The organism is Paenibacillus sp. cl130 (assembly GCF_900116035.1).
In the GTDB taxonomy this organism is placed as follows: domain Bacteria; phylum Bacillota; class Bacilli; order Paenibacillales; family Paenibacillaceae; genus Paenibacillus; species Paenibacillus polymyxa_B.
On sequence record NZ_FOYG01000003.1, the window covers coordinates 57672 to 115342 of the forward strand.

The following is a 57671-nucleotide window of genomic DNA, read 5'->3' on the forward strand; positions in this document are numbered from 1 at the left end:
TGGTGGCGCGTATGTGCCGGTAGACTCTCAATATCCGGAGGACCGTATCCGTTATATGCTGGAGGACTCTGGAGCCAAGCTGCTGCTGGCCCAGCAGGATTTACTGGATCGTTGCTATTTTGACGGACAGATTGTCAATCTGAATGAGGATACGTCCTACAGTGCAGATGCTTCCAATCTGGGTATAGATGGAGCGGGTAATCATGCTGCTTATGTCATTTATACCTCAGGTTCAACAGGTAAGCCTAAGGGTGTCGTTGTTGAGCATCAAAGTGTCGTGCGCCTTGTCCGCAATACGGATTATGTGCCATTTGATGAATCGACCCGAATGCTGCAGACTTGCGCGTTTGTATTTGATGTATCTACGTTTGAAATTTGGGGCGCGCTGCTGAACGGCGGTCAGCTTGTTCTTGTGCATAAGGATGATCTATTGGACGCGGCCAAGCTTAAAGAGACGATACGGGATCATCGCGTCACCATGATGTGGCTGACCACTCCGTTATTTAATCAGCTTTCACAGCAGGATAGTAAACTTTTCGGCGATGTGAAGTATTTGCTGGTTGGTGGTGATGTTTTGTCTGCACCCCATATTAACCGGGTCCTGCGCGATAATCCGGACATCAACATCATTAACGGCTATGGGCCAACGGAAAATACAACCTTTTCGACGACGTATCACATTACGGAAGAACAGCTGGATTCTGTGCCGATCGGACGCCCCATCCGCAATTCGACGGCGTATGTTGTGGATTCGTCATTTAACCTGCAGCCGGTCGGAGCTTGGGGTGAGCTGGTTGTCGGCGGAGACGGAGTTGCACGTGGTTATCTGAACCGTCCTGAGCTGACAGCTGAGAGATTTCTAGCTAACCCGTGGGTGGACGGAGATCGCCTGTACTGTACGGGAGACCTTGTTCGCTGGCGTGAAGACGGCATACTGGAATACGCTGGACGGATTGATCAACAGGTTAAAATTCGCGGTTACCGGATTGAGCTGGGCGAGGTGGAGGCGCGGCTGGCAAGTGTACCGTCCGTGCGGGATAGCGTTGTTATTGCTTTGCGGGATGGAGCGGGTCAGCAGCAATTATGTGCTTACTTCACCGCCGATGAACAGCTGACCATCCGTGAGATTCGAGTTGCGATGTCGGCCAGTCTGCCGAGCTATATGATTCCATCCGCATTTGTACAGCTGGATCGGTTTCCGCTGACGACAAACGGCAAAATCGACCGCAAAGCTTTACCTGTGCCGGACAAAGGGCTGCACACGGGTATAGAATATGTCGCACCGCGAACTGATGTGGAACAGTTGCTGGCAGCCATTTGGCAGGAAGTACTTGAAATTCCACAAGTGGGTATCCACGATGACTTTTTCACGTTAGGTGGACATTCCTTAAAAGTACTGGAGCTTATACGCAAAGTTCACCTTGCTACAGATATTGAGCTTCCCATCCGTAGTGTTCTGGACTTCCCGACTATAGAAGCGCAGGCGCTCACATTATTGAAAGCCGATCTGGAATACAAGGCCGATAGTCCAATCATTCGGTTGAATGAACACGGTCCGATCTCCATCTTCTGCTTTCCTCCTATGCTTGGATACGGGCTGTCGTTCGCGGAGCTTGCGAAACAACTGGATCAGGACGCAGTCGTGTATGGGTTGGAGTTCGTAGATGATGCTGCGGATGAGCAGGCCATGCTGGCACGTTACGTTGATTTGATCGTCAGCACGCAAGCGCAAGGTCCGTATGTGCTGCTTGGTTATTCCATAGGTGGTAATCTGGCGCATAAGGTTGCTGACACACTGGAACGTCAAGGTCATACTGTATCCGATATTTTTATGCTCGATTCGGTCAAAAGGGCGGAAGCCCTGCCCTTCACAGTTGAAGAAACAGAGCATGAAATTCATGACATGCTGGAACAAGTTCCCTACTCCTACCGTGAGCTGTTGAATGAAACGTACCAACGTAAAATGATCGCTTACGCGGTATATGGCAACCAGCTTGTGAATACAGAGAGCGTTCAGGCGAATATTCACGGCTTTGTCGCCGTTGGATCGGAAACGGTCAAGGGTACAGGAGATAATCGACTTTTATGGAAAGACGCTACACAAGGTAGCTATGAAGAGCATAGCTTGATTGGCAATCATTATGAACTGCTGGAACCCGGATTTATCGAGGAAAATGTAAAAAGTATCCGTGCCACCATACAAAAGATAACTCGGAACACGGACAAAGACATGACACAAGACTTGGCACATCATAAATCTTGAAAATCTACGGTCGATGATGTAACGAACTGAATCACTAATTTTTAATCTGTAACACATGAATCCTGATCGACAGGTAAGAAGCCTTCTGCTTACGCGACTCGATCAGGATTCGCTTTATTATGTGCACTCCCGCGATGGGAAGTGCGATGATTCCATAGCGCCATGCTGATGGCTTCCATATGGAGTATAAATATCTGCTCGCTATGCAATCACCGCACGGTTCAAATCATTAAATCAACTTCATACGTAAGGATGGTACTTCAATATGAAGAATAAAGGCATTTGCTACCTATCCGCTTTTTTAGCAGCGTTGTTTCTCTCGAACCTGCTCATTGCTTCGGCATGGGCAACAGACAGCATAACACCTGATTCATTGGAAAAAACAGTGGACAATATTATGAGTACAGAATTGGAAAAATTGCATATTCCGGGGGCTGCAGTCGTCGTGACCCAGGAAAACCAAATCCTTTTTAGTAAAGGCTATGGATATGCAGATATGGAGCGGAAAGTGGTATTCGATCCAGCAAAGACCATTGTTCGTGTCGGATCTCTAACCAAATCATTTAGTGCAAGCGCCACGATGCAGCTGGTTGAGCAAAATAAGCTTGATTTGAATGAAGACGTGAACAGCTATCTCCACAGCTATAAAGCTACGCAATACCAAAATCAGCCTTTCAATTTGCATCAGCTTTTGACACATACCTCGGGATTAGATGAAGCGCTGTACGACATTAACAGCTCGACTCGGGCAGGCGTTTTGCCCACAGAGCAGTATCTCAGCACGTATTTTCAAAATCAGCCTCCCATCCGCAAACCTGGAATTCAGTATGATTACAGCAATGTCGCCTACGGTCTGATCGGTAATATCGTGGAGCAAGTAAGCGGTCAGGGACTGAATGATTACCTCCGTACACATCTGTTCCAGCCGATGAATATGCCCAGCGCGACACTGGAATTGCCGTTAAATCATCCTGCACTGGCCCAGTCGTATCAGTGGAAGGACGGAGCGTATTTGAAACAGCCTTTGTCGTATATCAATCTGCCGGGAGCAGGAGCGTTGAACGTCACACCCAACGAGTTTTCCCATTATCTGATCACTCATTTAAACCAAGGCAAGTATGAGGGCAAAGTGGTGCTTCAGCCACATACGGTAAAAGTGATGCATGCGCAGCAATTTGCAGTCGATGCACGCCTGGATGGCGTGGGCTACGGATTTTTTCGTGGTCATTTGGAGACGGGAGTACCTATGCTGTGGGCTACCGGGGAAATTGATGATTTTATTTCTGAGATGGTATTGATTCCGTCCCAAAAAATTGGTATTTTTGTGATCATTAATTCAGCTGACACGGACACCCTGCTACATGGAAAAGTCATCCATGCGATAGCCCAAATGCTGCCCTCAGAGCCGCAGGCCGTTTCGCAGTCACTAGCTCGCTCTTCCACACAAGTGAAACTTTCGCCAGAGATCGAGGGCGTATATCAGGTGGATTCTAATCCTGTTCATGGTTGGGGAAAATGGATTCGGATACTGGGAAGCATTACATACACCGTGCGAATTCAAGATGATCATACGTTAATTGTTAAAGGAAAACACCCAAATGAGAATGAAGCAACAGACAAAGTGTTTCAAGCAGCAGGTGATGGATTGTTTGTGGAAAAGGGGGGCCAGCTTAAAATTTTGCTGTATCAGGAAAACGGTACTTGGATGATGGTTGCCCCAGACAGTAAGACCATGAAGCAGACGACACTTTGGCACCGTACCTGGACTCTGCTTGTCAGCTACGCTGCCGCCTCCTTATTTTTCATCACAACCTTGCTGATTTGGATTGTAAGATATGTGATCAGAGATATCCGTAAAACGAATAATCACATTTCGTCCAACCTTGCATTCATTGCGTCACTAAATTCGATTTTTCTCGGGGTGCAGGTCATCTATGGTAACAATCAGATAGTGTATGGCTATTCCGCCTGGTATATCTGGGGAATTTGCACGTTACCGCTCATTTCAGCTCTCATTGCCGTATGGGTATTGATCGTGAATGGCGCAAAGCTGATTACAGGGGAAAGGAGACCCCGGGCTGCTGGGAAAATCCTATTTGCGGTACTCACATTGCTGCATACGGTGTATCTCTTTTATTGGAATTTACTTCCTATTCATTATTCCTAAAGATTTACAAAACAATGCATATTCGAACATAAATGAATGCTAAAATTTGTATCTGATGCCCCCCAGAGGGGCTTTAAACCAACAAACAGGAGGAGAATAATGGGAATCTTTCGTCGCTTTACATCCCGTAGCTTCAAATACGCAACTGCTATGGTTTTCACTTTATCGTTGTACGCTGGTGTTGCGGGCAGCATACAACCGGTACGGGCAGAAGGTCCGGCGGACCCAGCCCCCTTCATTGCTGCGAAAGTGGTCAATGAGAACGCTGGTAGAAAAGTGCTGTTTGATAATACACATGGACAGACAGCTGGCGCAGCAGATTGGGTGATTGATGGTGGATTTTCAGACTTCGGCCAAGCCCTCGCGAGCAATGGCTATGATGTACACGAGCTTCGCCAATCTACGCCTATTACTTACAATGATCTAAAGAATTATGATGTATTTGTTACGGCAGAGCCAAATATTCCTTTTAAACAGAGCGAACAGGCTGCAATGGAGCAGTATGTAAAAGCAGGCAATAGTATTTTTTTCATTGGAGATCATTATAACGCGGACCGCAACAAGAATCGCTGGGACGGATCGGAGAGCATTAATGGCTACCGTCGTGGTGCATGGGAAGACCCTGCGAAGGGAATGAGTGCAGAAGAAAAAAGCTCAGCAGCGATGCAGGGCGTAGTCAGCTCAGATTGGCTGGGCAGCCAGTTTGGTGTGCGCTTTCGCTACAATGCATTAGGCGATATCACGGCCAATCAGATTGTCGAGCCAGCGCAGGCGTTTGGCATTACAGCTGGAGTGAGTAATGTGGCAATGCATGCAGGATCAACACTCGCGATTATCGACCCAGCGAAAGCCAAGGGAATCGTATATCTTCCTAAAACCAATCAGGCTTGGGGCAACGCGGTAGATCAGGGCGTTTATAACGGAGGCGGAATTCCAGAAGGACCTTATGCAGCTGTATCGAAAGTAGGACTAGGCAAAGCTGCTTTCATTGGGGACTCGTCTCCTGTCGAAGATGCAACGCCAAAATATTTGCGCGAAGAGACAGGAACCAAGAAGACAACGTATGACGGCTTTAAGGAGCAGGATGACGCCGTGTTACTGGTCAATATCGTAGACTGGTTGTCCAACAAGGAGGAGTATACCAGTCTGACGGAAGTGAAAAGCTTACAGCTGGACCAGCCGACGGCATTACTGCCTTTTGAAGAGCCACAGACTTCCACGGAACCACAAGCCGAGCCTTGGTCCGCTCCCGCAGCCGGCTACAAATGGTGGGATCAGCGAACATTCAAGGCAGGGTCCTATGGCGGATCTACAGCCAGTGCGCAACCAGTGTACAGCATCGTTCGTCAAGAGCAGCTGCCCAATGCACAGCCTTTTCAAATTCGAGTTACTGCCGACCAACTGGCTCCTAACAGCACGATTAGCGGATTTAGCACAGGTATTTATGTAGCGGGCGGCAATCAAGTAGCCCAGATTCAAAATCCGGATGGAAGCTGGCCAACCTCTTACGGCTATAGCGGAACATTTAGTTTGGAGTCCAACGGCAAAGGGCATGCCTATAAGGACTTGACGGTGCGGATCAAGCCGGGAACCAGTGGTTCAGCTAATCTTAGACTGAGGCAAAACGGCAGCAATCTGCTGACCCAATCCGTCGTGCTGGCTGATGTCCCGGCCCAGCCGTTGCCTGAGGAAGGCAATACGGTTCCAGCTCGTATCAGTGTCGCAGAAGCACGGAGTCTCCCGGCTGGCAAAGTCGTGACCTTAGAGGGTATTGTGACGACAGAACCAGGTGCATTCGGTGGTCAAGCCTTTTACATGCAGGATGAAAGTGGCGGTATTTATGTATATCAGAACCAAAGCGGCTTTCATCAAGGGGATCGAGTAAAGCTTACAGCAAGCTTGGCACTGTATAATAGTGAGCTAGAGTTAACCGATCCAGTGGCAATTGAAAAAACGGGAGAAGGACAACTTCCGGAAGCTGTACAAATCATCGAACTCAGTGATGCGAACCAAGGACAGTTGGTTGAGCTTCCTACGGCAATGATTCGTAATGTGATAGACGCGACTCCCGCAGGTTCGTTTGAATTTGATGCAGTATCTGGTGAAGTAAGTCACCATGTGCGCGTCGATGCACGTACAGGCTTAACACGGACATCTTTTCCATATCAAGAAGGACAGCAAGTGAAGCTGAAGGGAATTTCGGCGATTTTCAAAGGGAATTATCAGTTGAAACCGCGTGGACTGGATGATTTTTCAGCTCAGGCAGGCGCAGCTTTGCAGGAAGTAGAGCTTTCAATGGATCAAACGACCCTCAACATTGGGGATACGGCAGCGACACATCTCAAGGGTACGCTGACAGATGGCAGCGAAGCTGATTTAAGCCGCGCTTCTGTTCAGTATATCAGCAGTCATGAATCCGTTTCACTGGATACTTATGGAGAACTTAAGGCCCTAAAAGAGGGGAGCGCGGAGATTACAGCCAGCGTCACCTTGGACGGTCAAACAGTGGTATCCAATCCTGTAGCCGTTAGAGTCAAAAAGACTGCTGTAGGTGAAGTGCCGGGAAAACCTGTGCTGTCGCATGATAACGGGCAGGACACTGGACTGAAGGATGGCAACTACAACATCACCATGAATCTGTGGTGGGGTACGAATGGTGATGAACTCAAGTTGTATGAAAACGACAAGCTGATTGGCACCGAATCATTGCAAGCTGCTTCCCCTGGAGCACAGCATGCAGTCATTCCTGTTACAGGCAAGACCAATGGTACCTACACGTATACTGTAGAACTGATCAACGCTTCTGGTAAAACGACCAGCGACCCGTTAACTGTTGAAGTGACCGATGCTTCGCCTGGTATTCCAGTGCTGTCTCATGACAATTGGGACGGTGACGGCACCTACACCCTTACAATGAACATGTGGTGGGGCACGAATGCGACAAAATACAACTTATATGAAAATGGAGAACTGATCGACGCCCAGGATCTTCCAAGCCAAAGCCCGCAGGCCCAAAGTGCAGTCACCAACATCCAAAATCAAAAGCCGGGTACATACGAGTATCGGGCCGAGTTAGTCAATGCTTCAGGAGAAGTTTCTAGTCAAACGATAAGTGTAGAAGTAAAGGGCCATTAAGTAGAAAGGATGGTCCGTTAAAAAGTAAGAGCATCTATTGACCTCGTGAGAGTCTATAGATGCTCTATTTTATTTTTACGATATGTCTGCCACTATGGTGTTCTGTCGAGCTGTATTTATATAAGAGAGAAGCATGAAAAAAGTACCCGCAGCGGGTACTATCATTTTAGGATTGTGTTGGTTGAGCAGACAGTCCCTCTATATCTGAGGAGCCATAGAAGAACAAGGCAACTAGTATCACAATAATGACAACCTCTGCAAAATATTCTCCATCAAACTCACTCACCACAAGTATCTCCTTTCGCCACTTGTTAATTGTTTACTTTCTGTGAAAAGGCCTGTATTACTTGATCAAGTGTCATATTTCCATTATCATTTAAAAATTTTACCATATTATCGACATTGGAAGGAGTAGATGCTAATGTTTTGTATTTTCCAGTGAGGCCTAAAAATAATGTTGCTTGTCTGTATAAAGTCACGGAATCGACGTTTAGTTTTCCCGTTAGTAGGAGGGCTGCCACTAAGACCTCCACATTTTTCCCTTGAAGAGCAGAAAAGATAGCCGAATTACTGTTTAATCCATTTTTCTTTTGACCGTTGGGGGGGGATTTGGATTTACGATTCCCATTCCCATTACCATTCTTTCCTAAGGAAGCCATTGAATCTTCCTCCCGCCATATACTGCTCCTGCCTGGTTTTCACAAAATTCGGGACAAGGACAGCGGCACTGCATGTGCTCATCAATATACGTTATGATCATACGATATGCGAATAAGAGAGCATTGGTTACTATAAGAATCACCCTGGCTGAAGGTAGTTGGCTACTATTATCAGTAATTTATTTCGCATGTTGGTCCGATTTAGAGTAAACTACAATAAAGCAAGCCAAATGAGCAATTTGCATACATCCCAAGAGCGTTTCCAATCAGCAATGTTTAGACCGAAACGGTTTAGTTCGTTTATTGTATTTTTGAGCGTTGAATTGGAATTAAGCAAATGCTGAAATAGGAGTTGTAGATAAAATATGTCGAATGAAGAAGTATTGTTAACTAAAGAGGGATTGGCCAAGCTAGAGGATGAGCTTAAGGAACTGAAGACCGTAAAACGTAAGGAGCTAGCCGAACGGCTTAAGTTGGCTATCAGCTACGGTGATTTGAAGGAAAATAGTGAGTATCACTCAGCCAAGGACGACCAAGCATTTATGGAAACCCGCATTCTCATATTGGAGAAGATGCTGACCAAAGCCCGGGTCGTGGACGAGAGTAATTTAGACCTTAGAACCGTTAGTATCGGATCGACTGTCATTCTGAATGACATCGAATTTTCGGAGAAGATGGAATACAAAATTGTAAGTCCTGCTGAGGCGGATGTTCTGGATAACAAAATTTCCTATGAGAGTCCTTTAGGCAAGGCACTTTTGGGGAAAGAAGTGGGCAGTATCATTCATGTGGATGCACCCATGGCTGTAATCAAATATGAGTTGCTTGAAATTAAGCTCACATAGTTCATTCCCGATTCCCTTATATGAGGGGGCCGGGATTTTTTTATTTCTCGCTACTTACATACCGTCCATGTGGAGCACAGTTGCACTCCACATACTGGACAGGATTTTCTTTACTCCGCTATAGCGCACTAAGTTAGTCCGTCATCAGGAAGCCTGCTTGCTCCAGTGCAGCGCAGGCATCGTTAATTTTATCTTCATCCGAGGCATTCAAGGTATGCAGGTGGATGCCTCCCGTCAGCTGGGACAAATAAGTGGCCTGGGTGGAACTGATTTTACGGATAAAATCGTCCACTTCCTTGCGAGTTCCAACCCGTATCGGAGCAGTTAGATCCCCGTATACCGGATGCTCAACAATAACATCCTGCACACTTACACCGTAGTCCACAATCAGCTTTAGTTCCTCTTCTGTCTGTTCAGGTCGATGTTTACACACAATAATACGTGAGGCTAAGGGGGCTGTCTGACCCGCAGGCTCCATATAAATGTATCCTTGACTCGTTGCAAGGATAGGCTCTTGGCTTGCTTTTAACAGGGAAATATCCTGTACAATTACTTGTCTGGAAACGGAGGATCTGCGTGCCAGTTCGCTCCCGGTCAGCGGTGATTCGCTCTTCAGCCACAACAGCAGCTGCTCGCGGCGATCCGTACCTGACCGCTTTAAAGATTCAGTCAACGGGATAAGCTCCTTTCTTGTCGATGCGTCAGGTCTGTCAAAATATCTACCAGTACATTCAATTCCTCGATGGTGGTTGCCCTTCCGAAAGAAATACGGATAAATTGTAATGCTTCACGGTCGGATGCTCCAAGCGCTTGTAAGGCAGGCGAAGGATCGTGGTGTCCGGCGGCACATGCGCTTCCGGTTGATATACAGACACCTCTGCGATTACATTCCAGCATAACATATTGTCCCTCGTAACCGTGAAAAAAACATCCAACTATATGATGAAGCACTGCTTTATTCTCGCTTTCCTGTACGACCCAACGTAACGGAATGGATCTTTCCTGAATTTTCCTAATAAAGTGTCTTCTCAGGGTAGCATATCGCTCCTGATGCGACTCCATCTGTTCGGTCATCATTTCTGCCGCCGCGACAAAGGCTGCAATCCCGGGAACATTAACCGTTCCAGGACGAAATCCGTTTTCATGTAGCGTATCAGGGTACACGGGACGCCACGGGGTTCCGGGTTTGAGATATGCAGCACCGACACCTTTGGGGCCATACACTTTATGGCTCGATACAGAGAGTGCATCTACTCCCATGGCTTCTACATCTAAGAGAATATTCCCAAATGTCTGTACCGCATCACTGTGCAGCAAAATACCCCGTTCGTGTAGCAGGGGAGATATGGCAGCAAGGTCCTGAACCAGTCCCGTTTCCGAATTGGCGTGTTGTACAGATACAAGTCCGGTGTTTTCTCTCAGGTGAGGTAAAAGAGCTTCGCGAGTCATTCGTCCTTCCCGATCCGGTTGCACAATGGTCAGTTCATAGCCCTGACGTTCCAGCAAAGTAGCAAGGTTGTACATCGAGTGATGTTCCAAAGCGCTCATGATCCAATGCTTTTTATGCGGCGGCAACCCGTTCAGGATTGATTGCACAATCAACATATTGGATTCTGTTCCCCCGGTTGTAAAATAGATGCCTTCCTTTTGCCCGCCAATCATATTTGCTATTCGTTGCCTGCTGTAATCCAGCGTGTAGGCTGCTTGACCGCCCGCATCATGGAGGCTGCTGGCATTTCCGAACATTTCCTTATTTAATACGTTATACATATTTAAAGCTTCGTCACACATAGGTGTGGAAGCGGCATAGTCCAGATAAATCACAGTAATTCCTCCCTGCTTAAAAATAATTCCATTCAAAAACTCTTGAGATTATTGTAGTCATGTGTAAATATAAGTGTCAAGACACTTGTAAACAGTTATGTACACAAAGCGGTTATCTGTTCGTGAGAGCGGAAACGATCAGCCGCATCGATATGGAGGGATTCTAATGTCTATGCTTGACATTTTACAAGGAAATAGAGGGCTTATACCAGAGCATTATAAGACACTGACGGTTGCTGACATGGAGCAGCGAGTGGCCGAGTTGAAACAAAAATGGGGACCCAAGCTGCTTATACCGGGCCATCACTATCAGAAGGACGAGGTTATTCAGTTTGCTGATATAACAGGAGATTCTCTACAGCTTGCTCAAATGGCTGCACAAAATCAGGAAGCGGAGTTTATTGTATTTTGTGGGGTACATTTTATGGCCGAGACAGCGGATATGCTGACTACTGATCGACAGACTGTTGTCCTGCCGGATATGCGTGCAGGCTGCTCGATGGCAGATATGGCGAATGTGGAGCAGACAGAACGAGCATGGAAGCATTTACAGGAATGGGTAGGAGATACGATCATACCGTTAACGTATGTAAATTCCACAGCAGAGATCAAAGCCTTTGTAGGGCGACATGGCGGGGCTACCGTGACCTCTTCGAATGCCAAACAAGTGCTGGAATGGGCGCTGAAGCAAAAGGAACGTATTTTGTTTTTGCCGGATCAGCATTTGGGCCGCAATACAGCTTACGATCTTGGAATTCCGCTAAATGAAATGGCCGTGTGGAATCCCATGACCGATCAGCTTGAGACTGAACAGGACCCGGCAACTGTAAAAATTATTTTATGGAAAGGGCACTGTTCAGTACATGAAAAATTCACGGTAGATCATATTCGCAACGTCCGTGAGCGTGATAAGAACATCCGGGTCATCGTGCACCCCGAATGCTCTTATGAGGTCGTACAGCTCGCAGATTGCGCGGGCTCCACAAAATTCATCATCGATACCATTCGCGCGGCAGAGCCGGGAACCCAATGGGCTGTTGGCACAGAAATGAATCTCGTGCAACGAATCAAACAGCAGTACCCTGAACAGCAGATTGAATCGCTCAATCCCGATATGTGTCCCTGTCTGACCATGAACCGGATCGATCTTCCCCATTTGCTGTGGGCAATGGAGCAGTTTGATCGGGGTGAGCCTGTGGGTGTGATTCGTGTGGATGCTCAGATCAGACAGGATGCTGTACTAGCATTGAATCGTATGCTTGCTATCCGTTAACCTTTTGCTGTTCCAGCGAGAATGCTGCTTAAAATCTTTGGTCTTATTTTAAAGAAGCAGGGAGCTTGACGCCAAGCAGACGGTTTCCGCTTTGAATAAATATCATTCCACCGGATTTGAGCGTTGGACCGAAGGAGCGTGAGCCTGTGTTGACAGCAAACACGGGCTTTAAGCTCATCAAATCATAGCCATGAAATACGCCATCTGATTGCCCGACATAGACTCCTTTACCGAATACGTCAGCTTGAACGGTCGGATTATCGCCGTCGTAATGAATGAATTGACCTGAGGACAGCTTCATAGCAGTCAGTCTGGATGTACTAAAATCTTGGTAGAACATGCGACCTTCATGAATAGACAATAATGGAACAAGTTGATCATAGCCATTTTGCGCCCACTTGCGAGCAGGTTTGCTATCTGGTTTATAGTTCCAGAAGTCATAGGAAGCTAGTATCTTTCCCTGAAAGACATAAAGGTCTTTACCGTACAAAAAAGCAGAACCGTATATGCCTCCAGATTGGAAAGTGCCATCTTTATTTTCAGCCTCAGTCCATCGGTACTGACGATCTCCTTTGGATTCACCTGTCTTGAGGTCGTACTGTGCTATCGTAACTTTTCGATTTACCGGGTCATCATCAATCATAAACGTATTGGCAACAGAGTAGACAATCCCGTCTTTAACGGACAGTGGAAAAGAACTTCTGAAGCTGTCCCAAAGCTTTTTGCCGGTTTTAGCGTCATAGGCATTAATCTGTTCAAAGGTCAGGCTGCCCTGTACATTATAGTTGCGGATAAGCACACCGTCAGTTTCCATTATTTCGCCCAAACCACTGTATGAGTTCTTATCCTCACTGATTTTCCACTTCACCTTGCCACTGACAGCATCAATGGCAGCCGTTTGCACCGATTGCATAATATATATAGTTGGACCAATGCGCTGAATACCATATGCTTCAGTAAATCCAAGCGGAGTGGACCACACTTTCTTGCCAGCTTCTGTAACGGCATAGATAGAACCGCTTCGTGTCATTCCGTAGATGATACCTTTGTTGTACGTTAAAACAGGGGTAAGCTGATCACCATATTGCCACAATTTCCGACCCGAACTGGCCTCAAGGGCAACCAGTCTATGGTTCGAGTCAACCGCGAATACCTTACCGTTTTCCGCTATTGCTACCGCCTGATCTGGATATCGGTTTCTATCGATTGGGATAACGGGAAAAGACCAGGAAGGTTTGATCACAGGTGCCTGGATTGTGGTGCTATAAGCGGCGTTACTCATGGAGACTGCAGATTGCTCTGCACTTGCCTTTTCAGTGAATCCATCGCTGATTAAGGGCAGCCCAATGCTGGCTAACGCCAATCCTGTAAACAATGTGCTATGTATCGTTTTTCTCATACGCGTTGGCTCCTTTAATGGTTAATAGGGGAGTAAGGATTTCAGAAAGTCACCTTTGATTAGACTGTAAATAATCCCAAAAGTTTCATGTTGTGTTTGCATTTTGGTTGTTTTGAGCATAAATACTTAAATTCAGTTGCTTGTGTCCAACCTGTATCTCTAATTAAAGATTAGTCGCTTGTCTGGTTTCGTGCTATAATTGTAGCAACAAACCGAAGGAGGTGAATCCCTTGTTTGAGCTCCAGGACCTACTCCCTTATTTATTTACAATCGGCTTACTGTGCACAGTGACTTATGCATATCTCGCTCATTTGCACGGCAATGTACCCGAATGCTGGGTCGAAGGCGGGCCCGTAAGGTCGCATGCTTCTCCACAGATGCCGATGTCTGCCCGTGGACAGGACATGCCTGTCCGGCTGGCCCGACATATCCGGCGTAAGGAAGCGCCGGATGAAGATGCATCCGATTGTTCTCCCTCGTTGAACGATGGCACAGCCAATCAACGAGGAGGAACATATGAAACGATTCAAGGGATTCACCTTTTGGGGTAAAAAAGAACGGATATTAGGATTAATGGTAGCGTTGGCGGTGGTTATGCTGCTGTCTGGTTGTGGTGCGAACGCTGCGGAGATAAATGCACAGACACCCGGATTTTTTAATCATTACGTGGTGTTCCCGCTTTCTTGGCTTATTCAGCAATTGGCGCAATGGTTTGGTGGAAGCTTTGGGCTGGCGATTATGACTTTGACATTCATTGTCCGGCTGGCCTTACTGCCTCTTATGATGCGTCAAACGCGTGCCCAGCAGGGGATGAAGCGTAAGATGAGCGCCATGCAGCCCGACTTGGACCGAATTAAGAAGAAGTATGAAAACAAGAAAGATACCACCAGCCAGCAGAGTATGCAGCAGGAAATGATGTCGCTTTACAAAGAGCATCAATTCAATCCGCTTAATATCGGTTGTCTGCCTATTCTCATTCAGCTCCCGATCTTGAGCGGTATGTACACTGCAATCCGCTTAACCCCGGAGCTGGCGTCTCACTCCTTCCTATGGTTCCGGCTCGGACAGCCGGACTGGATTTTGGCAATCGTCGTCGCAGTTGTATACTTGGCACAGGCCAAGCTTTCTCAGCTTCAGATGACGCCTGACCAGCGCAAGCAATTTGCGATCATGGGCTATCTTTCACCGATTATGATGGCGGTCTTTTCCTTTAATGCCCCTTCTGCCATGCCATTATATTGGACAGTAAGCGGCACCTTTTTGCTGCTTCAGTCGCTGTGGTTCCGCAGACGCTATCCAATAGAGGAAGCAGAGAGTAAGGTTAAACTTGGAGAAGTCACACCAACCTAAATAGAAGATGATGTTTGTTTAACTTGGGAATTGCGCTTGTAGTATGCCAAGTGTAATCATAGGATGTCATTCGAGCCGTTTATAAGGCTTAGAATGGCGTCCTTTTTTGATGCTGCTTTTTCGCTACATTCCGCTTGTGATTTTGTAGTCAATATGAAATCCTTATATTATAAAATGATTCTTAAAGTTGGGAGAGGCTATATGAGAACTCCAACCACGTCCATAGAATGGTATGATCATCAAATAAGGGAGGACGGATGCTATTGCATGAGAAGCGTGCAAAAAGCACCGGGCTATATACCAACAGGGATGCCTCATGGGCGCCTGCTCCCGACCTTTTCAAAAAAAAGGGTTTCAACATGTGGAGGATGCACCTAGTCTTTGAATGAAATGATAACAGAAAAATGGGTAAAGTAAGATATATACGAAAGCTAATGCTGGACTTTGTTTTATCACGCAATGAATGTTATGGAGGAACTATAGAAAATGAAGCAAACACCAACAAAGCTGCCCATTTCCTTAGCACTGCTCACATGTATAGTATGTGCGCTCGGTTTTGGCTTAATCGCATTATGGGTGAGCGACCATCAAATACGGTATTTTGACCAGAAAATTATTATGGCTATTCGACAGCTGGAGTCGCCCGCCATGACCCGTCTAATGAAATTTTTCACCATGATCGGCAGCGGGATTCCAGTTGTGATCATCATTTTAATTGCCATGTTCGTGCTTTATAGAGTATTGGGACACCGCAGAGAACTGCTTTTTTTGGCGGCTGGTGTGTTGGGATCGGTAATGCTGAATACGATACTGAAATTGCTTTTTCAGCGTGCGAGACCGGAGATTAACCGTATTATTGAAGAGAATGGATACAGCTTTCCGAGCGGACATTCCATGACAGCTTTCAGCATGTACGCTGCGCTGACATTTTTAGTGTGGAAGCATGTTCCTTCTAGGCTGGGGCGTATCCTTCTTATTGTGCTCAGCAGTCTGCTGATTGTAGCAATCGGAACGAGCCGCATTTATTTGGGCGTACATTATCCGAGCGACGTTGTGGGTGGCTATTTTATGAGTGGCTGCTGGATGGCGGCTTGTATTTGGTTTTATCAGCGGTACGAAGAACGACGAATGCTGCCACTTCGCTCCAAATCGACAGCATAATAGGTAGCATAAATAAATGAAGCATATAAAAAAGCAGACGCTTTAGCGTCTGCTTTTCATTTGGACAGAGGAAGTGTGTTCAGTCATCTTAGTTCTGGCCTGTTCACCAGGCTTGAGCCCCAGCTTCTGCTCCCATTTTTCATAAAATATAATAGCCGCCTGCATGAAGATGCCAGGAAGCTTCCGGCTTCGAATGAATTGATGAACGCCGACGGCACAACCTGCACCAATAAGCGCACCTGCCAAAATATCCGAGGGATAATGCACTCCGGTCCACACGCGGGATACTGCGATGAGTACAGCTAAGATAACCCAGAGAACACGATATTTTTGATGATGAAGCCATAAAATGGAAGCCAGAGCAAACGCTCCAAGTGCATGGTTACTTGGGAATGAAGCATTAGGATCATGGTGAACAAGCTGAATGACTGAATGTCCGACAAAAGGTCGATCTCTGTAAAACAAATGTCCAAGGCCCCAACTAATTACAAAGCCGAAACAAACTGTTATAACGGCTTCTAAAACCATCATCCGATGCGGCATTTTAAAAGTGAACCAGTAAATCAGCATAGCCACTCCGAATAAATACGGTGCATATTGCGCCAAGAAACGCATGGTTCCATTTAAAAAGGCGAGGGAATTAGCCAGTTCATTGATCCAGTGAAATAAAGCATAGTCTACATTAATTAACATGAATAAATTACTCCTTAACATCAAAAAATTGAATAACAAAGTTATATTATAGAGCGACTACACGGATAAAAGCTTAAAATCAAATAAAAAATGAATGTCATTTCCGTTACTCATTTGTTTTTTCTATAGAAAATAGGTGGTTTTGCGATGGAAAAGTCGGTGCTGGTCATTGATGATGAAGAGAAGATATCCAGATTGCTTCAGTTGGAGTTATCCCATGAAGGATATGCAGTTGAAATCGCACAGACGGGCAGAGAAGGATTGGAAAAAGCTCTAGCACGTACATGGGATATCATCATTTTGGATGTAATGCTGCCGGAGATGAACGGGGTCGAGGTACTGAAGCAGATTCGAAAAGTGGACAATCATACACCAGTAATTATGGTCACTGCACGTAACACGACTCCTGATAAGGTTTCAGGTCTGGATGAAGGTGCCAATGATTACATTACGAAGCCTTTTGAGATCGAGGAGTTATTAGCGCGGATGCGGGCCAGTATGAGGCATCAAATGGAGCCAACAGCTACCGCTTTACAAGAAGAGGACAAGTCGCCGTCAAGGCTCCAAGTGGATAGTTTGGTGTTGGAACGCAAAACCAGGTCAGTAGTGCGGGAAGGAAACCGAATCGAACTGACGCCAAAAGAATATGATCTGCTTCTTTATCTGATGGAGCACAAAAATCAGGTATTGCAGCGGGATCAAATGATTCAGGACGTGTGGGGATTTGATTTTGTCGGTGATACGAATGTCGTAGATGTGTATATCCGGTATGTTCGCAAAAAAATTGATCATGGATACAAAAAGAAATTGATAAAAACCGTGCGCGGTGTTGGGTACTTCATCCGGGAGGAAGACTAGTGAAGCTTCGGACCAAAATCACCCTGCTCAGTTCTATTTTAGTGATGTCGATACTCCTGTTTGTGGATGTTACAGTTCACCTATTGTTCGTCAAAATCGCTACGCGAAATGAAAGAGAAGTGCTGCAAAATAAGTGGACTGAAATCATTGCCGAAACCGGACCCACGATGATTCTGAAGAATGCATGGGGCCCCAAACTGAAAGATGAGCTTTCTGGAGATACCATTTTGAGGGTATTTGATCAGCAATCCCGACTTTTGTATGAAGTAAGTCGCCAGTCCCGCTTTAAGCTGGGCGATATACGTTTTAACACTTCTCAAAGCTCTCAACTGACAGATGTACAGGGTCATAAAATTCTGGTTATCCATCTGCCTGTGCTTTCTCTGGAGGGCAATCAGAAGGGGACGCTGGAAATCGTGGAAAAATGGGATGCACTCGAAACCAATCTCGATATTTTAAATACGATTCTCATCACATCGACTGTAGGGGCTATGTTGCTAAGCTTGGTAGGAAGCACGATTTTGGCGAATGCCATATTGCTGCCGATTTCCAGTAGTATTCAAACGATGCAGGAAATTGAAAGAAGCTTGAAATTTAAAAAAATCCCCGCTGGCAGTCATAATCAAGATGAATTGTCCCAAATGACCGCCACTTTTAACCGAATGATGGAGAGATTAGAAGAAAGCTTTCAGAGCCAGCAGCAGTTTGTTTCAGATGCCTCACATGAGCTGAACACCACTCTTATGATTATTGAGGGCTATGCCAACATGCTGCGGCGGTGGGGCACGCGTGACGAGGACATTCGTAAGGAATCCATTGAATCGATCTATGAAGAAACTCAGCGAATGCGTACGATGACACAGCAATTGCTGACTCTTGCCTCCTCACAGCAGAAAGATCCTGAGCCGCATGAGCGGATAGAAATGATCGGTTGTTGTCAACAGGTGGTAGCGCATCTCAAGCCTGTACATGATCGTCAAATTTCTATTTTAACAGAAGAGAACGAAATTTGGCTGGATGCCAATCTGACAAAAATAAAGCAGTTGCTAGTGATCCTGCTGGATAATGCATTAAAATACAGCTCGGATGAGATCGAAATAGGGTTATCTACAGATGAAAAGGATGTCTATATCCAGGTTAAGGATTATGGGATCGGAATACCTGAGGGCGAGATCAAGCGGGTCTTTGAACGATTTTATCGGGTAGATAGCTCCAGGCATCGTAAAACCGGAGGAACGGGGCTGGGGTTGCCAATTGCCAAGGCAATTACAGATGCCCATCAGGGTACGATACGCATGGAGAGCGTAGAAGGAGAAGGAACGGTAGTCATCGTCACGCTGCCCCAAAGACAACAGGAAAGGCTGTCCCTCCAGTAGATATATCTACTAGCGGGACAGCCCTATTTATCATCTGAAATTTATTCTAAAGGACACGACGTGCTGTTGTGTAATTGCGACTCCACCATCCGGAATTTAGATCTGTAACCGTTACGCCGCCTTTACCATACGTATGCAGAATTTTGCCGTTCCCCATGTAAATGGCTACATGATGAATTGGTGCATAGAAAAAGACCAAATCGCCTTTTTTCAGCTGACTACGCGGTACAAAAGTGCCAACAGTTGATTGCTGTCTAGACGAACGTGGTAGCTTAATGCCATTTTGTGCAAATACATATTGAGTGAATGAAGAGCAGTCAAAAGAGCTTGTATTGCCAGCTGGGGCTCCATGCTCATAACGCACGCCCATAAACTGGGAGCCTTTAGAAATAATCCGATCAGCTTTACTTGCCGAAGCAGCATGAGTGGTGGCTGGTCCAACGACGAAGCTCCCTGCGCTCAATGCCAAAGTCATAGTAAAGCAAATACCCATCCACAATTTTTTAGAAGTATGTTTCATATATAAATTCCTCCGTTATTCGTATTGTGTTGATGTCCTGAAATGACAATAACACAAATAAAATATCCGGAATTTACCACTCATGGTTACAAACCTGTTACCCCAACGCTTTGTCCTCATTTATTAGAAAACGATGAGAATTTTCTCCTTAATTTTGGCTTGACAAATTGTATAGACTCCACTTATAGATAGGCTCGTATGACAAAAAGCGACTTGCAGACGATTGGCACAAGCAATCACGCAAAATATACATACCTATATACTACAATTTATAACTTGTACGGGAGTATGCTCTGATTCCCGTTGACATTGTAAGGATCACACCGTATTTCCGGTCAGGAAGGGGAATTCGTATGGCTTCAAAGCAGAATAAAGCACTCAAAAAACGGCGTCTAACCATTGTTCAGGTCATTTCCAACTATCCAGATGCACAGCCGGTACCCTCCAACAAGGGCGGAACGGAAAAGGTCGTGCATGAATTAACTGAGGAATTGGTGAGACGAGGGCATCATGTATCTCTTTTTGCCGCTCTTGGGAGCAGGAGCAGTGCGCGGTTGATTACCTATCCCAAGGGTTTGAAACATAGTCAGATCCCCCAATATGTACTCCGGCATATGCCTTCCGACACACATATCATTCATGATCATACCTTTCGTTCTGCTGTAGGGCGTAGGAAGCTGCCTTGTCCATCAGTATGCACCGTTCATCTTCCAGTGAAGAGACACGGTAAAAACCCGGTATATGTCAGTAAACGAGCACGTCAGCTGATGGGCAGGGACAAAGGATTTTATATCTATAACGGCATTAACACACATGAATACGAGTTCAGCAGTGAGAAGCGTGGCTACTTGCTGTTCATGGGCAGAATTATACGAAATAAAGGTGTATTGCAGGCCATTCAGGTTGCAGAACGAACAGGAAAAAAACTGCTTATTGCAGGTCCTATCAAAGCTCCAGAATTTTTCCGCAAAGAGATTCAGAAACGAATTCAGCGTAATCCGAATATACGCTATGTGGGGGCAGTTGGAGGCGATCAGAAACAGAAATTGCTGAAACATGCAGAGTGTCTGTTGTTTCCAACACTGTGGGAAGAGCCATTTGGACTCGTTATGGTTGAGGCCATGGCTTGTGGAACACCGGTGCTGGCATTAAAAAACGGCTCCGTTCCCGAGGTGCTCTCGGGCTTTCCACAGTTGATTTGCAAATCGGTTAGCCAAATGGCACGAAAAGCACAGCAAAAAAACTACCCGTCACCAGCGAAGCTGCGTTTGTATGTGACTCAAAGATTTACCAACAAACAGATGACCAGTAACTACTTAAGACTATACCGTGAAATCATCCGTCGGAGAGAACAAAAGAGAGGACAACGACAGCCTACACGGAGGTGAGGGGAATGCAGGTTAAACGGTATATGCTCGGAAAGGGCTCTTGGGCAACTCCTTATTATATAGCCACAGGGGCACAGAAAGGTCCGTGTGTGATGGTGGTGGCGGGAATACATGGTAAAGAAATAGCAAGCATACGAGCTGCTGAGAAACTGGTAAAGCTTTTGAATCAGCAAAAACTGCGATTTAGCCAGGGTAAGCTTATAATTGTACCGATTGTAAATCAAGAGGCTTACCCCAAACGGATTAGAGGAATACCTGATCTTAATCGAACCTTTCCGCGCAAAAAAAAGCAGCTGGCAACACAACCACTTTCCGCTGCTCTATTCAAATTAACACAAAAGCATCAACCGGAATGGTATCTCGACTTGCATGAGGCTAACGGATTGTCACAAAAGGATGCCAAGGTGCTTGGTCAAACGCTAATCACCAACAAGGCCAATCCGGTGGTTCCTGCGGTTCGCCGGATTATTAAGCGAATGAATCGCTCCATCCTGGTGAGCGACCGACATTTCAACATTCGGCTGCATGAGCTCCCAGGTTCCTCCCGCACTGCTGCAGCCCGTATTTTAGGTGCACGCGCGGTTACCGTGGAAACGGGTTGGAGCCTGCCCAAGAAAGTACGCATACACTATCAGTTAGAGATCGTCCGGCATTTTTTAAAAGAAGCCGGAATAGTCAAAGGCAACGAGGTATATTTATCTGCCAAGGTTAGAACTATTATCTCAAGAAAATATGGCATCACAAAATAAAATCGCTTCTGGAGCAAGGATTTTTTCACCTTGCTCAGGAGCGATTTATTATGTGCGACCTCCCTTCAGAATCCGTAGCGTGCTATGTTATATCTGAGGATTTTGCAAAAAATCCAATAAGCGACTTCCAATGAACAATATATAGATCGCAATGCTCTAGTTCGTCTATATATTGCACTTTGGAGCGACTGGAATCGAATTTTGCAAAATCCTGATCTATGTGTTGTCAGGCCTCGGATTTATAGAAGGCATTCACCAAGCTGTTCCCCAGACGTACCTCAATCAGCTCCAGTGGTGTATCCAGATCGGCACGGATCGTGTGATACGTATCAACCGGAATGCTAAATACAGAACCGCTTGCGGCAGCAAAACGTTCTCCGTTCAGCATGACCTCTCCACGACCGGACACAATCGTCCATACTTTAAGTCCACTGCCGTGAATACGGCCATTCAAGCGGTGATCTGGCAGTACCGTCAGCCGTATGGCCAGTATATCGTTCAGACTCCGATGATCAAACTCGTCCAGCACCCGGTAACTGCCCCAAGAGGTTTCACCATGCATGGGGTGAAGTTGAATTTTACCTAGCTGCTCCTTGATTACGTGGGCATGGCTCTTGGACGCAATGAGAATGCCGTCGGGACTCGCAGCAGCAATAATATCTTCCACGCCAATGACATGAATTGGATAGGGCAGCTCATTGACGATGTGCGTACCAAGAGTCTGACCACTAATCTGTCCACGCCCGATCACTTGGCTGCTTAGCTGCTCTGTTAGGGCCTGCCAGTTGCCGATGTCGTGCCATTCGCCATCGTAGGGCAGGACGATGGCATGTTCGGCACGCTCTGCAATCTCCTCATCAAAACTGCGAACCGGGAGGCTATCATACATTGCGCATAATGCTTTATCGTTCAGCGGCAAATAACTTCGCTCCATACAGGACAGCATATACCGTAATGTAAAAGCGTAAACACCACAGTTCCACAGCGCGCCCTGATGAATAAGCTGTTGTGCCCCGGAGAGATCCGGCTTTTCTGTGAAGCGGGCAACTTGCGCATAAGAAGTTTTCCCTTCCCGTATCATTTGCAGACCCGGAACGACATAGCCGTATTGGTTGGAGGGATGAGTAGGCCTTGTCCCAAGCATAGCCAGATCGGCTCCGCTCTCAAGCAATAAGCCGGAGAGCGCTGCTATGCTATGGAAGAAATCCTCCCCTGCATACATGTCCGCTGGAGCAATGCAGAGAACTTCATCCAGCCCCGTGCCTCTGGTGTGAAAATAAGCAGCCGCCAGTGCAGCTGCGGTGAAGGTTCCCCGTTTGGCAGGCTCGCCTAGAACGGGCAAACGACCTTCTGTATGGCGAAAGGCTAGATTTACCTGACTCCGATGAGCCAGAAGCAGGGCTGAGGAATCCAGCCCGGCTAAGGTGAGCTGACGGTACACCCGGCTGAGCATAGATTCCTTTCGCCCGTCAGGAGCGGACAACAACCGGAGAAACAGCTTCGACCGGATTTCGTTGGATAGTGGCCATAGCCGTTTTCCGGCACCACCGCATAACAATACGATGCGCACGGACGTTTCCTCCTTCAATGCAGATCCATTTGGAATGCATCATTTTGCAGGATTTTAAGAACTATTTTAGCGATGATTCAATCTTTGTTTTTGGAGCAAGCTGGTACACCTTGCGTTGATGAAAAGATAAGGAGCGATAGCTCTTGGCCAACACATCCAATTGTTTTTGCGACAGGGAAGAAGCCCCACTATGAAGCGCTTTATTCAATGACTTGCGCAAAATCATCCGAGAGGGTTGATTGCTGTATAAATAGTTGGCATACGTTTCATATTCGGAAAACCCAAACTGTTTTGTCCGGTCTATACTGTGGATAATTGCGCTGTACCAAGGTTTTCCATGTCGGGCCTCGATAACTTGCTTGAGCTGGGTAAGCCGAGCTTTTTCAAAAAGCATATAGTGAGTAACAAAGGACTTTGGTGAGGGAGCTTTAACGCCTATCAGCTTGTGATAGGTGCGAAAATACTCAGGCTGGCTCCAGCTGCGGTAGTAAAAAATCGTTTTTCCGTCTTTACGGAACGTATGTGGACGAATCAAAATCGTGTCCGCGTCAATGACGAGAAAAAAAGAGGCCTTACTGATTTTGTCGCCATTCATTTTGAGCAATTGTTGATACAGCCAGCCTGAGCGGTCCCAGCGCGTTGTCCCGTAATGAATATGTTTTTTGGTGATGGGCAGCACCGTTTTTTCGTCTATAAATGTACATTTCTTGTTTACGCACAGACGGCGAATCCCGGTGCTTTGCGGTGAAACGATATAAATAGTTCCAATTCGGTGCTGCACGTGACGGCGCAGACTGTCAATCACCAGCGGTAGTGTGGCAATATCTTTATCAATTGCGGGAATCAGAATATCGATTGTAAGGGAACCCTCTCGTGGCCCATCCGATTGCGCTGACATGTTATTCACTCCCTATATGTGCAAATATACGCTCCCAGCGTCTCCCAATATCGTATGCTTGGACAGGCGTTTTCGACCGGGCAGGTCAAACGTCCATTTCTATGCAGGACAGGGCTGATGAAGCTTCGAATGGGGAGTTAGCGCATACGATAGATTGATCTTTTTTAACAGGAGCGTTCTACCTGAGAGTAGAGAGGAGAGGGGCAAGTGAATTCTTCACAAGCGCAGGCGTTGCGCAGCAAATGGCATAAAACCCAATTGTTGCTCCAGCATGGCAGCATCAAACCTTATGTACCAGAAACTCGCAAATATAACAAAGCAAATTTGAAGTCAATGCTGGAGAAATACGGTATGGTCTATGTAAAACCCGAGCGAGGTACCTTTGGTAAAGGTGTAATGAGAGTAGAGCAGGAGGCCGGCCAGCGTTTCGCCTATCAATATGAGGAAACGCGTCAAGAATTCAAACATTTGGATGCACTATATACCAGCCTATCGAAACATACGGGGAAGAAAAGTTATCTCATTCAAAAGGGAATCCATTTACTACGCCATCAAATGCGTTATTTTGATATTCGGGTTATGGTGCAGCGGAATGAAAAAGGGCTATGGGAGTCTACCGGAATTATTGGACGTCTTGGTCATCCTCGTAAAATCGTGACTAACTATCATAGTGGTGGTAAGCCGATGGCCTTGGAGCAGTTACTAAAATCCCATTTATCGCAAAGCAAACAGGCGGAGCTGGTCAAGAAACTAAATGAACTGGGTCTTACCATCGCCAAACAACTGCAAAAAACATATCCGAATTTCCGGCAAATTGGTGTGGACATTGGACTGGATCATCGCTTTATCCCGTGGATTATTGAGGTGAATACGAAGCCGGACCCATATATTTTTAACCAATTAACAGATAAGTCCATGTACAGTAAAGTGTTAAGCTATTGGCGACTGGCTAATGAAAAAAGGAAAGTCTCCGTCCCAAGCAAAGATACAAATAAAGACAAGAATAAAGATAAGAGTAAAGATAAAAATAAGAATGTAATTAAAGATTCAAAAAAAGAAAAAATATCTTGACCAGTAGATTGCTTCATTGCCAGCAGCTAATACAGAAAAAAGGATGAATATTTCATAATTCATCCTTTTTAATTAGGATATTTATTTTTAAACGCGCCAAGTACCCAGTTGTTTACGTATAAGTACGATTTGTCCACTATGATATGCATCGTGCAGCGTCCACCGCGATAATTCTGCACCGAGAGTTTCGGAGCCGAAAGGCTTATCCAGATCAGCATCAGTCAAAGCAGTAATGGCGACAAGCAGTTGGTTTACAATAGCTTCTGCTTCTTTCAGTGTCTTCTGCCATCCTTCATGGTCTTCAGTATCCCCTGGCGGACCGAATGTCTCATCGTTGCTTATTCCAGTTGAGCTTACAGGTCGGTCAGTTAAACGTCTCAAAATACGCTCATTGTAATAATTAATGTGACGAACCGTTTGCCAAATCGTGTTTCCTCCACCTGGTGGTGTCCAAGTGGCTTCCTGTGTATTCACACCGTGAAGTGCTGCGGCAAGAGGAACAATCCATTCTTCCTTATCCCATGAATTTTCTCTTTGCAATACCAGCATATTTACTCGATCTCGGCTCACCTAACCCAACTCCTTTTGTAGGGATGTAACTCGCTAAATGTAGAATAAATCGTTACAATTAATAATGTAGCATGACAAAATAAGATTTGCAACCAGTTAAAATGATTTTAGTGGTTACAGGCGGTAGGGGGAACTCTTTTGAATACACTTTGGACTGATTTTGTAAACAGCGAATGGCATGACTGGAGAGGTAGCGGGCGTTCAGAAGATCGTTTGTTGAAGCCGGAATGGCAAAATGACTTTCTCATACAGTGGCAATTTTCCGCTCCGGTCCCAGCCAGTGCAGAAGATATCGAAGAAATGCAAATTCTCCGGCGGGAATTGCGTAGCTTCGCTGAGCACCTGACTTCCGGAGGACAAATGACATCTGATCTGGTGGATACGATTAACCGGAAGATGATAGAAGGGGGGCCGGTCACTCGCTTATTAAAGCAACAGGATGAGCATTTCAACATTGTGCTGGAACCTGTGGCAAACGGCTGGAAAAAAGTGCTGGCAGAGGTGGTAGCCGATTTTGCCCAGGCATTCGTCAATAGCGGCGGCTCTAGAATTCGTATTTGCGATAATACCGATTGCCGATGGGTATTTTACGATGATACCCGAAATCGGTCAAAGCGGTTTTGCGACGATAAGATGTGCGGTAATTTGATGAAGGTACGTCGATTTCGCGAACGTAAGAAACAGTAGATGAAGCGAGAGAATTTACATGAGCAGTACATGTTGAGCCCACTCCTATATGAACAATGGAGTGGGTTATTTAAAATTGAACAACCAGTGACCCTATGCTATGCTTACATGAAAGAGAAGCTAGACGTACTAACGATGATCTTTACTATGCGTATAAACATCTGATGATACGACGAATAGAAAGGATGTAAGCCATGAATTCTGTCATTGAACTTAACAATGTAAGCTGGAAAAGAGATAACCGCACCATACTGGACCAAATCAATTGGCAGGTAGCTGAGGGAGAGCACTGGGCTGTACTCGGCTTGAATGGGTCAGGTAAAACAACGATGCTCAATATGATTAACGGTTACATATGGCCAACCACAGGTAGTGTCGGTGTATTGGGCCATACCTTTGGAGATGTGGATCTGAGGGAACTGCGCAAATCTATCGGTTGGGTCAGTTCCTCTTTACAGGAAAGAATTAATGGGAGTCAGCGTACGCAGGATGTTGTCATTAGTGGCAAATTTGCCTCCATTGGACTTTATGATCAGACGACGGATACAGATTATGAACAGGCCGTTCAGCTTATGACGCAACTGGGGTGTGCTCATCTGGTGGATCGGTTGTATCAGGGATGCTCACAGGGAGAAAAGCAAAAAGTGCTTATCGCCCGTGCATTAATGGCCTCGCCCAAGCTACTGATTTTGGACGAGGCGTGTAATGGTTTGGACTTTTTCTCCCGGGAAGCATTGCTGGATAGCGTTCGCCAGTTATCGGAGTCGCCGGCTTCGCCGAATTTACTGTATGTTACACATCATATCGAAGAAATTCTACCGATGTACACGCATACGATTCTAATCCGCCGGGGCACGGTATTTGCCAAAGGTAAAACGACTGATATTCTAAGCAGTGAAACGCTTAGTGCTTTTTTTGAAACGCCTGTGCAAGTAGAATGGAGACAGAATCGCGCATGGCTCTCTATGGTGTAGAGAGTCTTTTTTGCTCGCTAACCTGCTACCAACATAATCAGAATAGGCAAAATCAGGAATGAGGCAAGCGTGCTCCACAGGATGCAGGTGGAAACCAGTTTTGGCGATGCATTAAATTTTTCTGCTAAAATGACAGCATTCACAGCAACCGGCATCGAGGCCAAAATGAAAAGAACGGAGAACAAAAGGCCTGAAATTCCGAGTATCAGCATAGCAAGACAAGCCGCAAGCGGCGAGAGCAGAAGCCGAATTGTTAGTCCGGCGTAGCTGGCTTTTTTAATAGACGACTCCAGCTTGAATATTCTCACATAAGCCATCTGGGTGCCAAGGATCGCCAGCACGACCGGAGAATAGGCGGCAGCAATCATCGAGACGCCTGACTGAATCCCTAAGGGAAGATGCCAGTCCAGCAGCCGCAGTCCCATGGCGAGTAGAGCTGCATAGATCGCAGGAAGTGAAAACACCGACTTAACAGCACTTTGAACAGAAAATTCAGAGCGGGCTGCAAAGTAAACGCCAATGGTATTGACCATAATCATCTGGATGACGACATACACGGAGGCTTTATCCAGACCGAGCTGCCCAAAGGCAAGTAAAATAAGGGGCAGGCCATAATTTGCACTATTGGTCAGCGTAGAGATTAAGGTAAGTCCAGCCGTTTCCGGAGTGCTCAGTCTAAAGATTTTCCCCGCTAATTGTGCAATTCCCCACAACAGCAGCAGGTTCAGTATTGAAAAAGCGGCAGTCTGCGCCACATCATGCCAGGAAAGCTGTGCTTTGAGTAGCGTGTCCAGAATCATTGCGGGGCTTAAAAAATATAAATACAAAGTCGAGAGCGGTTTCGTTTCCAGCTTCATGAATTTGCCGAGTAAAAATCCGGCGATCACCGGAATGGACAGCGGAACGATAACGGATAATAGAGTTGAAAGTACGATTTGAATCATGAATTCCACCCATCCTTTCTGTAATGACATTTTCCATTATAAGACGCTACTTTCGAGCCCGTCCAAGATGAAAATACAATCAAGGTCATAGGTACATACTATGAAGCTTTCGACACTTATTGTGAAAACAACAAAAGGGATGCCCACAGCCATGTTGAACGGCTAATAGGGCATCCCTCTTGTTATAATGAACTAATGATTCTGCTGATTTATGCAGTAGCCACGGTTTCCGCTTTGGTTCGGCAATCGTCAGAGCAATAGTGCTGATGCTGTTCTTCGCAATCCGGACATACGATATGCTGGAGATTGCACACCGGGCAATTGATATAATGATCGCTCGGCGTTTCACAATGGAAGCACTTGCCAACAATGACGTCCTCATCCGTATGATTGATCGGAATCGAGATTCGTTCGTCAAATACGTAGCATTTACCGTCAAACAAACGTCCTTGTACTTCCGGGTCCTTGCTGTAAGTCACAATGCCGCCATCCAACTGGCCTACATCGTTAAATCCTTCTTTGATCAGAAGACCTGACAACTTTTCGCAACGGATACCTCCGGTGCAGTACGTCAGGATTTTCTTGTCTTTGAACTGAGTCATATTGTCGCGAATCCATTGTGGAAATTCACGGAACGATTCGACTTCGGGGCGAATCGCCCCACGGAAATGACCGATGTCATATTCATAGTCATTACGTCCGTCCAGAACAACTACATCTTCATCTTGAAGCTGTTCATAAAACTCCTTTGGTGACAGACGCTTACCGCTAATTTCATTAGGGTCCAGCTCATCTTCATGACGCAGCGTAACAAGCTCCTGACGATGGCGTACAAATATTTTCTTGAACGCATGACCGTCAGACTCATCTATTTTAATAACGATATCGTGGAATTTCGGATTGGCGCGCAAATCACGCATATATTGCTCCGTTTGCTCTACTGTACCAGACAGTGTTCCGTTGATTCCTTCCGCAGCAATCAAGATTCTTCCCTTGACGCCCAGCTCCTTGCAGTAAGCCAGATGCTCTGCCGTAAAGGTGGCAGGATCTTCAATGTTTACATATTTGTAAAACAACAAAATTCGATAAGCATGTTCACACACGTAAAATCACCCTCTGATTCAAGTCAAAGTTTTTTAACAAGCAATTTTAAATGTACCACATTCTTTAAGTTAGTCAACTTAAATGTATAAAAAGTGGAAATGGAAAAGATGACGAGCGACAAAAGTAAGGGTTTACATTATAATAGTAACGTAGTGATGAGGAGATTTTTAGTAGCAGGATGAGTTCTACTAGATGAAAGGATGAATGAAATGAAACATCATTTGACAGCGCATACACCACCTATGGGGTGGAATAGCTGGGATTGCTACGGTGCAGCAGTACGGGAAGAGGAAGTACGGGGAAATGCTCAATATATGGCGGAGCACCTGAAGGAATATGGTTGGGAATATGTCGTGGTAGATATTCAGTGGTATGAGTCAGGAGCAGTATCTTCACAGTATCGCCCGTTTGTCCCATTGGAAATGGATTCATTTTCACGTCTTATTCCAGCGGTGAATCGTTTTCCTTCGGCAGCAGATGGACGAGGCTTCCAAGCTCTTGCGGAATATGTACACGGACTGGGATTGAAATTTGGTATACATATTATGAGAGGCATCTCCCGTCAGGCGGTGCACCAGGATACCCCGATTTTGGGAACCACAGCCACGGCGAGACAAATTGCGCATCCCAACTCTATTTGTCCTTGGAACACAGATATGTATGGGGTAGATGCATCCAAGGAGGGCGCACAGGAGTACTATAATTCATTGTTTGACCTGTATGCGGAATGGGGTGTGGATTTTGTCAAAGTAGATGACATTGCTGCATCACGTCTCTATGGTATTCATTTGGCGGAAATTGAATTGATTAGGCGAGCTATCGCCCAATGCGGACGTCCGATGGTGTTGAGTCTATCGCCTGGTCCGGCACCGCTGGAGCATGCATCCGATTTAATCGCAAACGCGAATATGTGGCGTATGACGGATGACTTCTGGGATGTATGGCCTTTACTGTATGGTATGTTTGAGCGCTGCGAAAAATGGGCGGAACATGTAGGTCCAGGTCACTGGCCGGATTGCGACATGCTACCACTGGGTCATCTGGGTATTCGTTCGGTAGATTCGGTAGATTCCGGCAGCCATGACCGATGGACACGCTTTACGAAGGATGAGCAGCTAACGATGATGACCTTGTGGAGCATTTTCCGATCTCCACTGATGTTCGGGGGGGAACTGCGGGATAATGATGCATGGACCCTTTCCTTGCTAACTAATGAAGAAGTGTTAAATGCTCATCACAACGGTTTGAATGCGCGGCAGGTGTATAGAAAGGATGAACATATCGTTTGGACTTCACATAACGAGGAAGGTCATGTATATGTAGCTTTGTTTAATGCTGGAGATGAAGCTTCAAAGGTGCGTGTATCCTTAAAAGACCTTGGTATTGAAGGGCAGGCAAATGCCAGAGATTTATGGAACCATATAGATTTAGGTGTTTTAGCACAAGAACTGTCCGCAGATTTACCTCCTCACGGAGCAGCGCTATTTATTTTGAAATAATGTAAGGAAGAACTATGCGCAGTTCCAACCCAAGCACCTTATCGTAAAAGTGGAAGGCATCTTTACGATAGGGTGTTTTTTTGCATGTGTAACTTTAGGATATTTTAACGAACTCGACATTATTCTTGGGAATATGACATTTGGAACGTGTTAATTTTATATAGTGCCTATTTCTGTACAAATTTAAATCATTCTAACGAATAGACTCGAGAAAGGAGTCAAATGATGAAATTAAAAAAAATCCACAAAAATGAACAGGACGAGCCTTGGCCCTCTAGCAAACCAATATTATGTATCGGGGGGGCCAATCTGGATCGTAAAATCATGATTAAAGGTACATTTCAGCTTCATACCTCCAATCCGAGCAGTACAAGGCTGCAATCTTGCGGTGGGGTAGCACGAAATGTAGCCGAAAATTTAGGGAGGTTGAGTCAGCGGGTCAGCCTGCTAACTGCGGTTGGGGACGATGCGGAAGGTGAATTTATTATCGAACAATCCAGCCGTTACATGCACGTGGTTCCTCTACAAGTCAAAGGTGAACCGTCAACTGGGGTTTATACTGCCTTGCTGAACGAGCGTGGTGAACTGATTGTAGCGACAGCAGAAATGGAGATTTATGATCAGATTCGTCCTTCAGTAATTTTTGAAAATGCTCCTTTAATCGCTTCGTCCCGACTGGTTCTGCTGGACACTAATTTCTCTATGAACGTAATTGCGGCCACCATACATGTCTGCCATGAGCATCGGGTTCCGATTGTCGTTTCTTCGGTATCAGCCTCCAAGATGAGAAAGCTTCCCCGAAATTTGCATGGGGTGGAATGGCTGGTATGTAAACCGGTGGAGGCTGAAGCCTATTTGGGGCTAGAACTTACAGATGATCAGCATATGTTGGATGCCACCCGGATTTTTCACAAACTTGGGGTTCAAAATGTCATTTTTATCTGCGGTGCTGATCGTGTTTTGTACGCCTCTCAGGATGGAACTCATGGACAAATTCCTATGCATCCTGTTCAAGAGGTCATTGATGTCACAGGCGCAGATGATGCTTTTATTGCCGGGATGATTTATGGTATTACCCAAGGTTATCCTATGGAGCAAGTGTGCCAATTTGGAATTAGCTGTGTCGACTTGACCCTGCAAACGGATCGGACGGTTTCAGAGACCCTTTCTATGAATAAACTCCATTCTAGGTTTCAGGAGCTGTATGGCACACATTCGCAAAATTTTGTGTTTTTCAAGGGCGTGTATTTTAAAAAGAAAGATACATAAGTAATCAAGAGAACTCTACCCTACAACAACGCGTATTTGGAGCTTCACGTACGTAATGGCCTCAATTATTGAATTTGTAAAAGGAGCATGTTGTCTGATGGACAGTGTGAAATACGTAATTGTTTTTCTGCCACTGTGCCTCCTTTATTTGCTTTTAAAGGGAGGTTCTTTGGTAGTAGGTTTACTCTATCGATTGATCTATTCCATGCGGCCCTTACATGCAGGACAGGATAACGAGTTTCGTGCTGTGCAGCACGCTAAACGTATTATCGTGATCGGCTCGCCGGGAAGCGGTAAGACTTTTTTGGCCAAACGTCTTTCCATGTGGACTCAATTGCCGTATATCTCTTTGGATGATTTGTATTGGGGCCCGGAGTGGAAGCGGAGCACTGACAAACAATTTCTCAAACAGCTGGGTGAAGTGCTCCAAAGGGAAGAGTGGATCATCGAAGGGAATTATCATGAGCGTTATTTTACCGAGCGACTCCAGCGCGCCGATACGATCATTGTAATGGATGTTAGTACGCTTGAAGCAATAACAGGCGTTATCACACGTTCGCTCAACCGTTTTCTGTTTTCCAAGGAGCTACCTAAAGGAGTAAAGGAGGAAGCAGTTCGTATTTGGGATATTTCGCCTCGCTTTGTCCGCTTTGTTCTGGGTTTTCGCAGGCGTATTCGTCCTAAAATCTGGCCGCTCATTATGCAATATGGTAACCAACGGAATTTGATTATTTTGAAATCTAAATATCGTTCATGTCCCTGGACAGCTCCAGATAGACGATTATCTCCTTGACTAGAACTTACGTTTCGTGTAAAGTGGTGAAAATTGTAATATATAGGAATAGTGTAGACCAAGGATCAAAGGTTCAATACCCGCTGTACAGAGAAGAAACTCATGGGCTGAAAGGTTTCTCGCCGCGAATGAACGTTTACCTGCCTTGCGAGCTGTAGCGGTTTGTAAGATAAACCGTTACCGGCTAGACGCCGTTATCTGATGAAGGACCGTTCCGTGTATGGTTACGGTCAAATTAAGGGTGGTACCACGACACATTCGTCCCTGACGGATGTGTCTTTTTGCGTACATTTTATCGTCCATACAAGGAGGTAGCTACACATGCGCCAAAGCCAATTATTACTGACAACCTTGCGTGAAGCACCCGCAGAGGCCGAAGTGATCAGTCATCAGCTTATGCTGCGGGGAGGATTTATCCGCCAACTGGCGGCTGGAATGTACACCTACATGCCACTGGGCAGACGGGTGCTCAGAAAAGTAGAGCAAATCGTACGGGATGAAATGGATCGCGTAGGGGCTGGGGAACTGCTGATGCCTGTATTGCAGCCAACGGAGCTGTGGCAAGAATCAGGGAGATACGATGTTTACGGTCCTGAGCTGATGCGTTTGCAAGATCGGCATGATCGGGAGTTTGCTTTGGGGCCTACACATGAAGAGGTCATTACGTCTTTAATACGAAATGAAGTGAATTCTTATCGCAAATTGCCTGTAACCCTGTATCAAATTCAAACCAAATTTCGGGATGAACGACGTCCTCGATTTGGCCTGCTTCGCAGCAGAGAATTCTTAATGAAGGATGCCTATTCGTTTGATGCACATTGGGAAGGACTAGATCATACCTATTGGATCATGTTCCAGGCATATCATCGAATTTTCACCCGCTGTGGTCTAAATTTTCGTGCTGTAGAAGCAGATGCGGGTGCCATTGGTGGCGAAGGTGAAACCCATGAATTTATGGCTCTAGCTGATATTGGAGAGGACACAATTGTAGCATGTACCTGCTGTGAATATGCAGCTAATCTTGAAAAAGCCGTGGCGCGGTCGACGGGGGAAATAGAAATAGCCCCAGTCTCAGATGAAAATGAACATGTCAGCCATCCTTCTTTCGATACAGCTAAAATGGAAAAATTCCATACTCCAGGTCTGCGCACAATAGATCAACTGGTTGAATCGCTTCACATAGAACCTGAAGAAATCATCAAAACACTGATTTATATGGCTGACGATCAACCTGTTGCTATAGTTGTCAGGGGTGATCATGAGGTCAACGAAGTGAAAGTTAAACATATTTTAGGTAGTGAAAAATTCGAAATAGCAAGTGCAGACACCGTGTCAAAGGCGACTGGAACCCCCTCGGGGTTCATAGGCCCATGCGGATTGACGATCCCTATGTGGGTAGATTACGCCGTTGTCCAAATGTCCAGCGGTATCGCAGGCGCCAACGAGCTGGATTATCATTATCGACATGTGAATCCAGTGCGCGATATAGATCTTCGGCATGTGGCTGACTTGCGGAATGCCATAGAAGGGGATAGATGTCCTCGATGTGACGAAGGGGAATTGAAACTTCATCGTGGGATTGAGATCGGACACGTATTTAAACTAGGCACCAAATATAGTGAGAAGCTGGGTGCGACTTTTCTGGATGCTTCCGGAACTGAGCAAGCGATGATTATGGGCTGCTATGGCATTGGCGTATCCCGGATCCTTTCCGCCATTGTAGAGCAAAATCACGATCAGAACGGAATGATATGGCCTTATGCGCTGGCCCCATTTCAAGTTCATATTATTCCGATTTCTGTGAAAGACAGGCTTCAGATGCAAATAGCCGAGAAATTATACAACCAGCTGCAGGATCGTGGCGTGGAGGTGCTGCTGGATGATCGGGAGGAACGGCCCGGGGTTAAATTCAAAGACTCCGATTTAGTAGGTATTCCCGTGCGCATCGTCGTTGGTAAAGATGCCGAACACGGGAAAGTAGAGTTAGTGGAACGAAAAAGCTGCAACAAAGAGACGATTCATATCGAAGATGTAGAGAGACGAATATTGGAACTACACTAAGCATCTGTATCCCGTAGAATATGACCTTCTCCAAGTGTAATCTCATGAAAGTCCGCCATCTGACGTGCCTGAAACCGGATGGGCTTGTCCCGACCAATCATAATGATATTTTGAATGTCGGCAGCGCCTTCCGAGGGGAGCGAGAAAGTTGTGACATAGGCGAATTCTTCACGCAACGTTGTGTGAATGGCATTGATCAGGTGGTCGTGTTCACTTTTGCCCATTAAATTCATGATCAGGGAGCCTTCGGAATCCAGCTTTTCTTTGGTCATCTTGAAAAATTCCCAGGATATTAGATGCAAGGGTGTACCCTGCTCCGTGAAGGCGTCCAAAATAATATAGTCATAAGCATCCGGCGCTTCCTTCTCCAGAATGCGTCGTCCATCGCCAACAGTCACATTATCCTGATCGTATCCAAAGAATGTTCGGCTGAACTCTACGACTTGTGCATCCAGCTCGGCAATCTTAAAGCGTTTATCTGTAAAATGACCCGCTATTGTACCTATACCGTGCCCAATAACAAATACATCTTCAAATGACGGATCGTTCAGCTCCATGAGATGGATGATTGCTCTCGGATATTCGAACACAATGCGTTGCGGATGATTCAAGTCCACCGCGCCTTGGACGGCTGTATTTGAAAACTGCATTACTCGAAATAATCCCTTTTCACCATACAGCTCAGTGGTTTCGTATACTGTGATTTCATGATTATGGCTCAACTTTTTGTACAAGACATCCAAGTGAATGATCTCCTTCAAGTCAGACTTCCTCCTCATCTTAGAGATTGATAGGGGGATTGTCCATAGATGAGGAGAATTGAAAGTTCACATTTCCAAGCATCCCTAATTAGGTAGAATTGTTTATTTTTCCATAACGGAGTTGTTTGAACTTGTTCGTATGTCCTTTAGGAGATATAATATACAAGGATATAATGAAGTTCGTTGTGTATATTCATACAGGAAGAGAGCGGGATATTATGGGACGTAAGTGGAATAACATTAAAGAAAAGAAGGCATCCAAGGATGCTAATACGAGTCGTATATATGCTAAATTTGGCGTGGAAATTTATGTGGCAGCCAAACAGGGCGAACCTGATCCTGAATCCAATCGGGTATTAAGAGTCGTTTTAGAACGTGCAAAAACGTACAATGTACCCAAAGCAATCATTGACCGTGCTATTGAAAAAGCAAAAGGTGCTGGCGATGAAAACTACGTAGAGCTTCGTTATGAAGGTTTTGGACCGAACGGTTCCATGGTCATTGTAGATGCACTGACCAATAACGTTAACCGTACAGCATCAGATGTGCGTTCTGCTTTTACTAAAAATGGCGGTAGCTTAGGCGTGAGTGGATCTGTAGCCTACATGTTTGATTCAACAGCAGTTATTGGTCTGGTGGGTAAAACCGCAGATGAAGTGCTGGAGCTGCTGATGGAGGCAGATGTAGAGGTACGTGACATCATTGAAGAAGATGAAGCCGTCATCGTATATGCAGAACCTGATCAATTCCATGCTGTGCAGGAAGCTTTCAAACAAGCAGGAGTGACTGAGTTTACCGTTGCGGAGCTCACCATGCTTGCCCAAAATGATATTTCTCTTCCAGAAGATGCACAGGTTCAATTCGATAAATTGATTGATGCATTAGAAGATTTGGAGGATGTTCAGCAGGTTTACCACAATGTAGACTCTGAGGAATAGTCTTTGTTAATTAGTTTATAAAAACACCGTATTCCGATACGGTGTTTTTTTTGTATAGTCATCACCGGACCTCAGTCGCTAATCTTTGGCGGAGTGGCTGAGATTATCGGGAAAGTAACAGGCCAACCGATTCAGCATATCTCGTTGTCTGATGAAGAGTTGGAAGTGGGAATGGTTCACGCTGGAATGCCTGAAGAGTATGCAGATATGTTGGCGGGATTGGATAGAAGGATACGTGAAAATGGAAGTAATAATGAAGGGGGCAATTGAATCAACCCGTCATATTCAAAAAGAAGGTTCACTGATCTAGTGGCGAGCGTGATACCGTTCCCGGTTATTTCTTTTTAGGGTCATAAGAATAACCAGGATATTTGACGACGGGCCATTTTACCTTTCGTAAGTTAGAGATCACATCAGTACCTACATGTAAATTACTCTGAACCAGTTCTGTTGGCGTGAGAGCCATCCATTGATTCAAGGAAACATCTGCAAAACGGTCACTTTTAAACATTTCAAGAAACCATAGTGAGCTAGAGCCAGTATTTTGAATATAATGACCGTAAGCAAAAGGCACATATCCGACATCTCCGGCTCTAAAATCAAATGTGCGGGCCCCGCCATTACCACCAAAGACAGTCATCCGTCCTTGCCCTGTCAGATAGTATTGCCATTCGTCATTATTGGGGTGCCAGTGCATTTCTCGCATGGCTCCGGGCTCAATCTCAACAAGGGCGGCTGCGATGGTTTTGGAAATCGGAAAATTGGAGGAGTCAACGATTCGTACGCTTCCGCCCGGCGTTTTGATTGGGGGCTGGGCTAGTAATTCATGCTTGAAGGATTGGGGCAATGTCCCGTAAGGAGAGGGAACAGCTTGGCTTTGGATTGAACCGGGAACGGAATCCTGATAGATGTATACTTGATCTTGAGGAATCGCTGCAAAATCAGCTTCTGGTACACCAAAATTTGCAGAAAGTACGTCTTTGGGAGTATGTGCGAACCAATCCGAGATGGATAGGGTGTTCAGATCGGAGAAACTGCCATCATCAAAAACCAGCAAAAATTCGCACCCATTCTCAAGCCCCTGTATAGAGTGCGGAATGCCAGGAGGAAAATACCAGAGATCCCCAGGACCCACATCAGCAATAAAATTACGTCCATTTTGGTCAACTGCCGTAATGCGAGCACTTCCCAACAGCATATATGACCATTCCGCCTGCTGATGCCAGTGAAGCTCACGTACACCACCCGGTGTCAAACTCATATTCACCCCGGCAAGGGTTGTAGCAATAGGTAATTCCCTTACCGTTACTTCTCTTGACCACCCACCATGATTAAGCTGCATATGAGCATCAGAAAAAGAAAATCTCATATTCGGAATGAGACCATTGTCCGTTACGGGGGGAACCAGCATATCAGGATTCTGTAGATCCCTCATCACATCACGTGGACCCTTGTCGATACCCCCAGCACCATCACTTCTGATGGGTTGGGGGATTCTTGCATTTTTCGGGCAATCATTATGCATCATTAGATCTTCCTCTCCAGGTTGAAGCTTGATGAAGTATGGGATAAGAGAAAATACGCATAAAGATTTTATGATCATGTGGTGAGTTTTATGCTGTATGCGTCAGATCTGTAAACTGTGCCTGAATGATTAGAGCTAAATCGTGTGGACTCAACTCCAGTTGGGTCCCAATTTTCCCACCGCTCACAACGATGGCTTCCAGTTCCAATGCAGGCTGGTCGATAAAAGTGGGGTAGAGCTTTTTCATTCCTATGGGGGAGCAGCCACCGCGAATATATCCCGTATACTTTTGCAAATCCTTAACTGGAAGCATTTCAATTTTTTTCTCTCCCGCGGATTTGGCTGCTTTTTTGAGATCAAGCTCTTTATGTACAGGAATCACAAAAACAAACAGATTTTGTTTGCCATGTGCAACCAAAGTTTTGAAAACCATTTCCGGGGCTCTCTCGATTTTCTCAGCCACATTCATCCCGTCTATTTTTCCGTCTTGATGATCATAACTCAAAATATTGTATTGTATATGTTGCCCGTCCAATATGCGCATGGCGTTTGTTTTGCTGGCACTCATCTTATTTCTTCCTTTCTTTAGAGTTTTTCCAAGTGATCCACATAATCCTTTGCATCCTTAAGGGAAAGATCCTTAGCGGTTCTCAGCTCTTTTATGGCTTGAATCTTTTTACCTTCCCTAATTAGCAGGAGCAACCTTTCATTGATATCTTCTGAAGCTCCTGCATCTAGAATATGTGGAGGAGTGGCAGCGATGGTACCTGACAGCGATGCGCCTTGTATTCCTGAACGATTTTCAAGACGCTCCACGTCGGATTTCAAGTCATTAAGCCGAGATTGAAGGCTGTAGACCTTAATTAAAAGTATGACGGAGAGGAGCAACGCGATTATTGCTATATACTCAATAGCTGACAACAGAATCCCCCCAATTTCACTTAGTTTCATCGCAAAGATGCCGCACTAAAAATTTGATTCTTATTTCTAGTATAGCATGATGATCGAAGAGAAGAGGAAAATGTGTACAAATTGACTTTTTGCAGGCAGAGCGTTATATTACAACTTATTATAAACCTTTTAATAAATACTGGAAAAGGAGTGTATTCAAATACAACCAGTCTCCAATAATACCATTCGGGTTAAACAAATTAATGTAGAGTTAGTTAAAAACACACTGAAATCCAAGGAATATGCAACCAAGTCATCCATAGCCAGTATCACAGGTCTTAGTGTGGCAACTTGCGGAAATATTCTGAATGAGCTTCTTCAAACCGGGGAAGTATTAGAGACGGAATTGGAAGAGTCGAATGGCGGACGTCCGGCTAGACGTTACAAATATAACGCTGACTATTCTTATATTATCTGTTTAAATGTGAAAACGGAAGGCGGTATACATTCTCTTACTTATGCTGTTGCCAATTTGCTTGGTGATATCATCATCGAGAATACTTCCAATGTGCCTCATATTGATTATGAGGTCATAGAAACCCAAATTGGAGAGCTGATTAATAACTATGGAAACGTCAAAGCCATTGGGATTGGCATCCCCGGGGTTGTTCATCAAGGGATTATCGATGTTTGTGATCTCGAGCTGCTCATAGGAGTCCCTGTAGGTCCACGGCTTCAAGATAAATACGGATTAGAAGTTACCATTGAAAATGATATGCATTTGACAGTCTACGGATTTTATAACATGCAGAATTATGATGAGGATAAAACCTTTGCTATTGTTACGTTTCCCAAAGACAATTTCCCCGGCGCGGGTTTTATTGTCGATGGACATTTGTTAAAAGGAAATACCAAATTTGCTGGGGAGGTTTCCTTCTTACCCTTTGATTTAACAAGAGAGGAACAGCTTAAACAGTTAAATAGCACAGAGGGATTTGTTCCTTTGGCGATCAAAACGATAACTTCCATTATTGCGATCATAGACCCTGTATCTATCGCTTTGACTGGAGAGTTATCCAAGCCGACTCTGTTGGACGATATTTATAACGGCTGTCTAAAAGATGTACCCAAAGAACATATGCCCGAGATTTTTGTGAAAAACGATACGCATGATGAATACATGCGTGGGTTGATTTCGGTGACCCTTGAAAGTCTGACGTACAATTTGCAATTGGTGGAGAAAAGGAAATAGGGCATCGTTTAATAAAGCATGAGAGGATGAGATTAATGACTCAAAAATCGATTGCATGGACTACAGGGACATGGACTAATCACCCTGTATCATCCATAGAAGAAGATCAGTTCCTTAAAGTTGAAACCAGAGAAGGAAGCGACTACTGGGAAAAAACTTTGTATGGATTTGAACGCAGTAGCGGACATTCCCTGCTTACAGACTGGGAAGAAGGCTCTGCCATCGAAGTCACGTTTCAATTAGGCTCATTTACGGAGCTCTACGATCAGGCAGGTATAATGCTGTATCAAGGACAGCAAAAGTGGATTAAAGCCGGAATCGAATTAAATGATGGAATTCCTCAACTGGCAGTCGTAGTCACGGATGGCTATTCCGATTGGTCATTAGCTCCTGTACCTGATTGGGTAGGGAAAAATGTGACGATTCGTGCTTCACAGCTACAGGATGCAGTTATCATTAGAGCCCGAACCGAAAATCAAAGCTGGCGCACCGTACGTGTAGCACGTTTTCCTTATGAAACGGGACAACAGGCGGGTCCTTTTGCCTGCGCGCCGACTCGAGCCGGCTTTCAGGTTATCTTTACTCGCTGGGTAAGCACTGAACCAGATAGAGATATTCATGTAGATCCGCCATTTGAAGAATAGCCATTTTACTCAATAATAGAAGAGTTATAAATATGGGAGTAATTATTGGAGATAATACAATTATAAGCTCTGGAAGTTTTTAAAATAATACTTGACATGAAACGCGTTACAAACCTTAAGATTCAATTAGAAGTACTTTATAACACATTAGCATAGAGGTAACGTATTTCTATCCTAGTTAATGAAAAACATCAGCAAAGGCGGAGAAAATATGAGTACACAGTTTCCAAAAGATTTCCTGTGGGGCGGAGCAGTTGCTGCTAATCAGCTCGAAGGCGCTTATCAAGAAGATGGAAAAGGCTGGTCCATTCAGGATGTAACTCCTCGTGGTGGCTGGGGGCCCGTTACGGATGTACCAACAGAAGATAACATGAAATTGATCGGTATTGATTTTTATCATCATTATAAAGAAGATATCAAACTTTTTGCGGAAATGGGCTTCAAAGTATTCCGTACTTCTATCGCATGGTCACGTATTTTCCCTAAAGGTGACGAACTGGAGCCTAACGAAAAAGGCTTGCAATTTTATGATGATTTGTTTGATGAACTTCACAAATATGGAATTGAGCCACTCGTTACATTATCTCACTATGAAACACCTTTACATTTGTCCAGAGAATACGATGGTTGGGTAAACCGTAAGCTTGTTGATTTTTATGAGCGCTATGCTACAACTGTATTTAATCGCTACAAAAATAAAGTTAAATACTGGTTGACTTTCAATGAAATCAACTCCATTCTTGAAGCACCATTCATGAGTGGAGGAATTAGCACACCAAAAGATCAACTTAGTGAGCAAGATCTTTATCAAGCTATTCACCATGAGCTTGTAGCGAGTGCAAGAGCAGTAAAAATCGGTCATCAGATCAACCCTGATTTCAAAATTGGCTGTATGGTGCTGAGCATGCCTACTTATCCGCTGACACCTAATCCGGACGATGTGATTGCTGCGATGGAATTTGATCACAGAAACATGGCATTTGCCGATATTCACGCAAGAGGTCAATACCCAGGTTACATGAAACGTTTCTTTAAAGAAAACGGAATTTCTATTCACTTTGAACCAGGTGATGCCGAAGATTTGAAGCATACCGTTGATTTTATCTCGTTCAGCTATTATATGAGTACTTGTGAGACAGCTGACGAAGCTAAAAAAGTCAAAGGTAAAGGTAACATCCTTGGTGGTGTCAGCAATCCGCATCTCGAGGCAAGTGAGTGGGGCTGGCAAATTGATCCGCAAGGTCTGCGTTATGTCCTGAATACATTCTATGATCGCTTCCAAAAACCACTGTTCATCGTTGAAAATGGCCTGGGCGCCGTTGATGAACTGATCACGAATGAAAAAGGCGAAAAAACGGTTGAAGATGACTACCGAATCAACTACCTGAATGATCATTTGGTTCAAGTTGGAGAAGCTATTGAGGACGGAGTAGAGGTTTTGGGCTACACGTCTTGGGGATGTATTGACCTTGTCAGCGCATCGACCGCTCAGCTTAAAAAACGTTATGGCTACATTTACGTAGACCGTCATGATGATGGCAGCGGTACACTTGAAAGATATCCGAAGAAATCGTTCCATTGGTACAAAGAAGTTATTGCTACGAACGGTGAAAGCTTGAAACGTTAATTTATAAATAAACCAGTGATTAAGTATTAAATTTACAATGAAGGCTTATAGATAGCGACCGCTTCTTCTCTTTTACGAAGCGGTCGCTAATTTTTTAGGGGTATTAGCAACCGGGTTACAAGCTGAGGACGAAAGAGCTTTCATGAATGATTCGTAAGCGTTATTTATTGGTAATTGATGATAAATAGATTGGACAAAAATTAATTACTGAGATATATTGAGACTTATTAAAACGTTAATAATAACGATGTTAAAAATTGAGTCCAGTATAAATTAATGATGAGGGCTGCAGAAGGAGGAAAATAATGAAGATTGAGCATGTAGCGATCTGGGTGAGAGACTTAGAAAAGATGAAAAGCTTTTACGAGCAATATTTTGATGGAAAATCTAACGATAAATATTATAACGCTACAAAAGGATTTGAGTCCTATTTTATCACCTTTGAGGATGGAGCAAGGTTAGAGGTTATGCGTAAAACGGGAGTAGATCATTCACCACAGATAAATATTACGGGCTGGGCTCATGTGGCATTTTCCGTTGGAAGTAAAGCACGGGTGAATGAAAAGACAGAGCAGCTCATGCATGCAGGATATGAAGTTGTGGGTCAGCCAAGATTGACAGGTGACGGCTATTATGAAAGCGTAATTAAAGATCCAGAAGGTAATTTGGTGGAAATTTCAATGTGAGTAGCTTTCCAGTTCTGAAGAGTGAGCATGTGGAATCCTACAATGAAGCTTTAAAAGAAATCTGAATTCTGTATCTAAATAAGCAAAGCGAGGATGGACATGACAGAAAAAGAAAGATCACAACTAGGACTCCTATACAATGCTAATTATGATGAAGAGTTAATTGAAGAACGTTTACACGCTAAAGTTCTCTGCCACGAATATAATCAGCTCCATCCTAGAAATATCGAAGAACGAGAAACACTCATCAAAACTTTACTTGGGAAAACAACTGATAGATTCTTGATTGAGCAACCTTTCGTATGTGACTATGGCTATAACATTGAAATCGGTGAAAATTTCTATAGTAACCATAATCTAGTTTTGCTTGATGGGGCAAAAATCGTTTTTGGTGATCATGTGTTTGTTGCTCCTAACTGCGGATTTTATACTGCGGGTCATGCTCTTGATGTAGAACAACGTAATGAGGGATTGGAGATTGCATTTCCAATTACAGTCGGCAATAATGTGTGGATCGGTGGTAATGTCAGCGTTCTGCCTGGTGTTACTATAGGCGATAACTCCATTATCGGTGCAGGAAGTGTTGTTACCAAAGATATCCCTTCTGGTGTGATTGCTGCTGGAAACCCTTGCACGGTAATCCGTAAAATCACCGAAGATGATAAGACCAAGTACAAAAGGAACTAATAATAAACTACAGCTCACTCGGAGCTGTAGTTTATTTTCTTAAAAGAGTATTATCAAACGAGAGAAAATTTTTGCACAGATTTGTTCAGGGAATAATGCAATAATGTACTTAAGTGGAATGTTTTTTAGCCTATTCAGAAAGGAAAGAACAATCATGAAATTGATGTTTATTTCAGATATTCACGGCTCGCTGCACTGGTTGCAATTGGCACTGGAAAAGTTCAGGGAGGAGAAAGCCGATCGTCTTGTCTTGCTCGGAGATTATATGTACCACGGACCACGTAATCCGTTACCAGAAGGGTATAATCCGGCAGAAGTGGCCGCTCTGCTGAATAAGTACAAGTCCCACATTGCGGTTTCTGTGCGCGGGAATTGCGATGCAGAGGTGGATCAGATGCTACTTGAGTTTCCTATGATGGGTGATTATGCTTGGCTGTACCATGAAGGACGGAGAATCTATGTCACGCACGGACATGGCTTTAGTATCGGAAATTTACCACCACTGGAAGCGGGAGATGTGTTCATCCAGGGACATACTCATATTCCGGTAGCGGATGTGGAAAATGGGGTCTTTATACTGAACCCCGGTTCGATCTCGCTGCCAAAAGATAACTATCCATCCTCTTACGGTGTGCTGGAGGGAGCACATTTCACTGTGAAGGATTTTGATGGGAATACGGTGAAAGCAATCACGTTTTCAAAGTAATTTACCCAAATGTGATTGTAAATTATTAAAACTTTTCCGCTTCGATTGAGACAAAGATCATATTATTGTATGATAGGAGCGGAGTCTACATTATGAAAAAGAAAGAGAGCTTCAATACATGCAAATTAAGGATTCACATTATAAGATGCCGCCTGAATGGGCGCCACATGAACGCACGTATATTTCTTGGCCTGTAAAATCTTCAATGGTTTACCCAAATATGCATGCTGATGTATGCAAGGGCTATGCCGGAATTGTACGCGCCATGGCGGAATTTGAACCAGTTACTGTGGTCGTAAATCCGGATGATCTGGAGAGCGTTAAGGCGCTTGAACTTGGGGAACGTGTAGAACTGCTGCCGATTGAACACAGCGATGCGTGGCTGCGTGACAATGGCCCTACTTTTCTCACAGACGAGCATGGTCAGCTGGCAGGTGTAAACTGGAAGTTTAACGCCTGGGGTGGTAAATACGCTCCATGGGACCTGGATGATCAGGTTGCGCCGCAAATTTTGGACAAACTTGGAGTTCCACGGTTTGATGCACCGCTTGTGATGGAAGGCGGCTCACTGCACGTAGATGGCGAAGGCACACTGATTACAACCGAAGAGTGTTTGCTCAATTCCAACCGAAATCCGGAATTAAGCAGAGAAGAAATTGAACGGTATGTATGTGAGTATACAGGTGTAGAGAAAATAATTTGGCTAAAACGTGGTCTTAGTGGCGACGAAACAGATGGCCATGTGGACAATATTGCTTGCTTTGCAGCTCCTGGCAAGGTCATTATGCAAGTATGTGATGATCCTGAGGATGAAAATTACGAAATCACGCAGGAAAATCTGCGTATTCTGGAGCAAGCAACGGATGCCCAAGGCCGTAAGCTGGAAGTGATTCGGATCGGTCAGCCGCCGCGTGTGGATTATGAAGACAGCCGATTGACACTGAGCTATATTAACTTCTACTTTGTGAATGGCGGTATCATTTTGCCAGTGTTTGGCGGCACTGCCGCTGAGAGCGATCTTGCAGCTGAGCAAGTGCTGGCAAATGTATTTCCAGATCGCACCATTCGGACTGTAGACGGTATGGCGGTCATCCGTGAAGGCGGTAACGTACACTGTACGACCCAGCAGATGCCTGCTTTAAAGCGTTGAACGATACAACATCTAAAAGGAGGACTAAAGTGAGAAAAGTAAAAGTGGCAGCGACTCAAATGAGCTGCTCTACCAATATCGAAGAAAATATAAGCAAAGCAGAGAAGCTAGTACGTGAAGCGGCTGCGCAGGGCGCACAAATTATTTTGCTGCAGGAGTTGTTCGAGACTCCATATTTCTGTCAGAAGGAAAAGTCTGATTATTATTCATATGCAACTGAGCTGGAGCACAACAAGGCGGTTAACCATTTTAAGAAGATCGCCAAAGAATTACAGGTTGTGCTGCCCATCAGTTTTTATGAAAAGAAAAACTACGCGCGCTACAACAGTCTTGCTGTCATTGACGCAGACGGTGAAGTGTTGGGTAAATACCGCAAAAGCCATATTCCGGACGGTCCTGGGTATGAGGAAAAATTTTATTTTAATCCGGGCGATACCGGTTTTAAAGTATGGAATACACGTTATGCCAAAATTGGGGTAGGCGTGTGCTGGGATCAATGGTATCCTGAGGCGGCCCGCTGTATGGCGCTCATGGGTGCAGAACTTTTGTTCTATCCGACAGCTATTGGCTCGGAACCGCAGGATTCTGCCATTGATTCCAAAGATCACTGGCAGACTTGTATGCTGGGTCATGCTGCTTCCAATCTGATTCCAGTCATTGCTTCCAATCGGATCGGAACTGAAACAGACGAGGACTCCAGTATTACATTCTACGGTTCATCCTTTATTGCCGGGCATCAAGGTAACAAGATCGCAGAAGCGGGTCGTACCGATGAGGAAGTGCTTACTGCTGAATTTGACCTGGATGAGCTGGAAGTAGGACGGATTGAATGGGGCATTTTCCGTGACCGTCGTCCTGAACTGTACAATATGATTGCCACCTATGATGGTGATTTAAAAGTATAATCTAGACAAGTCTCCCTTGACGTCAAGCTGAGGTGTTTCCTTTCTTTGGACGCACCCGGCTTTTCGGGCAGGGGATTTTTGGTTTCTGAATGGAATACTTCTAGTGATGGAGAGGAGGAAGGAAAATAGAAATGAGGCGTAAGGGTATAGACCAATCGCTCGCACAGTTCACAACTTCGAATCTCTCATAAAGCCACAGCCTACGTACCTTTATTCAGAAAAAATGGATATGCCGCAATGTGTGGGCTGCTGGACAAATATGTTAGGGAAGGGATTTTGGAGCGTGTACCCAACGGTTTCAAAAGAACGGATTGGTAGATGGTCCGGAATATAAGCATGATTTTTCACACTAAAGGAACATTCCTCATAGGATTGTTCCTTTTTTATGTCTAAATCCAGTTAATCTATAGACTAAAACTATGATTTGATACATAAAATAGCATTAGAATTTATGGATTAGATGATATAAAATCAAGTCATAAGGAATGATCGTACTCAATAACATCTCGATATTCCCGAAAGTGAAAAAAATCACATATGAGAATGCTTTAATGGAAGCTTGAACATGAAATTTGTAAACTCGCAAGGAGGAAGAACAATGAACCACTATCCTGCTATCTTTGAACCTCTAACCATACGACGCATGACCTTGAAAAATCGGATTGTTATGCCCCCGATGGGAACTAACTTTGCTGCCATGGACGGAAGCTTTGTTCAGGATCATATTGACTATTACGTGCAACGGGCCAAAGGTGGTACCGGCTTGATAACAGTAGAAAATGTTTGTCTGGATTTCCCGATGGGTACAAACGGAACAACCCAGTTGCGTATGGATAACGACCAGTTTATTCCCGGACTGTTTAGATTAACAGAAGCCCTGCACTCTTATGGAGCCTGTGTTTCTGTACAAATTAACCATGCGGGTGCTTCGGCTTATGCGGGACGACTGAACGGAGTTCAGCCTGTATCTTCTTCGAATATTCCTTCTAAAAAGGGCGGAGCTATTCCAAGACCTCTGCAAAAAGAAGAAATTTACGCCATTGTGCGCAAATACGGAGAAGCAGCGGGAAGAGCGCAACGAGCAGGATTTGACTGTGTTGAAATTCATGCGGGACACTCCTACTTGCTGAGTCAGTTTCTTTCACCGATGTATAATAAACGCACGGATGAATTTGGCGGAAGCGCAGAAAACCGTACTCGTTTTGCCAGATTAGTCATTGATGAAATTCGTTCAGTGGTCGGCCCATTTTTCCCTATTTGCTTACGTTTTAGCGCGGAAGAGTTCACAGAAGGTGGGAACACACTGGAAGATACACTCGAGTTATTGGAGTATCTTAATGATGAGGTAGATATTCTGAACGTTTCTGCTGCTCTGAATGATTCCATCCAGTTCCAGATTGACGGGATGAACCTGCCGGATGGTTGGCGCTCATATATGGCTAAAGCGGTAAAAGAAAAATTCGGGAAAGTCACAATGACCTCAGGTAATATTCGGAGCCCACAGGCTGCGCAGGATATTTTGGAGAGAGGTGACGCTGATCTGCTGGCTATGGGTAGAGGGTTGATTGCAGAACCGAACTGGGTGCTTAAAGTGCAAAACGGCTACGAACATTTGCTTAGAAAATGTATCTCTTGCAACATTGGTTGTGCCGATCATCGTATCTCCAAAAGTAAACCGATTTGCTGTACGGTAAATCCGGATCTGTTCAAGGAAGCTGAATACCGGAAACAACGTGTTAAAAATAATGTTCAGGTTGTTGTTATTGGTGGGGGCACTGCTGGCATGGAAGCAGCATGTACGGCAGCTGAAGTAGGCTGCAAAGTAACCCTCTTTGAGGAGAAACCAGAGTTGGGCGGCTTGGCTCGTGATATTGCCCGCTTGCCGGACAAAACACGTATCAATGATTTCCCTGATTATCTGATTCAACGCACCAAACAGTTAACCAATCTGAACATTGTAACAGGGACCCGAGCCGATTTGGCGATGATTAGTGCCCTGAATCCTGATATTATTGTCAATGCGACGGGGGCCACACCACTTCTTCCGCCAATTGCAGGTTTACATGAGCAACTGGGCAAACCGGGCACAAAAGTGTTCTCTATCTTTGATCTTTTGCACAACATGGAGAAATTCCAGGAGTTTGAAGGTAAACGCATTGCTGTAGTTGGTGGCGGAGCTGTGGGACTGGATGTTGTCGAATATTACGCAGAGCGTGGGGCACAAGAGGTTTCCATCATTGAGATGATGCCGCTACTGGGTAAAGACCTGGATATGATTACTCGCATTTCTATGATGAAAATGGTAGAGGAGCGGGAAGTGAACGTCCATACGGAAACAGCTTTGACAGAAGTGTGCAGCGACCGCTTCAAAGTAAAGCATGGAGAACAGGAGTTTGAGATTCCTTTTGATCTTGGATTCGTATGCTTGGGTATGCGTTCGTACAGTCCGCTGATGGACAGCTTGCTCGAATATGGTAAAGAACATCAAGTAGAAGTTATTAATATCGGGGATAGTAAACAAGCTCGTCGTATTATTGATGGCACACGTGAAGGTCGCAATATTTTGAAAACCATTCAACGGGTAGACGAATTTAAACATGAGTTTTCTTATTCTTACTAATTTGACAATACAAGTGATGGGTGTTCACGATGGCAACCCAGTGAATATTGAGGTTGAAGAGACGACTTGTCTTTTCAGCCTTTTTTATTTGAGTTTTTCCTGGAAGAAGATTGATTCCTCTGTCATTTCAAAGGTAAACTATGGAAAGCAAATATAGTAAGTAAGGCTATCTTAACGTGGGGGGATGAGCGTGAATCGACTCTTTAGTGAAATACCGGGTGCCAGCATGTGGAGCAGCGTGGAAGAGATTCATAAAGGCTGGTCTAGTGACAAAAAATATTATATTCAAACCACTGACGGTAGGGACTTGCTGCTAAGAATGTCGGATATGATTCATTATGATAAAAAGAAACGCGAGTTTGAAGCTGTAACAAAGCTGAATCACGTGGAGAATCTGTTCATGTCCCGGCCGCTTGAATTTGGGATTTGTCATGATGGTCAATCTGTGTATTCTCTGTTCACCTGGATCGAAGGGAAAGATGCTGAAGAGATTATCCTCACGTTAACCGCAGCACAACAGTATCAACTCGGAGTTCAGGCAGGAGATGCACTAAAAAAAATGCATGAGATTCATGCGGAGCAAGATCGAGTCCCATGGGCTGAACATTATAATGCCAAAATCAACAGATATATTACAAACTATAAGTCATGCGGTATTCCCCTAAAGGGAGCAGATCAAGCCATAAGCTTTATTGAGAAAAACCGCCATCTATTAGAAAATCGTCCCCAGACTTTTCAGCATGGGGATTATCATGTAGGCAATATGGTGGTTAACCCATCTGGTGAACTGGGTATCATTGATTTTAATAGAATGGATTATGGTGATCCTTGGGAGGAATTCAATAGAATTACCTGGTGTGCAGCATTAAGTCCTTTATTCGCTTCGGGCCGTATCCACAGTTATTTTAATAACCATGTACCTGATTTATTTTTTAGATTAATGGCTCTGTATATTGCAAGCAATCAGCTTTCATCGATTCACTGGGCCATTCCATTTGGCAAAGAAGAGGTAGACGATATGGTGCAACGAGCTGAAGAGGTTTTGGAGGCGTATAATTACTTTCAAACCTATATACCGAAATGGTACGTGCCCAGTTACAGCGACTTGTAAAAGCGAAGACCGCCGCTCCTGGGGAGTGACGGTCTTTTTTTTAGCATTCTATTATTGTTTCTTAATCTTGTACGTAAATTCCCAAACGGCTTGATGACCTGAATAACGTCCACGGTTTTCAGTAACCGTCACTCTTAACTTAACGGTAGAACCTTTAGCAGAAACCGAGGAGACCTTTACATTCTTGGTGGCTTCGCCTTCATCAGGAATTTTGTCTTGTTCCTCAGCGTACGCATACAGCTTTATGCTACCATTCGATTTGACCTTCACCTTCACGCTGTTACCTTCACTAATGGATTGATCTGCCACCTGGGCAGCAATGGCCCATTCGTTGCCTACGTGATCGTTGGATACCAAGGTTGCTTGTTGAAACGTAACGATATACGTTGATGTTGCCGAAGCTGCGAGTGCGTACGTTCCGTTGAATATTAAGGATACCACTACCAATAGAATAGCTGATGCTTTCGTCCATACTCTATTCATTCGCCTGTCTCCTTCAGTTGGATATATTGAGGAAATTCCCTCTATTCTAATTATCGTTTGCATCAAACAGAATTGTTAATGGTTGGTAAAAAAAGAATTTGACTTCTTATTGCATCACTTGTGATCTAACATGATTATGACTTGAATTTATTTAGTAGAGAAAGGGAAGGGAAAATCTGATGAAAAAAATATATAGCGAACAAGAACTCATAGATATGACTATTAAACAGCTTGAACAAACTTCAATATATGAAGACCAGTATGAGCAATATGTAAGACGACCTTTCCGTACGGATTTTTATGATGATCTGAGCCCGTATGTGCAAGTGGGCAAGCGGGGTTATACGCTCCAGATGTATGAAAGAGGCATACAGATGCTGAACAAGCTTACGAAAGAGGAAGAGGATGTGATTTATTGGATCATCGAAGATACAATTCACATCATTGCTCATCTAAATTTGCTTCGCAAATATAAAGTGGATAACATAAATACTCATTTAAAATATACCAAGGAAATCACGAAGGAGCTGACAACTGCAATGAACAAAGCATTTTATGAAATTGGAGGAATCTACCAGGAATGGCATGAAGCGAATAGAAGGGGAGCACTGGAGAACCCATTAAAGTAAAACAAAAAAATAAAGAAACAGTTGACAATCACTAATATAAAATTTACAATTTTATATTAGTGATAATGATTATCAATATCACTAATTTTAAGTATGTTTTGCACTTACTATATTTCAAAGGAGATTTACAACATGCATCGTATGATGAACAAGAAATTTCACATGATTTTATGTGCACTATTCGTAGTGATTTTTGTTATTTCAGGTTGTGGGAATGCTGGCAGTTCCTCTGATTCATCTGCTAAACCCGCGTCGCCCACGAAGAAAGAGGTAAGCAGTGATTCTGATACGCGTACAGTCTCTACGGTAAAAGGAGATGTGAAGGTGCCCGCTAATCCTCAACGGGTAGTCGTGAACTGGTATGTTGGCGATGTATTTACACTAGGGATTAAGCCGGCCGCAGTCATGGGGTGGAAACAAGAAACGATGCCTTTTTACGATAAGTTTAACGACATCCCCAATATCGAAAAGTGGGAAACTGAGGAAATTATGAAGTATGATCCTGATCTCATCATTACATATGATACAAAGGATTATGATAAGCTCTCTAAAATTGCGCCTGTTCTTGTGATACCTGAGGATAAAATGACCTCCCTAGAACGTTTGAAATTTCTTGGTCAGGCCACAGGACATGAAGCAGAAGCAGACAAAGTGATTTCACTGTTTGAAAGCAAGCTGAGTCAGGCCAAAGAAAAACTAAATTCCGACATATTCAAGGACAAAACGTTTAGCATTTTCGAGGACTGGGGCAGTGGCTCCTATGGAATTTATTATGAAACAGGCTCACGTGGAGGAACGTTGCTTTACAATTATCTTGGACTTCACAAACCGGAAAAGCTCAACACATTGGTTAAAAGCTCCGGAGAGCGTCGAGGTTCTTTATCCTACGAGGTAGCTGCTGAATACTTTGGAGATTATGTCCTTTGGTTTAAGCAGGAAGGCAAGGAATCCGAATATGCGAAGACAAAAATCTGGAGCAGTATTCCAGCCGTTAAAAACGGACATATCATCGAAATTCCAGCGAAATATGCAGGACTGTTCTATTATTCGGACGTTGCTAGTATGACGGGGCAGCTAGATTATATTATTAGCAAATTGCTGGAACAGACTAAGTAACGTTGCATAATTGACCAACTAAGGGTGTAATCGATGTCTACTCACAAAGAACCAAATAAAAAAGGAATATTTCATTTTATAGGCTATATGATCATGGGCGTGTTCCTGCTCCTGGTGGTTACCGCAGCATCTATTACCTTTGGTGCTGCGGAAATGAGCTTGAAGCTGGCGTGGGGGGCTATATTTCAGTTTGATCCCAACATTACGGAACATCAGATTATTCACACCTTGCGTTTTCCACGCACCGTGGCAGATATCATAGTAGGGTGCAGCTTGGCTGTGTGTGGGGCAATTATGCAGGGAACCACTCGTAATCCACTAGCGGATTCGGGACTCATTGGCATAAGTTCAGGCTCGACATTTGCTATTGCGTTATGTATGGCCTTTTTGCCTGGTCGCACCTACGGAGAAACCATGCTGTATTCTTGCCTAGGTGCAGCAATCACTACAGGCATTACGTATTACATCGCATCTATAGGCAAGCGAGGAATGACGCCTCAGCGACTGGTGTTAGCAGGAATGTCCATCTCCATGCTTTTTGGTGCGTTTAGTACGTTTATCGCTATTAAGTATGAGATTGGCCAAGCCCTTGATTACTGGTCTGCTGGTGGTACAGCCAGTGCCAAGTGGGGCGAATTAGCTTTTATTGCGCCACTGTTTGTAGTGGGTTTGGTCTGTGCCATCGCGCTTTCTCCCTCGATTACGATTTTGAGCTTCGGGGAGGATGTGGCATCAGGCTTGGGTATTCGTGCGAATAGGATTAAGCTGTTTTCAACCTTAATTGTATTAATTTTAACAGGGTTATCGGTTATTGTGGTCGGCCCTGTTGGCTTCGTTGGTTTGATCGTGCCACACATTATGCGCCATCTGGTCGGAACGGATTATCGGTATATTATCCCGGCCTCAGCTTTGTATGGAGCAGTCTTTCTGTTGGCGGCGGATTTACTCGGACGACTGATCAATCGCCCTCACGAAACACCCCTTGGCATTATTTTTGCCTTGGTGGGCGTACCCTATTTTCTCTACCTTGTGCGCAAGCAGAGGAGGGAGTTTAGTTGAAACTGTCCCGTAATACCAGGGGGATTAGCATTATTTTACTGTTAGTAGTGCTGACGCTGCTAGTGGCTGTACTCAGTATGAATGTTGGGAAAATGAACCTTTCTCCACTCGAAGTTTTCAAGGTCATCATTGGCGAAGGAACGAGCAAACAGAACCTGATCGTGTTTGACTTTCGACTGCCACGTATTGTGCTTTCTATATTGGTAGGTATTGGCATGGGGATATCAGGCTGTATTATGCAAAGCTTGCTCAAAAACGACATGGCCAGCCCGGGGACACTCGGCATCAGCTCAGGCTCAGGGTTATTTGTACTTATGTATATTACGTTGTTCGCTAGTGAAGGATTGCTATCGCCTATTCTTCTTCCAGGACTGGCTTTTGCAGGCGGCCTTACGGCAGCATTTTTGATTTTTTTGTTTGCTTTCAGGCGGGGAAGAGACATCTCGCCTACAGGCTTAATTTTAACCGGTGTCGCTATGGGCAGTGGCTACAGCGCATTATCTCTGATGTTGACACTCCGGCTAGACAAGCAACAGTATGACTTTGCTCTGAGATGGCAGGCTGGAGACCTGTGGGGGGACGACTGGAGCTATATTATGGTGCTGCTCCCGTGGGTGCTTATCATTTGCTTTTACGTTTTTTACAGGTCGAACACACTCAATACGTTGAATTTGGGGAATCAGACAGCATCGGGGCTCGGCGTAGCAATTAAAAGGGAGTTTATCGGCTTGACAATTGCTGCCGTTGCACTCGCTTCTGGTAGCGTGGCACTTGGCGGAAATTTCTTTTTTGTAGGCATGGTCAGTCCCCATCTAGCACGCAAGCTAGTAGGACCCAATCATAAGCTATTGCTACCTACGACGGCATTAGTTGGTGCACTCGTCATTTTGATTGCTGACACACTTACTCGGACGATTAGTTTTGGAGCTGATATTCCAACCGGAATTATTATCACCATACTGGTTACCCCTTATTTCCTTTACTTGCTGTCGAAAGCCAGTTAAATGCATAATGAAAAGACGCTAACCCATGTCCATGCAAAATATGGCTGGGTTAACGTCTTTTTTATTGTTCTTTGGGCGATTCTTCATTGTCATAACTCAATTGCCATTCAATTCCAAACTTATCTTTAAGGCTACCGTAGCATTTGCTCCAGAATGTTTCTTGAAGCTCCATGTTTACGGTCCCCCCTTCTTTTAACTTATGAAAGTACGATCGAATTTTCTCTTCGTCCTTATTGACGATGGCGAGGCTGATGTTGTTTCCGGCTACGAAAGGCATCCCAGGAAAAACGTCTGAAAACATGACATTACTACCATCAATTTGAAGCCGCGTGTGCATGACCAAATTTTTGGCTTCTTCTGGTAGAGGATAATCGGGATTGGGTGGTGCTTCACCGAACGTCATGATATGTGGTTTCTCAGTCCCAAATGCCTCTGCGTAAAACTCCGCTGCTTCGCGACAGTTTCCATTAAAGTTAAGATAAACATCAACAGACATGTGTTTCACTCCTTTATGGCTGATTTTTTACTTGCAAATTCTCACCTATCATTATTAGCCTGTGCAGAAGCAAAAATACTAAGTGTTCATTGACTTTCTAACGTGTAGCCGTTAAGGGGGATGTTAGCGTCTTTTTAAGGGATTGGAATTAAAGTAACCCGCAAAAAGGCTGCTTGTCCTTAAGCAACTATTTTGCGGGTTATTATATGGCTTGTTTAGAGGGAAATCAGGTTTGGAGTGGCAGGGTGATAGAGCAGATGACGTGAAATATCGCCGGGATGCTGTACGAAAAGTGGTCCCCAAGCAGGATTGGTATCGTGCATCAGCTTTAACAGGGACAGCATCCGATTAAATATAACCTGCAGATCCGCTTCCCGGGAAAGTCCCTCGGTAATAGCAGCAGCTACCACATGCGCGGCGTAGAAGCCAGAGCGGTGCTCGTCGGTAAGAGAACCGGTGGTTTGCAGCAAGGTACGTAAAAGTGCGGCGACGCTCTCATCCTCGTTTCTCCAGTTTTGGATTTCATCCAGACTGTGATTTTCAAGGCTTGCAAGTTTAGTCTTCATAATGGCTTCAGCTACAATTCGTGCAGAACGTTTTGCTGTATTAGCGTCGATGGCTCTGCCGTTAAGCTTAATATTTGATAGATCCTTGTCGACTTCCGATTCAATGACTTCTGCCCATGCTCCAGCTTGGTCGAATTCCAAAAGTGCAGTGGCGTAGGCACCCAAATATCCCCGTAAAATATCTGCAGCATGTGGATCACGGGTAGGTCCTTCATTTCGAAGTTGAGCTCTTCCCGAAAAGGCGGCATTCATACCCCGGAAATAACCGATTAAGCCAATGGCAGCTGCTGGTCCCAGATTAAGGACACCCAATACATCCGAGGCGGTTTCATCAATGCGGGAAGCCCAGTAGTCCGGTAGTCCTTGTCCGATGTTTTCGCTGTTTAATCTGTTTCTAACGACATTGGCCAACTCTTGAATTAGACCCAGATCAGCATGCAAAATGTCATGACCACATACTTCATGCGGGATACTGGACCAAGCCAGCAGTCCATTTGTCGCATGCGCAGGAGGAAGACTGACAATCGCTGCTTGCACTTTAAATACTGCTGTGGCATCAGCGGGCCATGTGTACGGGCCATTTTCCGGCTCTCCCCATTTAACAAGTGCTGGAATAATACTGAGATCCGGTTCTTTTATTCCTTCACGATCTTCTGCGCTAAGAAAACCGTCATACAGGTCACTCACAATCTCCTGAAAAGCATCGGTCGCAAGTGCATTGTAGCCTTCTCCGTTTTGCAGAATGCTCTGAGCGATATCCAGCATGAGTCCGGCAGCTCTAGTTCTACTTGGGTCCTGAATCAAAATTTCAGTGAAGCCCTGTTGCCCAAGCTTGTCCAATTCCTTAATAAACGGAATCGCGACCGTTTCCTGATATATTTTCGGCAGTTTGGCTTTTGCCGCATGGAGTCTTCCCATCAATTGGTGATAATCCGTAGGGGCTGCCGGCCCCTGAAGATTGGAGAGAACCGCCTTTTTCACATTTTCGATACAAACAGACATGTTGGATACGTCGGGTTTGGTAACAGCGGTGATGCGATTTCTTTCGAGCATTCCTTGCATAATTAGATGACCTCCCAGTTTTTTTTGAATTAAACTACAACAGTTTACTCTGTACTCCACAAATGCTTCGCCTGACATTTTCCATCACTAAAAGTTAAAAGATAGAGATCTGGATTCGTGATTTCCTCCAGAATAAAATCTGGAGCATAATGATGCAGCAGGAGTGTTATGATCAAGCGATGGGTGACTAACAGAAAGGTGTGTCGACCGCTCTCCAGCAATTCTTCCGTTAAGGCAGTGACCCGGGTGTTAACCATTTTTTCAGACTCTTCAGCCGTAACTTCGGGCACCCCTCGTTCTCTAAGACGATCTTCAGGTGGATCAAGTTTGATGTTTAATCGTTCTTCAATGATTTCCGCTGTCTGCCAAGCTCGTTTATACGGACTGGAAATCAAACGGTCTACATGCAAGCCATCCATATGCAGTAGAAAATCCGCCAACTGCTTGGCTTGCTCGAAGCCCTCTGGAACTCTGAGCGGAGCATCCGGCTCATTACCAGTCCCAATACCGTGACGAACCACAAACAGGCTTACGTCATTATTCATCCTGTATCCTTCTTTTCTAGAGAAAATTAGCCATTTAAGTGGGGGAAAAGAAAGCTTTTTTCGCGGCCTACAATAACATGTGTGAGCTTTCACATGATTATGTGCTCC

At 44.8% G+C, this 57671-nt stretch carries 54 protein-coding genes (1 of these 54 only partly in view); 35 read left to right on the top strand and 19 right to left on the bottom strand.

Annotation, left to right across the window (positions count from 1 at the left end):
- The 3 genes from BM358_RS09620 to BM358_RS09630 form a co-directional block, all read left to right on the top strand.
- A protein-coding gene (locus BM358_RS09620; protein WP_028541393.1) for a non-ribosomal peptide synthetase crosses the window boundary here: on the top strand, positions 1-2263 show its end. The gene continues 8951 nt to the left of window position 1, outside the view; 2263 of the gene's 11214 nt are visible here — the last part of the coding sequence; its start codon lies off the left edge, out of view; the stop codon is at positions 2261-2263.
- A 265-nt stretch (positions 2264-2528) separates the two neighbouring features.
- Positions 2529-4430, top strand: coding sequence for a serine hydrolase domain-containing protein (locus BM358_RS09625; protein WP_028541392.1), 1902 nt, complete (start codon positions 2529-2531; stop codon positions 4428-4430).
- A gap of 99 nt (positions 4431-4529) precedes the next feature.
- Entirely contained in the window at positions 4530-7565 is a 3036-nt protein-coding gene (locus tag BM358_RS09630; protein WP_028541391.1) for a chitinase N-terminal domain-containing protein, read from the top strand.
- Between the two features lie 311 nt (positions 7566-7876).
- Here BM358_RS09630 and BM358_RS09635 read toward each other — a convergent pair whose 3' ends face one another.
- Positions 7877-8224, bottom strand: a complete 348-nt coding sequence (locus BM358_RS09635; protein WP_023988452.1) for a hypothetical protein — start codon at positions 8222-8224, stop codon at positions 7877-7879.
- 365 nt (positions 8225-8589) lie between these two features.
- Here BM358_RS09635 and greA point away from each other — a divergent pair, with 365 nt between their 5' ends.
- Entirely contained in the window at positions 8590-9069 is a 480-nt protein-coding gene (gene greA / locus BM358_RS09640) for a transcription elongation factor GreA (protein ID WP_013310174.1), read from the top strand.
- Positions 9070-9202: 133 nt separating this feature from the next.
- Here the strand turns inward: greA and BM358_RS09645 are convergent, their stop codons facing one another.
- Both BM358_RS09645 and BM358_RS09650 read right to left on the bottom strand, forming a co-directional pair.
- Positions 9203-9742, bottom strand: a complete 540-nt coding sequence (locus BM358_RS09645; protein ID WP_028541390.1) for a transcription repressor NadR — start codon at positions 9740-9742, stop codon at positions 9203-9205.
- Complete coding sequence (locus tag BM358_RS09650) at positions 9739-10893, bottom strand: IscS subfamily cysteine desulfurase (RefSeq protein ID WP_028541389.1); 1155 nt, start codon at positions 10891-10893, stop codon at positions 9739-9741. Before BM358_RS09650 ends, BM358_RS09645 begins: the two co-directional genes overlap by 4 nt.
- A 166-nt stretch (positions 10894-11059) precedes the next feature.
- Between BM358_RS09650 and nadA the strand changes: the two genes are divergently transcribed.
- The gene (nadA, locus tag BM358_RS09655) at positions 11060-12166 is read left to right on the top strand and encodes a quinolinate synthase NadA (RefSeq protein WP_028541388.1); all 1107 of its coding nucleotides are present in this window, start codon (positions 11060-11062) and stop codon (positions 12164-12166) included.
- Between the two features lie 43 nt (positions 12167-12209).
- On the opposite strand, the gene BM358_RS09660 is transcribed toward nadA, so the two are convergent.
- Complete coding sequence (locus BM358_RS09660) at positions 12210-13565, bottom strand: outer membrane protein assembly factor BamB family protein (protein ID WP_028541387.1); 1356 nt, start codon at positions 13563-13565, stop codon at positions 12210-12212.
- Positions 13566-13786: 221 nt separating this feature from the next.
- Between BM358_RS09660 and BM358_RS09665 the strand changes: the two genes are divergently transcribed.
- From BM358_RS09665 to BM358_RS09680, 3 genes are all read left to right on the top strand, one after another.
- Positions 13787-14116, top strand: coding sequence for a hypothetical protein (locus tag BM358_RS09665; RefSeq protein WP_231118746.1), 330 nt, complete (start codon positions 13787-13789; stop codon positions 14114-14116).
- Positions 14082-14915 carry a membrane protein insertase YidC gene (gene yidC, locus BM358_RS09670; RefSeq protein WP_023988458.1) on the top strand — a complete coding sequence of 278 codons (834 nt, stop codon included), beginning with the start codon at positions 14082-14084 and terminating at the stop codon, positions 14913-14915. The genes BM358_RS09665 and yidC overlap by 35 nt, the downstream gene beginning before the upstream one ends.
- Before the next feature lie 486 nt (positions 14916-15401).
- Positions 15402-16076: a phosphatase PAP2 family protein gene (locus BM358_RS09680; RefSeq protein ID WP_028541386.1), complete on the top strand. Its 675-nt coding sequence runs from the start codon at positions 15402-15404 to the stop codon at positions 16074-16076.
- Positions 16077-16118: 42 nt separating this feature from the next.
- Here BM358_RS09680 and BM358_RS09685 read toward each other — a convergent pair whose 3' ends face one another.
- Positions 16119-16769: an undecaprenyl-diphosphatase gene (locus BM358_RS09685; RefSeq protein WP_023988461.1), complete on the bottom strand. Its 651-nt coding sequence runs from the start codon at positions 16767-16769 to the stop codon at positions 16119-16121.
- Positions 16770-16916: 147 nt separating this feature from the next.
- Between BM358_RS09685 and BM358_RS09690 the strand changes: the two genes are divergently transcribed.
- Together BM358_RS09690 and BM358_RS09695 are read left to right on the top strand one after the other, a co-directional pair.
- Complete coding sequence (locus BM358_RS09690; RefSeq protein WP_023988462.1) at positions 16917-17627, top strand: response regulator transcription factor; 711 nt, start codon at positions 16917-16919, stop codon at positions 17625-17627.
- Positions 17627-19003, top strand: coding sequence for a sensor histidine kinase (locus BM358_RS09695; RefSeq protein ID WP_028541385.1), 1377 nt, complete (start codon positions 17627-17629; stop codon positions 19001-19003). Before BM358_RS09690 ends, BM358_RS09695 begins: the two co-directional genes overlap by 1 nt.
- Before the next feature lie 46 nt (positions 19004-19049).
- Here the strand turns inward: BM358_RS09695 and BM358_RS09700 are convergent, their stop codons facing one another.
- A complete protein-coding gene (locus BM358_RS09700) occupies positions 19050-19523 on the bottom strand; it encodes a C40 family peptidase (RefSeq protein ID WP_028541384.1) in 474 nt (157 codons plus the stop codon).
- 353 nt (positions 19524-19876) lie between these two features.
- On the opposite strand from BM358_RS09700, the gene BM358_RS09705 reads away from it, so the two are divergent.
- Positions 19877-20911 (top strand): glycosyltransferase family 4 protein, encoded by a 1035-nt coding sequence (locus tag BM358_RS09705; RefSeq protein ID WP_028541383.1) that lies wholly within the window; start codon positions 19877-19879, stop codon positions 20909-20911.
- Between the two features lie 5 nt (positions 20912-20916).
- The gene (locus tag BM358_RS09710) at positions 20917-21660 is read left to right on the top strand and encodes a succinylglutamate desuccinylase/aspartoacylase family protein (protein WP_028541382.1); all 744 of its coding nucleotides are present in this window, start codon (positions 20917-20919) and stop codon (positions 21658-21660) included.
- A 226-nt stretch (positions 21661-21886) separates the two neighbouring features.
- On the opposite strand, the gene BM358_RS09715 is transcribed toward BM358_RS09710, so the two are convergent.
- Together BM358_RS09715 and BM358_RS09720 are read right to left on the bottom strand one after the other, a co-directional pair.
- Entirely contained in the window at positions 21887-23230 is a 1344-nt protein-coding gene (locus BM358_RS09715; protein WP_028541381.1) for a sugar phosphate nucleotidyltransferase, read from the bottom strand.
- 61 nt (positions 23231-23291) lie between these two features.
- Complete coding sequence (locus BM358_RS09720; RefSeq protein ID WP_028541380.1) at positions 23292-24128, bottom strand: DUF6492 family protein; 837 nt, start codon at positions 24126-24128, stop codon at positions 23292-23294.
- Between the two features lie 207 nt (positions 24129-24335).
- Between BM358_RS09720 and BM358_RS09725 the strand changes: the two genes are divergently transcribed.
- On the top strand, positions 24336-25199 hold the full coding sequence (locus BM358_RS09725) for a YheC/YheD family protein (protein WP_028541379.1): 864 nt from the start codon (positions 24336-24338) through the stop codon (positions 25197-25199).
- Positions 25200-25286: 87 nt separating this feature from the next.
- On the opposite strand, the gene BM358_RS09730 is transcribed toward BM358_RS09725, so the two are convergent.
- Positions 25287-25769, bottom strand: coding sequence for a DinB family protein (locus BM358_RS09730; RefSeq protein ID WP_023988470.1), 483 nt, complete (start codon positions 25767-25769; stop codon positions 25287-25289).
- Positions 25770-25907: 138 nt separating this feature from the next.
- On the opposite strand from BM358_RS09730, the gene BM358_RS09735 reads away from it, so the two are divergent.
- Together BM358_RS09735 and BM358_RS09740 are read left to right on the top strand one after the other, a co-directional pair.
- Complete coding sequence (locus tag BM358_RS09735) at positions 25908-26456, top strand: CGNR zinc finger domain-containing protein (protein WP_023988471.1); 549 nt, start codon at positions 25908-25910, stop codon at positions 26454-26456.
- A gap of 194 nt (positions 26457-26650) precedes the next feature.
- A complete protein-coding gene (locus BM358_RS09740) occupies positions 26651-27430 on the top strand; it encodes an ABC transporter ATP-binding protein (RefSeq protein ID WP_023988473.1) in 780 nt (259 codons plus the stop codon).
- Between the two features lie 17 nt (positions 27431-27447).
- Here the strand turns inward: BM358_RS09740 and BM358_RS09745 are convergent, their stop codons facing one another.
- Complete coding sequence (locus tag BM358_RS09745; RefSeq protein WP_028541378.1) at positions 27448-28374, bottom strand: AEC family transporter; 927 nt, start codon at positions 28372-28374, stop codon at positions 27448-27450.
- Between the two features lie 209 nt (positions 28375-28583).
- Positions 28584-29477 (bottom strand): oxygen-dependent tRNA uridine(34) hydroxylase TrhO, encoded by an 894-nt coding sequence (locus tag BM358_RS09750; protein ID WP_028541377.1) that lies wholly within the window; start codon positions 29475-29477, stop codon positions 28584-28586.
- A gap of 210 nt (positions 29478-29687) precedes the next feature.
- Here BM358_RS09750 and BM358_RS09755 point away from each other — a divergent pair, with 210 nt between their 5' ends.
- From BM358_RS09755 to BM358_RS09770, 4 genes are all read left to right on the top strand, one after another.
- Positions 29688-30977 carry a glycoside hydrolase family 27 protein gene (locus tag BM358_RS09755; protein WP_028541376.1) on the top strand — a complete coding sequence of 430 codons (1290 nt, stop codon included), beginning with the start codon at positions 29688-29690 and terminating at the stop codon, positions 30975-30977.
- Positions 30978-31202: 225 nt separating this feature from the next.
- Positions 31203-32246 carry a carbohydrate kinase family protein gene (locus BM358_RS09760; RefSeq protein WP_023988477.1) on the top strand — a complete coding sequence of 348 codons (1044 nt, stop codon included), beginning with the start codon at positions 31203-31205 and terminating at the stop codon, positions 32244-32246.
- A gap of 97 nt (positions 32247-32343) precedes the next feature.
- Positions 32344-33039, top strand: coding sequence for a P-loop NTPase family protein (locus tag BM358_RS09765; RefSeq protein WP_028541375.1), 696 nt, complete (start codon positions 32344-32346; stop codon positions 33037-33039).
- Positions 33040-33360: 321 nt separating this feature from the next.
- Positions 33361-35100: a proline--tRNA ligase gene (locus tag BM358_RS09770; RefSeq protein ID WP_028541374.1), complete on the top strand. Its 1740-nt coding sequence runs from the start codon at positions 33361-33363 to the stop codon at positions 35098-35100.
- On the opposite strand, the gene BM358_RS09775 is transcribed toward BM358_RS09770, so the two are convergent.
- Positions 35097-35861 carry a spermidine synthase gene (locus tag BM358_RS09775; protein WP_028541373.1) on the bottom strand — a complete coding sequence of 255 codons (765 nt, stop codon included), beginning with the start codon at positions 35859-35861 and terminating at the stop codon, positions 35097-35099. The two genes, BM358_RS09770 and BM358_RS09775, sit on opposite strands and share 4 nt — an antisense overlap.
- A gap of 218 nt (positions 35862-36079) precedes the next feature.
- Here BM358_RS09775 and BM358_RS09780 point away from each other — a divergent pair, with 218 nt between their 5' ends.
- Entirely contained in the window at positions 36080-36799 is a 720-nt protein-coding gene (locus tag BM358_RS09780) for a YebC/PmpR family DNA-binding transcriptional regulator (RefSeq protein ID WP_013310214.1), read from the top strand.
- 93 nt (positions 36800-36892) lie between these two features.
- Positions 36893-37069 carry a hypothetical protein gene (locus BM358_RS09785; protein WP_226887860.1) on the top strand — a complete coding sequence of 59 codons (177 nt, stop codon included), beginning with the start codon at positions 36893-36895 and terminating at the stop codon, positions 37067-37069.
- A gap of 64 nt (positions 37070-37133) precedes the next feature.
- Here the strand turns inward: BM358_RS09785 and BM358_RS09790 are convergent, their stop codons facing one another.
- The 3 genes from BM358_RS09790 to BM358_RS09800 all read right to left on the bottom strand — a co-directional run bounded on the left by BM358_RS09790 (position 37134) and on the right by BM358_RS09800 (position 39275).
- A complete protein-coding gene (locus BM358_RS09790) occupies positions 37134-38324 on the bottom strand; it encodes an oxalate decarboxylase family bicupin (RefSeq protein ID WP_028541372.1) in 1191 nt (396 codons plus the stop codon).
- Positions 38325-38412: 88 nt separating this feature from the next.
- Positions 38413-38892, bottom strand: a complete 480-nt coding sequence (gene ybaK, locus BM358_RS09795; protein WP_023988482.1) for a Cys-tRNA(Pro) deacylase — start codon at positions 38890-38892, stop codon at positions 38413-38415.
- Between the two features lie 17 nt (positions 38893-38909).
- Entirely contained in the window at positions 38910-39275 is a 366-nt protein-coding gene (locus BM358_RS09800) for a ribosomal protein L7/L12 (protein ID WP_068938727.1), read from the bottom strand.
- A gap of 283 nt (positions 39276-39558) precedes the next feature.
- Between BM358_RS09800 and BM358_RS09805 the strand changes: the two genes are divergently transcribed.
- The 10 genes from BM358_RS09805 (at position 39559) to BM358_RS09850 (ending at position 50603) form a co-directional block, all read left to right on the top strand.
- Positions 39559-40467, top strand: coding sequence for an ROK family protein (locus tag BM358_RS09805; protein ID WP_081819211.1), 909 nt, complete (start codon positions 39559-39561; stop codon positions 40465-40467).
- Between the two features lie 35 nt (positions 40468-40502).
- A complete protein-coding gene (locus BM358_RS09810; protein ID WP_013310225.1) occupies positions 40503-41111 on the top strand; it encodes a DUF1349 domain-containing protein in 609 nt (202 codons plus the stop codon).
- Positions 41112-41322: 211 nt separating this feature from the next.
- Positions 41323-42738: a glycoside hydrolase family 1 protein gene (locus tag BM358_RS09815; protein WP_023988485.1), complete on the top strand. Its 1416-nt coding sequence runs from the start codon at positions 41323-41325 to the stop codon at positions 42736-42738.
- A 305-nt stretch (positions 42739-43043) separates the two neighbouring features.
- Complete coding sequence (locus tag BM358_RS09820; protein WP_023988486.1) at positions 43044-43424, top strand: VOC family protein; 381 nt, start codon at positions 43044-43046, stop codon at positions 43422-43424.
- A gap of 99 nt (positions 43425-43523) precedes the next feature.
- Entirely contained in the window at positions 43524-44111 is a 588-nt protein-coding gene (locus tag BM358_RS09825; RefSeq protein ID WP_023988487.1) for a sugar O-acetyltransferase, read from the top strand.
- 154 nt (positions 44112-44265) lie between these two features.
- Positions 44266-44817: a phosphodiesterase gene (gene yfcE / locus BM358_RS09830; RefSeq protein ID WP_023988488.1), complete on the top strand. Its 552-nt coding sequence runs from the start codon at positions 44266-44268 to the stop codon at positions 44815-44817.
- Between the two features lie 118 nt (positions 44818-44935).
- On the top strand, positions 44936-45967 hold the full coding sequence (locus BM358_RS09835; RefSeq protein ID WP_028541369.1) for an agmatine deiminase family protein: 1032 nt from the start codon (positions 44936-44938) through the stop codon (positions 45965-45967).
- Positions 45968-45996: 29 nt separating this feature from the next.
- Positions 45997-46872, top strand: a complete 876-nt coding sequence (gene aguB / locus BM358_RS09840; protein WP_025721082.1) for an N-carbamoylputrescine amidase — start codon at positions 45997-45999, stop codon at positions 46870-46872.
- A 598-nt stretch (positions 46873-47470) separates the two neighbouring features.
- Positions 47471-49492: an NAD(P)/FAD-dependent oxidoreductase gene (locus BM358_RS09845; RefSeq protein WP_025721079.1), complete on the top strand. Its 2022-nt coding sequence runs from the start codon at positions 47471-47473 to the stop codon at positions 49490-49492.
- 190 nt (positions 49493-49682) lie between these two features.
- Positions 49683-50603 (top strand): aminoglycoside phosphotransferase family protein, encoded by a 921-nt coding sequence (locus tag BM358_RS09850; RefSeq protein WP_028541368.1) that lies wholly within the window; start codon positions 49683-49685, stop codon positions 50601-50603.
- A 51-nt stretch (positions 50604-50654) separates the two neighbouring features.
- Here the strand turns inward: BM358_RS09850 and BM358_RS09855 are convergent, their stop codons facing one another.
- Complete coding sequence (locus BM358_RS09855; protein ID WP_028541367.1) at positions 50655-51086, bottom strand: hypothetical protein; 432 nt, start codon at positions 51084-51086, stop codon at positions 50655-50657.
- Between the two features lie 179 nt (positions 51087-51265).
- Here BM358_RS09855 and BM358_RS09860 point away from each other — a divergent pair, with 179 nt between their 5' ends.
- The 4 genes from BM358_RS09860 to BM358_RS09875 all read left to right on the top strand — a co-directional run bounded on the left by BM358_RS09860 (position 51266) and on the right by BM358_RS09875 (position 54894).
- Entirely contained in the window at positions 51266-51715 is a 450-nt protein-coding gene (locus BM358_RS09860) for an Imm63 family immunity protein (RefSeq protein WP_028541366.1), read from the top strand.
- Between the two features lie 132 nt (positions 51716-51847).
- On the top strand, positions 51848-52831 hold the full coding sequence (locus tag BM358_RS09865) for an ABC transporter substrate-binding protein (RefSeq protein WP_028541365.1): 984 nt from the start codon (positions 51848-51850) through the stop codon (positions 52829-52831).
- A gap of 33 nt (positions 52832-52864) precedes the next feature.
- Complete coding sequence (locus BM358_RS09870; RefSeq protein ID WP_025721067.1) at positions 52865-53890, top strand: FecCD family ABC transporter permease; 1026 nt, start codon at positions 52865-52867, stop codon at positions 53888-53890.
- Positions 53887-54894 (top strand): FecCD family ABC transporter permease, encoded by a 1008-nt coding sequence (locus BM358_RS09875; protein ID WP_028541364.1) that lies wholly within the window; start codon positions 53887-53889, stop codon positions 54892-54894. The genes BM358_RS09870 and BM358_RS09875 overlap by 4 nt, the downstream gene beginning before the upstream one ends.
- A 61-nt stretch (positions 54895-54955) precedes the next feature.
- Here the strand turns inward: BM358_RS09875 and BM358_RS09880 are convergent, their stop codons facing one another.
- From BM358_RS09880 to BM358_RS09890, 3 genes are all read right to left on the bottom strand, one after another.
- A complete protein-coding gene (locus BM358_RS09880) occupies positions 54956-55390 on the bottom strand; it encodes a VOC family protein (RefSeq protein ID WP_023988497.1) in 435 nt (144 codons plus the stop codon).
- A gap of 215 nt (positions 55391-55605) precedes the next feature.
- Positions 55606-57018, bottom strand: coding sequence for a hypothetical protein (locus BM358_RS09885; RefSeq protein WP_028541363.1), 1413 nt, complete (start codon positions 57016-57018; stop codon positions 55606-55608).
- 44 nt (positions 57019-57062) lie between these two features.
- Positions 57063-57563 (bottom strand): histidine phosphatase family protein, encoded by a 501-nt coding sequence (locus tag BM358_RS09890; protein ID WP_028541362.1) that lies wholly within the window; start codon positions 57561-57563, stop codon positions 57063-57065.
- Positions 57564-57671 lie beyond the last annotated feature (108 nt).

Excerpts from the sequence above, each read along its gene's own strand:
- BM358_RS09625 (WP_028541392.1), top strand. The coding sequence starts at position 2,529 with ATGAAGAATAAAGGCATTTGCTACCTATCCGCTTTTTTAGCAGCGTTG.
- BM358_RS09700 (WP_028541384.1), bottom strand. The coding sequence starts at position 19,523 with ATGAAACATACTTCTAAAAAATTGTGGATGGGTATTTGCTTTACTATG.
- BM358_RS09865 (WP_028541365.1), top strand. The coding sequence starts at position 51,848 with ATGCATCGTATGATGAACAAGAAATTTCACATGATTTTATGTGCACTA.
- BM358_RS09800 (WP_068938727.1), bottom strand. The coding sequence starts at position 39,275 with ATGAAACTAAGTGAAATTGGGGGGATTCTGTTGTCAGCTATTGAGTAT.
- BM358_RS09760 (WP_023988477.1), top strand. The coding sequence starts at position 31,203 with ATGAAATTAAAAAAAATCCACAAAAATGAACAGGACGAGCCTTGGCCC.
- BM358_RS09885 (WP_028541363.1), bottom strand. The coding sequence starts at position 57,018 with ATGCAAGGAATGCTCGAAAGAAATCGCATCACCGCTGTTACCAAACCC.
- BM358_RS09740 (WP_023988473.1), top strand. The coding sequence starts at position 26,651 with ATGAATTCTGTCATTGAACTTAACAATGTAAGCTGGAAAAGAGATAAC.
- BM358_RS09630 (WP_028541391.1), top strand. The coding sequence starts at position 4,530 with ATGGGAATCTTTCGTCGCTTTACATCCCGTAGCTTCAAATACGCAACT.
- BM358_RS09880 (WP_023988497.1), bottom strand. The coding sequence starts at position 55,390 with ATGTCTGTTGATGTTTATCTTAACTTTAATGGAAACTGTCGCGAAGCA.
- yidC (WP_023988458.1), top strand. The coding sequence starts at position 14,082 with ATGAAACGATTCAAGGGATTCACCTTTTGGGGTAAAAAAGAACGGATA.
- yfcE (WP_023988488.1), top strand. The coding sequence starts at position 44,266 with ATGAAATTGATGTTTATTTCAGATATTCACGGCTCGCTGCACTGGTTG.
- BM358_RS09720 (WP_028541380.1), bottom strand. The coding sequence starts at position 24,128 with ATGTCAGCGCAATCGGATGGGCCACGAGAGGGTTCCCTTACAATCGAT.
- BM358_RS09835 (WP_028541369.1), top strand. The coding sequence starts at position 44,936 with ATGCAAATTAAGGATTCACATTATAAGATGCCGCCTGAATGGGCGCCA.
- BM358_RS09770 (WP_028541374.1), top strand. The coding sequence starts at position 33,361 with ATGCGCCAAAGCCAATTATTACTGACAACCTTGCGTGAAGCACCCGCA.
- BM358_RS09765 (WP_028541375.1), top strand. The coding sequence starts at position 32,344 with ATGGACAGTGTGAAATACGTAATTGTTTTTCTGCCACTGTGCCTCCTT.
- BM358_RS09815 (WP_023988485.1), top strand. The coding sequence starts at position 41,323 with ATGAGTACACAGTTTCCAAAAGATTTCCTGTGGGGCGGAGCAGTTGCT.
- BM358_RS09810 (WP_013310225.1), top strand. The coding sequence starts at position 40,503 with ATGACTCAAAAATCGATTGCATGGACTACAGGGACATGGACTAATCAC.
- BM358_RS09690 (WP_023988462.1), top strand. The coding sequence starts at position 16,917 with ATGGAAAAGTCGGTGCTGGTCATTGATGATGAAGAGAAGATATCCAGA.
- BM358_RS09680 (WP_028541386.1), top strand. The coding sequence starts at position 15,402 with ATGAAGCAAACACCAACAAAGCTGCCCATTTCCTTAGCACTGCTCACA.
- BM358_RS09870 (WP_025721067.1), top strand. The coding sequence starts at position 52,865 with ATGTCTACTCACAAAGAACCAAATAAAAAAGGAATATTTCATTTTATA.
- BM358_RS09685 (WP_023988461.1), bottom strand. The coding sequence starts at position 16,769 with ATGTTAATTAATGTAGACTATGCTTTATTTCACTGGATCAATGAACTG.
- BM358_RS09660 (WP_028541387.1), bottom strand. The coding sequence starts at position 13,565 with ATGAGAAAAACGATACATAGCACATTGTTTACAGGATTGGCGTTAGCC.
- BM358_RS09790 (WP_028541372.1), bottom strand. The coding sequence starts at position 38,324 with ATGCATAATGATTGCCCGAAAAATGCAAGAATCCCCCAACCCATCAGA.
- BM358_RS09745 (WP_028541378.1), bottom strand. The coding sequence starts at position 28,374 with ATGATTCAAATCGTACTTTCAACTCTATTATCCGTTATCGTTCCGCTG.
- BM358_RS09820 (WP_023988486.1), top strand. The coding sequence starts at position 43,044 with ATGAAGATTGAGCATGTAGCGATCTGGGTGAGAGACTTAGAAAAGATG.
- BM358_RS09780 (WP_013310214.1), top strand. The coding sequence starts at position 36,080 with ATGGGACGTAAGTGGAATAACATTAAAGAAAAGAAGGCATCCAAGGAT.
- BM358_RS09755 (WP_028541376.1), top strand. The coding sequence starts at position 29,688 with ATGAAACATCATTTGACAGCGCATACACCACCTATGGGGTGGAATAGC.
- nadA (WP_028541388.1), top strand. The coding sequence starts at position 11,060 with ATGTCTATGCTTGACATTTTACAAGGAAATAGAGGGCTTATACCAGAG.
- BM358_RS09845 (WP_025721079.1), top strand. The coding sequence starts at position 47,471 with ATGAACCACTATCCTGCTATCTTTGAACCTCTAACCATACGACGCATG.
- BM358_RS09705 (WP_028541383.1), top strand. The coding sequence starts at position 19,877 with ATGGCTTCAAAGCAGAATAAAGCACTCAAAAAACGGCGTCTAACCATT.
- BM358_RS09855 (WP_028541367.1), bottom strand. The coding sequence starts at position 51,086 with ATGAATAGAGTATGGACGAAAGCATCAGCTATTCTATTGGTAGTGGTA.
- BM358_RS09710 (WP_028541382.1), top strand. The coding sequence starts at position 20,917 with ATGCAGGTTAAACGGTATATGCTCGGAAAGGGCTCTTGGGCAACTCCT.
- ybaK (WP_023988482.1), bottom strand. The coding sequence starts at position 38,892 with ATGAGTGCCAGCAAAACAAACGCCATGCGCATATTGGACGGGCAACAT.
- BM358_RS09825 (WP_023988487.1), top strand. The coding sequence starts at position 43,524 with ATGACAGAAAAAGAAAGATCACAACTAGGACTCCTATACAATGCTAAT.
- BM358_RS09860 (WP_028541366.1), top strand. The coding sequence starts at position 51,266 with ATGAAAAAAATATATAGCGAACAAGAACTCATAGATATGACTATTAAA.
- BM358_RS09635 (WP_023988452.1), bottom strand. The coding sequence starts at position 8,224 with ATGGCTTCCTTAGGAAAGAATGGTAATGGGAATGGGAATCGTAAATCC.
- BM358_RS09890 (WP_028541362.1), bottom strand. The coding sequence starts at position 57,563 with ATGAATAATGACGTAAGCCTGTTTGTGGTTCGTCACGGTATTGGGACT.
- greA (WP_013310174.1), top strand. The coding sequence starts at position 8,590 with ATGTCGAATGAAGAAGTATTGTTAACTAAAGAGGGATTGGCCAAGCTA.